We start from the raw sequence: 56642 nt of genomic DNA, 5'->3' as shown, positions 1-56642 counted from the left end.
CCGACTCCGTCCGGCGAGGTCCATCCACTCAACGAACGCGGGGAGCCATCATGAGCAGTGAGTCGAACTTTCTGCACGAGCTCAAGGTCGTGATCGAGGCCGAAGTGGTCATGATCGAGGAAAGCCGTCCGGAGGAAGCCGGCGCCACGCCGGTCACCGAATGGCTGTTCGACCCGCTGGAGGCCCAGCGCGAGCAGATCGGCCTGCGGGGTCTCCATGACGCCGTCGAAGTGCTGGAGCACAACCTCCGGCCGGGCGACCATGCCGACTGAGGCGCGGATCCGAACGCTCGGGAGCCTCCGTGAGCATCTCCAGTGGGCGATCGAGCTGGAGCACGCGACGCTGCCGCCCTACCTGTGCGCGCTGTACTCCCTGGATCCCGAGAAGAATCCCGAAGCGGTCCAGGTCGTGGGCAGCGTCTTCGCCGAAGAGATGCTGCACCTGGCGCTGGCGGCGAACCTGCTCAACGCCGTCGGCGGAAGCCCTCGCCTCGACACGCCGCGGATGCTCCCGCCGCATCCCCGGACCCTCCCCCATGGCGATCCCTCGCTGAGGCTGTCGCTTCTCCCGTTCGGCGACGAGGCACTCGACATGTTCATGCGCGTCGAACAGCCCGCACCGCCGGGCGCGCCGGTGGAGGCCGACGGCTACGAGACGATCGGGCAATTCTACGGCGCGATCGAACAGGGGTTGCGGGACCTGTGCGACCGGCTCGGGGAGCGCGAGGTCTTCTGCGGCGACCCGGCCCGCCAGGTCGGCGCCGCCCACTTCAGGCACACCGCCGGGCGTCTGATCGTGGTCGACGGCCTGGAGTCGGCCCTGGCGGCGCTGGAGGAGATCGTCGAGCAGGGCGAGGGCGCCTCGGCGGGTGAGGTCTGGGACGGCGACCCGGACGTCTTCCACCCCGACCGGGACGAGGTGGCGCACTATTACCGCTTCCAGGAGCTCAAACTCGGCCGGCGCTACCAGCGGGGGGACACCGCGAGGACCGGCCCCACCGGCGAGCCGATCCAGGTGGACCCGGCAGGCATCCTGCCCATGAGGCCCAACCCGCGGCCCGCCGCCCCCGGCACCGCGGCCCGCGCCGCCCAGGACGAGTTCAACACCATCTACTGCGCCATGCTGCACCAACTGGAGCAGGCCTTCAACGGCAGCCCGAGGTTGCTCAAGGTCGCCACCGGCACCATGTACACCCTCAAGGCCCAAGCTCAGGCTCTGCTGGGGATGCCGGGTGCGGACGGTCCCACCTTCGAGTACACGGCGCCCGTTCACGGCGGCCGGCAGCGGATCGTCGTCCTGCGCGACGGTCCGTATGTCGTGTACGGCGGCGTACCGCTCCGGCGCAAACGCAAAATCGTCTCCTCGGAGAACGACGCGGTGACCTGGCAGACCGGCGAGCCTCTGGAAACCGAGGAGACGTACGCGCTGTGCCGCTGCGGCCATTCGGGTGCCAAGCCGTTCTGCGACGGAACCCACGCCGTGATCGGGTTCGACGGCACCGAAAACGCTCCCATGCGGCCGTACCGGGAACTGCAGCACATCCACGACGGAGCGGGGATCTCGGCGCAGCGGGTGGGGGAACTGTGCATCCACACCGGTTTCTGTCTCGGCCGTACCCGGCCGATCGCCTCGATGCTCGCCGATACCGGCGACAGTGACGTGCGCGCCACGGTCATGGGCCGCATCGACCACTGCGCCTCCGGCTCCTACAGCTATGCCCTCGAACGCGGCGGCGAGACGATCGAGGCCGACCTCCCGCAGGCCATCGCGGTCCTGGAAGAGGAAGACGGCCTGGCCAGCGCGCTGTGGGTCACCGGAGGCCTGCCGGTCGTGCGCTCGGACGGCCGGCCGCTGGAGGTCCGCAACCGGGTGACGCTGTGTCGCTGCGGCCGCTCCGCCAACAAACCGCTGTGTGACAGCACTCACCGGGAGATCGGCTTCCGGGAGACCGACCGCGAACAAGGAGAGACGTCATGAGTGAACACATCCTGGAACCAGCCGCACGGGATCTGGCGGAGGCGACCTCGAAGCCGCCGTTCCTCTACGAACTGGGGGTCGAGGGTGCCCGCAAGGTGCTGGACGACCTCCAAGCGGCCCCGATCGACAAGCCGGACGTGGACGAGAAGTGGATCGTCGTGCCGGCCGAGGCGGGGGACGTGCGGGTCAGGATCGTCAAGCCCGCCGGGTCGTCCGGAGCGCTGCCCGTCGTGCTGTACGTGCACGGCGGCGGATGGGTGCTGGGCAACGCGGGCACCCATGACCGGCTCGTGCGAGAACTGGCCGTGGGGGCGTGCGCGGCGGTGGTCTTCGTGGAGTACGACCGTTCACCGGAGGCGCGTTACCCGGTGGCGATCGAGCAGGCGTACGCGACCGCGCAGTGGATCATCCGGGACGGCGCGGCGGAGGGCCTGGACGCCTCCCGGCTCGCGGTGGCCGGCGATTCGGTCGGCGGGAACATGACGGCGGCGCTGACCATCCTGGCCAAGCGGCGCGGTGACGTCCGGTTCGTGCACCAGTCGCTGTACTACCCGGTGACCGACGCGGGCCAGGACACCGGCAGCTACCGGGAGTTCGCCGACGGGCCGTACCTGACGGCCAAGGCCATGGCCTGGTTCTGGGACGCCTACACCACCGACCCCGCCCAGCGCGCCGAGATCACCGCCTCACCGCTGCGTGCCACCGCCGAGGAGCTCAAGGGGCTGCCGCCCGCGTTCCTCATCGTGGACGAGAACGACGTGCTGCGCGACGAAGGCGAGGCCTACGCACGCAAGCTGACCGAGGCAGGAGTGTCCACCACCAGCGTCCGCTACAACGGCACCCTGCACGACTTCATGATGCTCAACCCCGTACGGCCGACCGCCGCGGCCCGCGCCGCCGTCGCCCAGGCCGCCGACGTCCTCAAGACCGTCCTGAACCACGGAAAGGCGGAGTCATGACCAGCAAGGAAGAACCGGTCGTCGTCCTGGTCCACGGCGCGTTCGCCGAGTCTGCCAGCTGGAACGGCGTGATCAAGCACCTGCACGGCCATGGCCGGCGGGCCGTGGCCGTGGCGAACCCGCTGCGCAGCGTCGAGGGCGACGCCGCGTACCTGCGTGACGTGATCGCCGGCCTCGGCTGCCCGGTCGTCCTGGTCGGCCACTCCTACGGCGGCATGGTGATCAGCCAGGCAGCGGCGGACAACCCCGCCGTGCGCGCGCTGGTCTACGTCGCCGCCTTCGCCCCCGACTCCGGCGAGAGCGCGTTGCTGCTGTCGGCCAAGTTCGAGGGCAGCACCCTTGGCGGCGCGCTGGAGGCATATCCGGTCTCCTCCGGCGGCAACGAGTTCCGCATCGCGGAGGAGAAGTTCCACGGGCAGTTCTGCGCCGACCTCGATGCCGACGAGGCCGCGCTGATGGGGGCGACCCAGCGGCCGGTGACCGAGCGGGCTCTGACCGACGGGCTGACCGGCCGGCCCGCATGGCGCTCCCTGCCGTCCTGGTTCGTGTACGGCGAGCGCGACCTCAACATCCCGGCCGAGACGGTCCGGTTCATGGCCGACCGGGCCGTCTCGCGCGGGACCAGGCAGGTGCCAGGCGCCTCGCACGCGCTTGCGGTGTCCCAGCCCGACGCCGTCTGCGCTGTCATCCTCGACGCCGTCGGCCACGTGAACGGCTGACGGCACCGATCCGGCCGGCGACCTCACTCGTCGGCCGGATCATGCACGTTCGCGCACCAGCTGGAGCCGGTGGACACCGTGTTCGGGCCCAAGCCCGGAGCCTGATGCGGGTGCCCCGACCTTCGTGGCAGTGGCCGACGTGGAAGGCGGGTCAGGCCGTCGCCGTCGTCCCTTCAGGCGGCGTCGCCCGCAGTTGCTTGCGGGAGGCGATGCCCAGCTTGGCGAAGATCTTCCGCAGGTGCCAATCGACGGTGTGCGGGCTGATGAACAACTGGGCGCTGATCTCGGCGTTCGTCAGCCCCTGACCGGCCAGCCGCGCGATCTGCGTTTCCTGGGCGGTGAGCGGGACTTCGGACGTCGCCTTGTCCGGGCGCCTGCGGACCGTCTCGCCGGTGGCCCGCAGCTCACGGCGGGCGCGTTCGGCGAACGCCGTGGCACCCATCTGGCCGAGCATCTTGTGGGCGAGGCTCAACTGCTCGCGGGCGTCGACGCGGCGATTCTCCCGGCGCAGCCACTCGCCGTAGAGCAGCCGGGTGCGAGCGAGCGCCATCCGGACGCCGGCGCGGCCGAGCCGCACGATCGCCTCACCGTAGAGATCGTCGGGTTCCGATCCGACGCCCGCCAGGGCGCGCATGCTCGCCGAGGTGCCCAGGGCCCAGTCGGCGCCGCTGGCCCGCGCCATCTCATCAAGCTGCCGGGCGACTTCGGCCGCGCGGGCCTGCCGTCCGCTCCTGGCGGCGGCCTCGACCAATTCGATCATGGACCAGGTGGACAGGCCGAGCTCCTTGGGGTGCTCGGCGCCGCGCGAGGCGGCGACGAAGGCCTCCTCGTAGCGGCCGAGGCCGTTGCAGAGCACCGAAGTGGCCCACTGAGTGGCGGTGGTCACCTTTCCTTCGCCCGCCAGTGCCACGTCCCCAGTGATCGCCTGGATCGCCTCACGAGTCTCGGCCTCCCCGCCCCGCCACGGCGCGACCACCAGGGCTCCGTACTGGGCGAAGAAACTGCTGCCCAACACCTCGCCGATCGTGGTCGCCTCGGCGACCAGCGCGTCGGCGGCGGTGAGCTCACCGGCCAGCACCCGGGCCGACAGGTGGAGCAGGAGAGCCGACGGCAGCGCCGACAGCGCCCCCGCCTCTCTGGCGATCTCGACCAGCTTCGCCGAGAGCGTCAGGTAGCTGTCGAAGTCCCAGACGTTGTGCGCCATACGGGCGGCGAGCGGGAGCCAGCCCAGACCCTCTTCCGCGGAGAGTTCCGCGGTGCGGAAGGCGGCCATGGCCTGGCGCAGCATCGGCATGCCCGCCGTGTACCCGTCGATGGTCGCCACCGCCAGGCCGTTCAGCAGCAGGTCGTTGCGCTCAGGTGGCGGCCCGGGCGGCGCGGCGAGGGTGGCCCTGGCCACGTCCGCCATCTGCGCGCCGTCCGCCAGCCGGCCTGCGGTGAGAGCCGCGTACAGCGCGTCACGGTAGGTTTCGCGGGCCGGCCCGGCGTCCAGCGGCTCCAGGCGCCTGGCCGCGTCCAGTAGCAGGGGCAGGGCGGCGCCGGCGCTCCTGGAGGTGAAGACGATCTGACCGCGAAGCAGGCTGGACCGGGCGAGCAGGCGGTCGTCCAGGGGGCTGAGCTCGGCCGCGTCGAGCAGCTCGAGCGCCGAGTCGTATCCGCCGGCCTGATACTTGGCCCGGGCCGCCGCCAGAGCCCTGGCGCCACGGCGTGCGGCGTCGGGGGTCAGCTCGGCCGCCCGCTCCAGGAACGCGGCCGCCGCCGCGACCCCGCCGCGTACCCGCGCCCGCTCGGCGGAACGCTCCAGCTCGGCGGCCACCGTTTCATCGGGTCCGGTCGACGCGTTGGCCAGATGCCAGGCCCGCCGATCGGGATCAGCCCGAGGATCGGTCGCGTCGGCCAGCGCCCGATGCACCCGCTGCCGTTCGCCCGGGTTCGCCACCCGGTAGGCCGCTGAACGCACGAGTGGATGACGGAACCGCACCCGGGTCCCAATAGTGATCAGCCCCGCCGCTTCTGCCGGTGACGCGGCGGCCGCGTCGATGCCCAGCAGCTCGGCCGCCCGGTTCAGCAAGCCCACGTCGTCCACCGCCTCGGCTGCGGCGATGAGCAGCAGCCGCTGTGTCTCGGCCGGCAGTGACCGTACCCGCCGCTGGAAGCTCTCTTCGATCTGGCTGGTCAGCGGCCGCGCGTCCGGACGGGCGAACCCGCCGGCCAGTTCCGCCGGCGTCAACCCCCGCGGCAGCTCCACCAGCGCCAGCGGGTTGCCCTGCGTCTCAGCGAGGATCCGATCCCGCACTCGATCATCCAGCCGGCCGGGGATCACGGACTCCAGCAGGGCGCGGGCATCGCTGTCGCTCAACCGTGCCACCTCGAGCCGTGGGAGCTCTGCCAGTTCGGCGTCGAGGCCCGGCGCGCGCACCGCTAGCACCAGCCCGATGGGCTCGGCGAGCAGCCGGCGTGCGACGAAGGCGAGGGTCTGCGCCGAGACCTGATCCAACCACTGGGCGTCGTCGACGAGGCACACCAGCGGCTCCTTCTCGGCCGCGGCGGCGAGCAGGCTGAGCACCGCGAGCCCGACCAGGAAGCGGTCCGGTGGCGACCCCGTGCTCAGGCCGAACGCCGTTTCGAGCGCGTCACGCTGCGGCTCCGGCAGACGGCCGAGCTGATCCAGGAACGGGACGCACAGCAGATGCAGCCCGCCGAAGGCCAGCTCCATCTCGGACTCGACGCCCGTCGCTCTGACGACCCGGCAGCCGGACGCGCTGTCGTGCGCGTACTCCAGCAGCGCCGTCTTGCCGATGCCTGCCTCACCGCGCAGGACCAGCACCGAGCTACGGCCGCCCCGCACGGTGGTCATGAGTCGGCTCAGCGCCTCGCACTCGATCTGCCGGCCGCGCAGTTGTGACCCGGGATGTCTGCCGACGCCCTCGGACAGAGGATCGCGCCGCGAACGTTCGGCGTGATGCCTCCGCATCGCGCGCACCCCCCGATCTGCCGGTCACGCGGCCGTGACCGGGTCCCCGTTCGCCGTTGCCGGGGCGAGGGCAGAGGGAGCCCACGAGACGTCACGCGTAGGGGAGCAGCCTACCCGGCCTGGTGTGGATCACAGCAAGGGCCGGTCACATCGCCGGCCGGGCGGTCAGCGAACGGCCGATCCGGGGGTGGCGGTTCAGCCCGGCAGCCGCTCGCCGGCTGGATGCGGATGAGACCCGGCGCCCTGTCACGGATCGCCCAGGCTGTCCGGTCAACCTTGTGCGCCGGCAACACCGTAAGGAGTCACCACGGAAGTGGGTGCCGGTGACATGCCTTGCAGCCCCGTCACTCTCCATCGCCCCGCTATCGCCCGAAGGAGAAGAATGTCCCAGCCACTTCCGTTCGTCATCGACCCCGCCGGTGCTGACCGGCACGCCGAATACCGGGCCCTGCGAGCCCTGGGCACGGCCACTCCTGTGGACGTCCTCGGCCTGCGAGCCTGGGCGGTCACCGACCCTGCCCTTCTCAAGCGCCTGCTGACCAGCCCCGACGTCTCCAAGAACGGCCGTGCTCACTACCCGGCGTTCGCGCAGACGATCAGGACGTGGCCGCTCGCCCTGTGGATCGAGGTGCAGAGCATGCTGACCGCGTACGGAGCCGACCACCGCAGACTGCGGCGGATGGTGGCCCCCGCCCTCAGCGCACGCCGCATCGCTGAACTGAAGCCGACCATCCGGTCTCTGGTGGCCGAGCTGATCGACGACCTGGCAGCGCTGCCCCCAGGCCAGGTGGTGGACCTGCGCGAGCGACTGGCCTACCCGCTGCCCATCGCCGTGATCGGCCACCTGATGGGCGTACCGGTAGAGCAGCGGGACGACTTCCGCCAGATCGTCGACAACGTCTTCGACAGCACCCTCACCCCCGAGCAGGCCCAGGCCAACGCCGCACGCCTCTTCGAGGTCACCGACCAGCTGATCGCCATCAAGCGCGGCGACCCCGGCGACGACATGACCTCCCTCCTCATCGCGGCACGCGACGAGGAGTCGGGCGGCGACGGTTTCACCGACGTCGAACTTCGCGACACGATGATCTTGATGATCAACGCCGGATACGAAACGACCGTCAACGTCATCGACCAGGCCGTCTTCGCGATGTTGACGTCCCCGGAGCAGCTCCACCTCGTCCGCACCGGCCGGGCCGCCTGGGAGGACGTGGTGGAGGAGACCCTTCGCGCCGAGCCCGCCATCAAATACCTGCCGCTGCGCTTCGCAGTGACCGACGTCGAACTGCCCGACGGGCAGGTCATCACCGCCGGGGACCCCATCCTCGCGGCTTACGGGGCCGCCAACCGCCATCCGGACTGGCACGGGCCGGATGCCGACACCTTCGACGTCACCCGTAAGGTGAAGGACCACCTGGCGTTCGGCTACGGCGTGCACTTCTGCCTCGGTGCGCCCCTGGCCCGCCTCGAGGTCGCCGAGGCCCTGCGCCAGCTCTTCGAGCGTTTCCCCGCCATATCACTCGCGGCACCGGCCGGCACGTTGCGGCCGGTACCCACCCTCATCAGCAACGGTCACCGGGAACTCCCCGTCCGCCTGCGCCCCATCGGCTGATCAACTCCTGTCTGGCCGGACCTCGTGAAGATCAGCGCCCGACGTCGAGGGACTTGGCCCGGCACGGGTCTTGGGTGTATGCAGATTCGTGCGATCGGGGCAAAGACAGGGGCATCGTGGGTCAACGCAGGCGGAGCGCGGGGCTGCTCGGTCGGGGGACGGAATGTGCCGTCCTCGATGAGCTGATCAGGGCCGTCCGTGCAGGAGAGAGCCGCGTGCTCGTGGTGCACGGCGTTCCAGGGGTCGGAAAGTCGGCGCTGCTGGAGTACGTGGAGCGCGCGGCGACCGGCATGCGGGTGCTGCGCGCATCCGGTGTCGAGTCCGAGATGGAGCTGGCCTTCGCCACTCTGCACCAGTTATGTGCCCCGTTTCTGGACCGGCTGGAGAGGCTTCCCACGCCACAGCGCCATGCGCTGGAAACGGTGTTCGGCATGCGTGGGGGATCTCCGCCCGAACGCTTCCTGGTCGGCCTGGCCGTACTGAGTCTGCTGTCGGAGATCTCCCAGAGCGCTCCGCTGCTCTGCGTGATTGACGACGCCCAGTGGATGGACCGGGCCTCGGCGCAGGTACTCGGCTTCGTCGGCCGGCGGCTGCTGGCAGAGTCGGTCGCCCTCGTCCTCAGCTCACGCCAGTGGCCTCAGGACCTGCTCGGACTACCGGGGATGGAGGTCACAGGGCTCAAGACCGCCGACGCGCACGCTCTGCTGAACTCGGTGGCACCCGGCCGGTTCGATCGGCACATCCGTGATCGGTTCGTGGCCGAGACCAGGGGCAACCCGCTTGCCCTGCTGGAGCTGCCGCGTGAACTGAGCATGACCCAGGTGACGGGCAGATTCGGCCTCCCGGATGCCGGCATGCTGCCCGGCCGGATCGAGCAGAGCTTCGTCGACAGAATCGCAGATCTGCCCGAACAGACCCGGCTCCTCCTGGTGGTCGCTGCCGCCGAGCCGGTCGGCGATCCGTCGCTGGTGTGGCGTGCCGCCGAACGGCTCGGCATCGAACCGGCGACGGCCCTGGCGAGCGGGACGGACGGGCTGCTGTCGTTCGACGTACGGGTGACCTTCCGTCATCCCCTCGTGCGATCGGCCGTGTACAGGTCGGCGAAGCCGGTGGACCGCCAGGCGGCGCACCTCGCTCTGGCGGAGGTCACGGACGCCCACGCCGACCCCGACCGCCGCGCCTGGCACCTCGCCGCCGCGACGACCGCGCCCGACGAGAACGTCGCCGGCGAGCTCGAACGCTCCGCCGGCCGGGCACAGGCACGCGGCGGACCGGCCGCCGCGGCCGCCTTCCTGCAGCGGTCCATGGCATTGAGCGTCGACACCTCGCGGCGTGCCGAAAGGGCCCTGATGGCCGCGGCAGCCAGCCTTCGCGCCGGGGACATCGCCACCGCGCGCGACTTCGCCGACGTCGCAGATCGGGATGCGCAGAGCGAGTTCCAGCGCGTGCGAGCCCTGCTGACTCGCGGTCACATCACGTTCGCGGCCGGCTTCGACAACGAGGCGCCGGTGATGTTGCTGACGGCCGCGCGGCGGCTGGAGCCCTTCGCCATGGACCTGGCGCGGGAGACGTACTTCATCGCCTGGGCTTCGGCGTCGTTCGGTGCCGCGAACCGGGACAGCCTCCTGGACATCTCCCGGGCGATGAGGGAACTGCCCTCCCCCGAAGGTCATCCGCGCGCCCTCGACCTCGTCCTCGAGGGTTACGCACTGCTCATCACCGACGGCCGGAGAGCCGCACTTCCCACCTTGCAACGGGCGAAGTCGGCAATCGCTGCCCACCCCGTGCACGACCTGCTGAAATGGGGCTGGGCGGCCTGCGGCGTGAGCGCGCTCCTGTGGGAGGACCGGATCATGCCCGACATCCCCACCAAGGCGCTCGAGGCGGTGCGCGCGGCCGGGGCCCTGTCCGAGCTTCCCCTCTATCTCCACTCGTTGGGGGTACCGCGCTCGTTGAGCGGTGACTTCGCCGCCGCGGCGGCGCTCGTCGCCGAATCCGAAGCCGTCGCAGAGGCGACGGGCGTGCCGATGACGCAGCACACCCAGCTCCTGCTGGTGGCGATGCAGGGCAAGGAGGCCGAGGCCGCGCCGCTGATCGACGCCACGATCGAGGAGGCCGGCGCCAGTGGCCAGTTGAACGGTGTCGCGTCGGCCCAGTGGGCGGCCGCGGTCCTCTACAACGGCCTCGCCCGCCATGGGCTCGCACTGCCGGCGGCCCAGGCCACCACCCAGAGCGCCAACGTGATCGTCTCCCAGTGGGCGCTGCCCGAGCTGGTCGAGGCGGCGGTGCGTGTCGGGGACGCCACGGCCGCTCGCGGGGCGCTCGAAGGGCTGGCGGACGCGGCGGAACCGTGTGACACCGACTGGGCTCAGGGAATCCTGGCTCGCTGTCGAGCGCTGCTGACTGACGACGCCGCCGCGGACGATCTGTATCGCGAGGCGATCGAGCGGCTGGGGCGCACGACTCTGCGTCCTGAACTCGCACGCGCCCACTTGCTGTACGGCGAGTGGTTGCGCCGGGACCGTCGGGGGGCCGAGGCGCGGGTTCACTTGCGGACCGCCTATGAGATGTTCGTGTCGATCGGCATGGACGCCTTCGCCGAGCGTGCCCGCCGCGAGCTTCAGGCCACGGGTGAGAACATCCGCCGCACGCGCGGGACCGAGGACCCGGCGAGCGCGGAGTTGACCGCGCAGGAGAGGCAGATCGCCCTGCTGGTACGGGACGGTCTGTCCAACCCGGAGGTCGCGACCCGTCTCTTCCTGAGCCCGCGTACGGTCGAATGGCACCTCCGCAAGATCTTCGCCAAACTCGAGATCACCTCCCGAAGGCAGGTCGGCGACGCGCTGTCCGGCGGCACGTACGAACCCGGCGTGCGGTGAAGCCGCTGGGCATGAGCCGCCCGGTGCCGTAGCCCGCTCCCAGCCCGGGTGCGCACGCGCGAGCGACGCGTCCGCGACACCCTGGTCTCGTCAGACCAGTGACTTTTCGTGGTGCGATACGGCAACCGGCTACGCGAGCATCGGCGTGTCGTACGAGCACGGGAGGAGCGGTCACGGGCATGGAACTCGAAGTCGTCGATGCCGTACCCGGGGTGGCACGGCGGGCTCATCGGCAAGCGATGTGTGGCGACGCTCGCTTCCGTGTCGCCCCCGACGTGGGAATGAGGCAGTCATGCACGATCAGCCGTTGACCGGAGCCGTCGCTCTCGTCACGGGCGCCGGCAGCGGGATCGGCGCCGCGACCGCGCGCCGTCTCGCAGGTGACGGCGCGGCCGTCACCCTGGTCGCCCACCGGCGCGACCGTGTGGTGCAGGTCGCGAACGACATCGCACGGCAGGGCGGAGAGGTGGTCGCGCTGGAGGCCGACATCACCGAAGCCGACCGTGCCGACGACATGGTGCAGGACACGCTGGATCGGTTCGGGCGCCTGGACATCCTGGTCAACAATGCCGAGGTCAGGCTGCTCGGCTCAGCGCTGCACGCCACCATCGAAGAGTGGGATCAGATGATCTCGCTCAACGTGGCGGGTCTGGTCCACGTCACGCACGCCGCTCTCCCGCACCTGATCTACGCGGCGACGACGTCCCCCCGGGAGGTGGCGGATCTGGTGAACGTCGGCTCGGCGGCCGAGCGGGTCGTCCGTCCGGGAAGCAGCGTCTATGGCCTGACCAAGTCGGGCCTGAACGCGTTCACCGAATCGCTTCGCCAGGAACTGCTCGGCGAACGTGTCCGGGTCAGCGTGGTGGAGCCGGGTGCGGTGGACGACGGACAGGAGAACCGTCTCGGGGACTCCGCCCGGGATGCGGCCCGGTGGCCGACCGACGGCATCGAAGGGTTGCGCCCGGATGACGTCGCGGATGCGATCAGCTATATCGTCACGCGGGAGCGGCGGGTCGCCGTCAACGGGATGTTGGTTCGAGCCGGCGATCAGACCTGGTAGCCGCGCCGGTGCATGTCCGCCGAGCTCCGTACGGACTCCGCCCAGCCGGCGGTCACGGGGGGCAGCGCATCCACACCGATGACGGGCGACAAGAAGTGTCAGTGGACCCCTCGGCAGGACACGGGCACAGCTGGCGGCTTACTCGGCGCTGAGTTGTTTGGATCATGCCGTTCGATGGCCCGGTGTGCGGGCCGTTTCAAGGAGGATGGATGAGCAGCTCGTTCGGCCTGCTTCTGCGGAGCCTGCGGCAAGTCGCCCAGTTGACGATCGAGGAACTGTCGCACGCGTCCGGTGTGAGCGTGCGGGCCATCGGCGACATGGAGCGCGGTGTCAGCCGCGGCCCGCAACGGCGCACGGTGGAGGCGCTGGCCGAAGCGTTGCGGTTGGATGACGCCCGGCGGGTGGAGCTGGCCGAGGCCGCGCGGGCGGGCCGGCCGCGACCGAGCGGCCCGGTGGCCGGCGCGTGCGAGTTGCCGCGTGAAGCGGGGGATTTCACCGGCCGGGCGCGGGAGCTGGAGCTGCTGCGGCACCTGGCCGAGCAGGCCGGGACCGGGGAGGCCGCGGTGGCGGCCACCATCTCCGGCACCGCAGGAATCGGGAAGACGGCCTTGGCCGTGCACGCCGCCCGGCACCTGGCCGAGCTGTTCTCGGACGGCCGTTTCTATGTGGACCTGCGGGGCATGGACAGTGCTCCGCCGGCCCCCGGCTCGGTGCTGTCGCGGCTGTTGAAGGCGTTGGGTGTGGCCGAGCAGCGGATTCCGGGTGACGACGAGGAGCGGGCCGGCCTGTACAGAGCGCTGCTGAACGATCGCCGATGTCTGATCGTGCTGGACAACGCGGCCGATGAGGGGCAGGTACGGCCGTTGCTCCCGGCTTCCGGCCCGGGGATGACGATCATCACGAGCCGGCGCTCGCTGGGCGGGCTGGAGGGAGTGCGGCAGGTCCCGTTGACCGAGCTTTCCAACGAGGAGGCGGCCAAGCTGCTGGAATCCATCGTGGGGAAGCAGCGGATCGCGGCGGACCCGGACAGCACAGCCGAGCTGGCCCGGCTGTGCGGGAATCTGCCGCTGGCGGTACGGATCGCCGGGAACCGGTTGCAGAGCCGGCCGGGGTGGACGATCGGCCAGCTTGCCGGACGTCTGGAGGACGAGGGTCGCCGGCTGGAGGCCCTGGCGGTGGGTGATCTGGCGGTCACCGCTGCGTTCACGTTGTCATATCAGCAAGTGTCCGGGCTGGCGAGGATCGCGTTCCGGCGCCTGGCGCTGGCGGCCGGATCGGACTTCGGCGCACCGATGGCCGCCATAGTGCTGCAGGCGGACCTGTTCGAGGCCGAGGACGCGTTGGAAGAGCTGGTCGAGCTGGGGCTGCTGACCTCGCCGTATGCCGGCCGCTACGTCTTCCACGACCTGGTCCGGTTGTACGCCCGTGCCCAGTTGGAACAGGAGGAGCCGGTCGAGGCGCGGGAAGCGGCGCGGCGGAGGATGGAGACCTGGCTGCTGGAGGTCGCGGTGGTTGCCGGGCGCTGGTTCGAGCCCGGGTACGGTGCGCCGCCTCCCGAGTGGCGTTCCCTGGTCACGCTCGACAGCCGGAAGGCGGCGAGCGAGTGGCTGCAGGCGGAGGGCGTGGCCTGGCTGGAGGCGTTGCGCTCGGCGGCCCGGCAGCACGAGCACACGGTGGTGGTCGAGGTGGCCGAGTCCATGCACTGGTTCTCCGACCAATGGAAGAGGTGGGGGCACTGGCGCGAGGTGTTCGAACTGTCCTCCGACGCGGCACGGGCCATGGGGGACCGGCTGCTGGAGGCGGTGCATCTCAATTATCTGTCCTGGGGTCTGTGCGTGTGCGAAGGCCGGACGGAGGAGGGGGAGACGACCGCGTTGCGGGCGTTCGAACTGGCCGGCGAGATCGGTGACCTTCGCCAGCAGGGGTGGGCGCTGTACTACGCCGGCTGGCCCGACTACAGCGATCCGGCGAAACTCGAGCGCGATGTGGACTACACCCGGAGAGCGGCCGACCTCCTCCTGCGGGCCGGGGACCTGGAGGGCTATCCCCAGGCCATGATGAACCACAACCTCACCCTGCGGCGGGCGGGCCAGACAGAGGAGGCCTTGCGGCGCAATCTGGCGCTGGTGGCCACGCTGCGTGACCCTTCCTACGGCGGTTCCCCGGCCATCATCAGCTACGCGCTCGGGGCTGCCCTGGGCCATCTCGGGATCACCTATATCGCGCTCGAACGCTGGGTGGAGGCGATCGACGCCTGTCAGCAGGCGGTCTCCGTGTTACGCGGCAACCCCTTTCCCGAGGCTCTGGCGCACACCACGCGCGGTCTGGGCCTCGCGCTGCGGGAGGTGGGCAGGGTCGAGGAGGCTCGCCAAGCGTTGGCGGAGGCGGCACGGCTGTTCGAGGAGGCCGGTGACGGCGCGCAGGCGGCTGATGTGGTCAAGAAACTTGAGGAGATAGGCGAAAACTGACCCTGACACTCCACGCCGGGTATGGCCACCTTCGATGCGCCCGGGGAGTGGCGCCGTCGCGGGGTCGGCCTGTCCCCCTCCGTTCTGTCACAATTCGCCGGGTTGTCCGGTCAAAGGGCGTGATCGCAACAACGGCGAGGAGCGCGTCTCCCACGCGTCTGCGGCGGGCGAAAGCGGAGACGGTCTGATGCATGCCCTCCTCCACACGGTGGGCGTTCTGGCCGGGTGCGCCGTGGCACTCGCCCCGGTCCTGCTGCCCTCCGTACGCCACGCGAGAAGGTGGCCGTACATCGTGATGGCGCTCGGCATGGCGGTCGGGCATCTTGGTGGCTGGTTCCTCTGCGCCGCGGTGCTCGCGCTGCTGACCGCAGGCTGGCTCTGCGGCTCCCCCATACGCCGCGCGGAGACCGGCCATCACATCCAGGACTTCGTGTTCATGCCGATGCTCATGGTGCTGACGGCGTCCGGCGGTCCTGCTCTCACCGGCTCCTTGTCCGGGCACGCGCATGGAGGCGGGTCGATGACCACGGAGGCCCTTGCCATCAGCCTGACCTGGACCTGCGCTCGGCTCATCCGCGTTCTGCCGGTGCGGGGAGCGGATCGAAAGAGATTCGGCCAGGACATGTGCTCGGCCGGAATGGCGGCCGACATGACTTTCATGGCGGCACTGGCGCTGTGACGCGACGACGTCCGCACCATGGTCATGACCTCGCCACGACCCACCGGCCTGTCGGTGTGGTGGCGCGTTGGCCGGAACAGCGCGGGCTCCGCTGACCTGCGGCCGGGCGTCGATGTCAAGTGAGCTGGGCAGCTGAGGCGTCCCAGCAGGAGCGCTGTTCGGGACGGTGTCACAGATCGGGGCGCTGCCTGGTCTGAGCTACTGATCGGCCGGACCGAGTCGGCCACTGTTTCGCGAAGGGACGCCTGATGAGCACCGATCACATCCACGCCCACCACCTTGAGAACCCCGACAAGAGCGGGCCACCACCGAAGATCGACGTGGTTGCCACCGTACCGGGGGCGCCGCCCGCGCCAGAGGGCGCCGAGGCGATGACGATCCTGGTCACGTTGCCGCCGAACAGCCCTGGCGCGCCGCCTCACCGGCACTCCGGTCCCGCCTACGGGTACGTGATCAAAGGCGCCATGAATTTCGAGCTCGAAGGCGAACCTGTACGGGTTGTCCGGGCCGGTGAGGCGTTCTGGGAGCCAGGCGGGGACGTGATTCATTACCAGGACGGCAACCACCTGGCTGATGAGGAGTCGGCGTTCGTGGTGACGATGTTCTGCGCGCCTGGGCAGCCGATGTTGACCCCGGTCAGCCCCGAGGAGTTGGAAGCTCGACGAGACCGTCGCGCACCGCAGTCATGACCAAGGTATCGCTGACCGCACTCGGTCGCCAACTGCTCACGCATGCCCGTGAGGCGGACAGGGGGCGCGGTGCCACCACTGTCCACGGTGGACACGATCGTTCGCTGCGGCAGACTGTCATGGCGTTGCGGCAGGGCGAGCACATCCACGAGAACGAGCATCCTGGCGAGGTCACGGTGCACGTGCTGCGCGGGCGGGTGCGGCTCGTCGCCGGGCCTGACTCATGGGACGGGCTGCCCGGCGATCTGCTGGTCATGCCCGAACGCCGCCACCGCCTGGAGGCTGGAATACCGGACCCCGACGAACGAGGAGTGGGACGCCTTCCTCGCCCACTTCGAGAAGCGCAAGCTCTCTCTGGGAACCTGCGCTCGGGCCTTCGGAACGTCGCGCATCCACGAGCACGCTTGTGTCAGATGCTCGCTTCTCCGACCTGACCCGGCCCAACGGGCACGGCTTGCCGAGATCCGCGACAACTTGATCGCCCGAATCACCGAAGCTGAACAGGAGGGATGGCTCGGTGAGATCGAAGGACTCCAAGTCAACCTCGCCAGCGCAGAGGAGAAGCTCGCCCAGCTCGATGCAGAGCAAGTCCGTCAACGCCAAGTGGTTGATCTCGGCATGCCCCGCTTCAGCCAGATCGCGACACGAATCAGTACGGCAAGAGGACCTGCAAGTCAGCCGAGCTCATCCACGCGGATGATCTACACCACCCCGACCCAGGCCACGGGCCACGCTCTACGGGCGGCGGGCCAGCACATGGGTGTCGAGGAAGCCCCGCTCGGACGCTGGGTCGTGGAGCAACCGAGCAACCGTGACGAGTCCGGCCCCGGTCAGCAACTCGGCAAACTGCTCCGCCGGCCAGCTATAGGCGGGCGCCACCTTGTGGTCGAAGCGGACCGGCTCCGGTCCCTCGGTCCCGAAGAAGGACACCAGGAGCAGGCCCCCTGGCGTCAGGACACGCACCTGTTCGGCGAGCAGCGCGGGCAATTCTCCAGGTGGGGTATGGATCATCGAGTAGTGGGCCAGCACTCCGCCGAGCGCGCCGTCCTCGATCGGCAGGGCCTCCATTCGCGCTTCGTCGAACCGCAGCGTCGGATGGGCCCGCCGGGCGTGGGCGACCATAGCCGGGGAGAGGTCGAGCCCGAAGGAGTCCAGCCCCAAGTCGTGCAGCATGGCTGTCAGATGCCCGGGTCCGCACCCGACGTCGGCTGCACGCAGGTTCCCCGTGCCACGCACGAGCTCGGCGAAGGTCCCGATCATGTTCCGCGCGAACGGCTGCGTCTCCAACCGATTAGCAAACATCGACGCGTACAGCTCGACGACCCCGTCGTAGGCCGCCCTGGTCTCGTCCTGGTGTTTTAACACGGGAAGGAAACTAACACCCGCGCCATTCGCACCCGTTCTCCGGCCCCACACCGGACCTCCCCTTCAGGACTGATCATCCCGTCACCTGATCACAGGGCACACTCTCGTTGGTTCAGAGAAGCTTGCGTCCGATGTTCGCTCCTCCGGCCTGAACCGTCCCAGCGTGACCGCCTGATCGAGATCCGCGAGAACCTGTTTGATCGGATCGCCGAAGCTCAGCGTGAAGGCTGGCTCGGCGAGGTCGAGGGCTTGGAGATCAGCCTGGCGGGCGCCGAGGAGAAGCTGACTCAGCTCGATGCCGCACTCAAGCCTTCTGTGATCCACCTGGGCCTGCCCACCTTCAACCAGATCGCCGGGCGGTCCAGCACCCTCTGACCGCCCCTCTCTCAGAACCCGGCAGACGGACGACCCCGGTGCATCTCGACCTCAACGAGGAAGATCGCACTGGTAGTTCGGAGAAGGGATCTTGTGCCAGCAGTGCAACAGGGCGCTAGGGCTCCTGTACGAGAACGTGGAGACCATGCAGCGCATGATCGATTACGTTCTGAAGCACCAGTCCGAGACGCAAGCTACGGACGCCGTAGAAGCGTAGTCGCGCAGTTAGTCACTCAAGAGACAGAAGAGGCCGCTTCCGATCTTCGGAAGCGGCCTTCTACCTGCGGCAATACTGTCGGGGTGGCGGGATTTGAACCCACGACCTCTTCGTCCCGAACGAAGCGCGCTGCCAAGCTGCGCTACACCCCGGTGCACGCCGTCTTGCACGTGCCTAGGGAAGTCTAGCCGACTTCGCGGGTGCTTGTGACCGTCACCGGCGGGGAACCAGCGTGAGCAGTGACGCCTCCGGGAAACACGCGAACCGGACCGGCGCGTACGGGCTGGTCCCGAGGCCGGCGGAGACGTGCAGCCAGGCGGAGTCGTGGCGGCTGAGGCCCTTGACGCGGGCGCGGTCGATGCCGCAGTTGGTGACCAGGGCGCCGTAGAAGGGGACGCAGAGCTGGCCGCCGTGCGTGTGACCGGCGAGCAGGAGCTGGTAGCCGTCGGCGGCGAAGGCGGTCATGTTGCGCGGCTCGGGGGAGTGCATGACGCCGAGGCGCAGGTCGGCGTCGGCGGGAGCGGGGCCGGCGACGAGGTCGTAGCGGTCGCGGGAGATGTGGGAGTCGTGGATGCCCGCCACCGCGACGTCGAGGTCGCCGACCTTGACGCGGGCGGTGGTGTTGTTCATGTCGAGCCAGCCTTCGGCGGCCATGCCCGCGCCGAGCTCCTCCCAGGGGAGGGTGGGCACGTGCTGGCGGCGCTCGTTGCGCGAGGTGCGCCAGAGGTAGCGGGCCGGGTTCTTCGGCTGGGGGGCGTAGAGGTCGTTGGAGCCGTAGACGAACAGGCCGGGCCGGGCCAGCAGCGGCTCCAGGGCGTGCAGGAGCGACGGGACGGCGTCGGGGTGGGCGATGGAGTCGCCGGTGTTGACGACGAGGTCGGGCTCCAGCGAGCCGAGCGAGCGCACCCAGTTGATCAGCATCGTCCGCCGTGGCGTCAGGTGCAGGTCCGACAGGTGCAGGATGCGCACCGGCCGCTGACCGGGGGCCAGCACCGGCACGTCGAAGCGCCGCAGCCGGAACGAGTTGCGCTCCACGACCGAGGCGTATCCGAGCCCGGCCAGGCCGAGGCCGAGCACTGACAGTGGCACCGCGACTGCTTTCCTCACCTCTTCATGATGCCCGACATCCGGCACGGGCCGTTCGCGCACGCGGCAAGATGGACCGCATGAGCGCATTGAAGGACAAGCTGAAGGCCGATCTGACGGCCTCGCTTAAAGCCCGGGACGAGGTACGTCTCCGGACGATTCGGATGGCACTGGCCGCCGTGAACGTGGAGGAGGTCGCCGGCAAGGCGGCCAGGGAGCTCTCCGACGCGGAGATCGTCAAGGTGCTGACCCGTGAGGCGAAGAAGCGGCGGGAGGCGGCGGAGGCGTTCGGCAACGCCGGGCGCGCCGAGCAGGCCCAGGCGGAGCTCGACGAGCAGGCGGTGCTGGAGGAGTATCTTCCGGCGCAGCTCTCCGACGAGGACCTGGCCAAGCTCGTCGACGAGGCCGTCGCCGAGACGGGCGCCTCGGGGCCGCAGGCCATGGGGCAGGTCATGAAGGTCGTCAACCCGAAGGTGGCCGGCCGGGCCGAGGGCGGCCGGGTGGCCGCCGCGGTCCGCGCACGACTGGCGTCCTGAGCGACCCGACCGGGCCAGGGGCCTCGATGGGCCCCGAAACGTTCAGGGGCGGCCAGGGAGCGGGAGGCGGACCGGGGAAGGCGGCCTGGGACGGCTGTGGACGGCCGTGAGGGGCCTCCGGCGGGCGCCGGAGGCCCGTGGGCTAGTTGCGGGCGGGCATGAGCGGGTTGTCGCGCCAGTCGCCGTTCTGGCCGCGGTCGTCGCCGTTGCCGAAGCCGTCGCCCCGCCGGTCGTCGAACAGGTCGGACGGGTCGTCGATGACGGGACCGTCGTCGTCGTCGCCCTTGTCCTTCTTCTTCGGCTTGGGCGCGCACTCGTCGGTGCAGCCGCCGAAGCGGGACTGGTCGACGGAGTGGAACTTGGCCGCCTCGACGCCCTTGAGCGCGGCCATCATCGAGTCCTTCCAGATGGGCCCGGAGATCGACGCGCCGTACACGTACCCGTAGTAGCGTCCGCCGATCGTGACGCCGACGAGGTCGTGGGCGAACGCGCCGCGCGGGTCGCCGAGGCTGACGGCGGAGGCCAGGTTGGGGGTGTAGCCGGCGAACCAGGCGGCGGTGTAGCCGTCGGTGGTGCCGGTCTTGCCCGCGGCGTCACGGCCGATGCCGCCGACCCCGGTCATGGTGCCCTTGGTGAAGACGCCCTCCAGGACCGCGCTGACGGCGTCGGCCACCTCCTCGTCCATGACCTGCGAGCACTTGGGCTTGAAGCGCATGACCTCGCCGTAGCGGTCCTTGACCTCGGTGACCGCGAGCGGCTGGCAGTATTTGCCGCGCGAGGCGAAGACGGCGTAGGAGTTGGCCACCGTCACCGGGTCGACCTCGTTGATGCCGAGCGTGAAGGTCTCGAACTCGCGCAGGTCGTCACCGTCGGCCCGCTTGAGCCCGAGGCGCTTGGCCAGCTTGACCGTCTTGCAGAGGCCGACCTCCTGCTCCAGCCGCATGAAGAACGTGTTGACCGAGCCCCAGGTGCCGGTCTGCAGCGTCTTGAAGCCGCCGCCGCCCTCGCTGGAGTTGCGCACCTGGTGGCTGGGGTCGCCGACGTTCTTGCCCTTGCAGTTCTTGAAGGAGCTGTAGCTGGAGGCGGTGTAGCCGGCGGGCGAGGGGAAGCCGTCGCCGAACTTCAGCCCCTCCTCGAGCGCCGTGGCGAGCGTGTAGGCCTTGGCCGTCGAGCCCTGCTGGAAGCCGGGGCCGCCGCCGTGGGCGGCGTCGGCGACCAGGTTGTAGCTGATCTCGTTCTTCTTCTTGCTGTTGCCGAACTTGCGCGAGGCGGCCATCGCCTTGATCTCGCCGGTGCCCGGCACGATCATGGCCTGGGCGGCGACGGGCTTGTCCTTGGGGCTGACGTACTTCTTGATCGCCTTTTCGGCGGCCTTCTGCATCTTCGGGTCGATCGTGGTCTTGATCTCCAGGCCGCCGCGCTGCAGGAGCTTGAGGCGGTCCTTGGCGGTCTTGCCGAAGTCCTCGTTGAGCAGGATCTCGTTCTGCACGTAGAGGCAGAAGTACGGGTAGTCGCTCTCCTCGCAGCCGCCGGGGAACGGGATGTCCTTCCAGCCGAGCTTCTTGGCCTTGGCCTCGTCGGCCTCGGCCTTGGTGATGGTGCCGATCTCGGCCATCCGGTCGAGCACCACGTTGCGCCGCTCCAGCAGCAGTGCCCGGGACTTGGGGCCGACGTTGGGGTCGGTCCTGGCCGGGTTCTGGACGGCGCCTGCGAGGGTGGCGGCCTGGGCGAGGCTGAGCTTGTCGGCGGGTTTGTCGAAGAAGCGCTTGGCGGCGGCCTGGATGCCGTGCGCGCCGGCGCCGAAGTAGGCGATGTTCAGGTAGCGCTCGAGGATCTGGTCCTTGGTGTACTTCTGCTCGATCGCCATGGCGTAGCGCAACTCGGCCAGCTTGCGGGAGATCGTCGGGGCGATGGCCGCGGCCTGATCCTCGGGCGTCTCGGCCGCGTTGACCAGAACCTGCTTGACGTACTGCTGTGTGATCGAAGAACCGCCCTGGGTCACGCCGCCGGTGGTAAGGTTCTTGATCAGTGCCCGGGTGGTGCCCTCGATGTCGATCGGTCCGTGCTGGTAGAAGCGGAAGTCCTCGATCGCGATCAGGGCCTTCTGCATGATGGGCGCGACCTTGTCGAGGGTCACCGACTGGCGGTTCTCGAAGTAGAACTGCGCGATCTGGTCGCCGTTGGCGTCGAGCAGCACCGTGCGCTCCGAGAGCGGCGGCTCCTCCAGATCCTCGGGCTTGAGATCGAGCATCTCCATGCCGCTCTTGGCGGAGACGCCGGCGCCGCCGACAGCGGGTAGCGCCACGGCTGCCGCCAGCACGCCCGCGGCCGATCCGGCCGCGATCAGCTTGATGACGTTCAGGATCGGCGAGGAACGATCTTTGCCCTGAGCTTGCACAGTACCAAGGGTACGTCGAAAGGGTGACCTTATCGGTAACACGACTGCATTTCGCCTTGACTGACGGGGGTGACTAGTCATTCCCGGTCAAGAGTCCAGCGAGAATTTGGTCCTCTGGGGTCTGTCGGCCCGAAGGTCTTGTTGCGTACGTTCTCCTCTGCGGCAACTGAATACGGAGGCTCGGCGCCCGCGCCCGTCGGCCCCAACTGACGACTGACCACCTAAGGGGAGTGGGGTCGAAAATGTGGATCACGGATTGGACCTCCCGTGCCGCCTGTAAAGGTGCGGATCCTGACGCTCTGTTCGTCCAGGGAGCCGCCCAGAACAGGGCGAAGCTCATCTGCCGAGGATGCCCCGTCCGTACCGAATGCCTCGCCGATGCGCTCGACAATCGCATCGAGTTCGGGGTGTGGGGCGGTATGACCGAGCGGGAGCGGCGAGCGCTGCTCCGGCGGCGTCCGGACGTCGACTCGTGGCGCGAGCTGCTCGAGTCGGCGAAGGAAGAGTACGAGCGCACCAACGAGCTGATCGCCGGCTGAGCCGGCCCGGGAGCGCGGCCGGCCGGTCGCGCTCTCAGCCGTTCGCCAGGAGCTCTCCGACGCGTCGCAGGCCCGCCAGGTCGTGCACGTCCTCGGTCATGGCCGCCACCTTGGCGATGGGCACCGTGGGATGGGCGCCGATGAAATGGTCCTGCTCCCGGTGTTCGCGAGCGGCGAGCTGCATCCTGCCCGTGTGTAGCCGCAACACGGCAGCGGTCAGCTCGTGCTCGCCCCGGGTTTCCAGGTCTTCCGCCGCGGCGGCGCTCCGCACTCCCGAGAGCGTCGCCGCCGGCGATTCGTGCACCCGGTTGACGACCAGGCCGGCGAGCGGCATCCGCTCCTCGGCCAGCCGCTCCACGAAATAGGACGCCTCTCGCATCGCGTCGCGCTCCGGCGCGGCGACCACGATGAAGGCGGTGCCCGGGGCCTGGAGCAGCTTGTAGGTCAGGTCGGCGCGCTGCCTGAACCCGCCGAAGACCGCGTCCAGCGCCGACACGAACGTCTGCAGGTCCTTGATCACCTGCGCGCCCAGCAGCTTGGTCATCGCTCCGGCGACGATCCCGAACCCGGCGTTGAGCAGCCGGAACGCGCTGCGCCCCCCGGCCTTGGCGGGCGCGGTGAGCAGCTTGATGAAGCGACCGTCGAGGAAGCGGCCGAGCCGTTCCGGCGCGTCGAGGAAGTCGAGCGCGGACCGCGACGGCGGCGTGTCGACGATGATCAGGTCCCATTCGTCGGAGCGGCGGAGCTGGCCCAGCTTCTCCATCGCCATGTACTCCTGCGTGCCGGAGAAGCTCGACGACAGCGACTGGTAGAACGGGTTCGACAGGATCTGGCGGGCCCGCTCGGGGTCGGCGTGCGCCTCGATGATCTCGTCGAACGTGCGCTTCATGTCGAGCATCATCGCGTAGAGCTGGCCGCCGCTCTCGCCCTCGCTGACCAGGCGCGGGGTGTTGTCGAGCTCGGTGAGGCCCATCGACTGGGCCAGGCGGCGGGCCGGGTCGACGGTGAGCACGACCGCGCACCTGCCGCGTTCGGCGGCGCGCAGCCCCAGGGCGGCGGCCGTGGTGGTCTTGCCGACGCCGCCGGAGCCGCAGCAGACGATGATCCGGGTGCCCCGGTCGTCGAGGATCGCGTCGATGTCGAGGGTGACGGACTTCTTCACGCTGCTCCCTGGGTGCGGATGCTCTCGGCCAGCTCGTACAGCCCCGCCAGGTCCACCCCGTCGGTGAGCAGCGGCAGCTCGTAGCGCGGCAGCGTGGAGGCGGCCAGCGACTCGCGTTCGGCGCGTTCGAGCTCGGTGCGTCGGGCGTGCTCGACGACCTCCTCGGCGAGCGCCTCGGCCAGGGAGCCGGCGTCGGCGCCGTCGGCCAGGCCGGCCGCCTTGAGGCCGAGCGCGAGTTCGCCGACGTCGAAGCGGCCCTTGACAGCCATGTCAAGAGCGGCCTGCGGGAGGAGGGACTCGCGCACCATGTTGATGAAGATTCCGCCGGCAGGGAGGCCCGCGCCGGCCAGATCGGCGACGCCGTCGAGCGTTTCCTGGACGGGCATCTCTTCCAGAAGCGTCACGAAATGTACCGCTGTTTCCGGGCTTTTCACGACGCCGTGTACCAAGTCGGAATGGCTCTTGATCGGGCCGACCCTGGCCAGCCCGGCGACCTCCTGGGTGACGTTCAGGAAGCGCGTGATGCGGCCCGTGGGCGGCGCGTCGAGCACGACCGCGTCGTACACCCGCCTGCCGTCACGTCCGCGCCGGCGCACGGCCTCGGTGGTCTTGCCGGTGACCAGCACGTCACGGAAGCCGGGGGCGACGGTGGTGGCGAAGTCGACGAGGCCCATCTTGGTCAGCGCCCGCCCCGCCCGGCGCATCCCGTAGAACATCTCCATGTATTCGAGCATGGCCTCTTCGGGGTCGATGGCCAGCGCGAACACGTCACCCCCGGAGGGCGCCACGGCGATCCTGCGCTCCTCGTAGGGCAGCGGCGGCAGGTCGAAGATCTGCGCGATGCCCTGCCGGCCCTCCACCTCCACGAGCAGCACCTTGCGGCCGCCAGAGGCGAGGGCGAGGGCGAGGGCCGCGGCGACCGTCGTCTTGCCCGTGCCGCCCTTGCCGGTGACGACGTGCAGTCGCACGCCGTCCCAGTCCGTGTCCGGAGAGTCCACGACTTCGAGGCTACCGAACGGTCACTTGTCGAAAGCCCGCGACCACCGTTTGAGATTGCTCACACTACGCTGAGCTCCATGAAGAAATGGGAGTACCTCACCGCCCCGGTGCTGATCCACAACACCAAGATGATCCTGGACAACTTCGGCGCCGACGGCTGGGAGCTGGTCCAGATCGTGCAGGGCGCGACGCCCGAGCAGCTGGTCGCCTACTTCAAGAGGGAGAAGGCATGAGCCCCGAGCAGAAGATCGCGGAGCTCGGCCTGACGCTCCCCGAGGTCGTGGCCCCGCTGGCGGCCTACGTGCCCACGGCCCGCACCGGCCAGCTCGTCTACACCTCGGGCCAGGTCCCGATGGTCGAGGGCAAGCTGCACCAGACCGGCAAGCTGGGCGTCGACCTGGGCGTCGACGAGGGCCGCGCGCAGGCCCGCATCTGCGCGCTCAACGCGGTGGCCGCGCTCAAGGCCGAGCTCGGCGACCTGTCCAAGGTGAAGCGGATCGTCAAGGCCGTGGTGTTCGTGGCCAGCGCGCCCGACTTCACCGAGCAGCCGCAGGTGGCCAACGGCGCCAGCGAGCTGCTGGCCGAGATCTTCGGCGAGGCCGGCAAGCACGCGCGCAGCGCCGTCGGCGTGACCTCGCTGCCGCTCGACGCTCCGGTGGAAGTGGAGCTGATCGCGGAGGTGTCCTGAAGGTCCGATATGTCACCATGACCGAGTGATGTTCTAGAAGGAGGTCATGTGGCTGGACTTCGGCTCCCCGACGAGCTCGCCGAGCGGGCACGGGGCATCATCGCCGGACATGTCGACCCGGCCCCGGCGCGGGACGCCGCCACGGTGGCGATCCTGCGCCAGGGCCGGCCGGACGGCGTCCAGGCTTATCTGCTGCGCCGCAAGGCCACGATGGCCTTCGCGGCCGGGGCGTACGTCTTCCCCGGCGGCTCCGTCGATCCGCGTGACACCGACCAGGCCGTGGCCTGGGCCGGGCCCTCGCCGGCCGAGTGGGGCCGGGTCTTCGGCGCGGACGAGGCGGTGGCCAGGGGGCTGGTGTGCGCCGCCGTGCGGGAGACGTTCGAGGAGTCGGGCGTGCTGCTCGCCGGTCCGGGGCCCGACTCGGTGGTGGCCGACACCACCGGCGACGGCTGGGAGGCCGACCGGCTGGCGCTCATCGACCGCGACCTGTCCTTCGCCGACTTCCTCGCCGCGCGCGGCCTGGTGCTGCGCTCCGACCTGCTCAAGCCGTGGGCGCACTGGATCACGCCGGAGATCGAGGTCAGGCGCTTCGACACCCGCTTCTTCGTGGCCGTGCTCCCCGATGGCCAGCGCACCCGCGACGTCGGCGGCGAGGCGGACCAGGTGGTCTGGCAGCGCCCGGCAGAGGCGGTCGAGCTGGCCGACCGGGGCGAGATCTTCCTGATGCCGCCCACCCGCCAGACGCTCGCCGAGCTGGCCGGGCACGACGGCGTGGCGTCGGTGCTGGCGGAGGAGCGGGAGATCGTCACGATTCTGCCGAAGGTCGTGGAGGTCGGCGGCGAGTGGCGGCTGGTGACGGGATGAGCGGCCTGCACATCCCGATCGGCACCCCCGACGGCTCGCGCACCGACCACGCCGAGAACCTGCTCGCGCCCAACCCGTCGGCGATGACGCTCGACGGCACCAACACGTGGGTCATCGGCGGCGGCGAGGAGGTCGTGGTCGTCGACCCGGGTCCCGACGACGAGGCGCACCTGCTGCGGGTCCGCGACCATCTGGGCGGGCGCCGGGTGCGGGAGATCCTGCTCACCCACGGCCATTTCGACCACAGCGGCGGCGCCCGGCGCTTCGCCGGGCTCGTCGACGCTCCGGTACGGGCCCTCGACCCGCGTCACAGGCTGGGCACGGAGGGCCTGGCCGACGGTGACGTGGTGACCGTGGCCGGGCTGGAGATCCACGTGTACGGGACTCCGGGCCACTCCTTCGACTCGCTGTGCTTCTGGCTGCCGGCCGACCGGGCGATGCTGACCGGCGACACCGTGCTGGGCCGGGGCACCACGATCGTCGCCGAGGACGGCGGGCTGGCCGACTACCTGCGCAGCCTCGACCGGCTCAGGGCGGCGGCGGAGAGCCTGGAGGCGCGGGCGCTGCTGCCGGGGCACGGGCCGGTGCTGCCCGACCCGATCGGCGCGCTCGACGGCTACATCGCGCACCGGCGCGAGCGGCTGGACCAGATCAGGCAGGCGCAGCGGCAGGGCGCGCGCACGCCGAGGGAGATCGTGAAGATCGTCTACGCGGACGTGGACCGGTCGCTCTGGCCCGCCGCCGAGATGTCGGTGCGGGCCCAGCTCGACTATCTGGAGCGGTTGTAGAGCCGGTCCATGTCGAGGATCACCACGGCCTTGGCCTCGATGCGCAGCCAGCCGCGCTGCGCGAAGTCGGCCAGCGCCTTGTTGACCGTCTCGCGGGAGGCGCCGACGAGCTGGGCCAGCTCCTCCTGGGTGAGGTCGTGGTGGACGCGCAGGCCGTCGTCGGTCTTGGTGCCGAACCGCTCGGCCAGGTCGAGGAGCTGCTTGGCCACCCGGCCGGGCACGTCGGTGAAGACCAGGTCGGCCAGCACGTCGTTGGTGCGCCGCAGCCGCTGGGCGAGGGCGCGCAGCAGGTGGAGCGCCACCTCGGGGCGGCCGGTCAGCCAGGGGCGCAGGTCGTCGTGGCCGAGCCCGGCCAGCCGGACGTCGGTCAGCGCGGTCGCGGTGGCCGTGCGCGGGCGCGGGTCGAACAGCGACAGCTCACCGAACATCTCGCTCGGCCCGAGGACGCTCAGCAGGTTCTCCCGCCCGTCGGGGGAGGTGCGGGACAGTTTGATCTTGCCGTCGAGGACGACGTAGAGCCGGTCGCCCGTCTCGTTCTCGTGGAAGAGCGTCTGCCCCTTGGCCAGCTGCACCTCGGTGATGCTCGTCCGCAACGCCGCGGCGCTCTCGCGATCGAGCGCGGCGAACAGAGGGGCTTTGCCCAGCACATCTTCCGTGTTCACGCGTCCTCCTCTGCTGCCATTGTGACTCACCCCACTGCATGCGGCACACATAGGTTACTCGTACCCTTTCGTGCGCCCGACCTTCGGCTAGATTCAGGCATAGGAGCGGTCCGATCCCCCAGAGAGGGGATTTATGATCATTCGGCTGACGGTCCGGGACCCGGCTCTCGCCGCCGAGCACGACGTCGAGGTGACGGCCGAGCCCGACACCCCGATCGCCTCGCTGCTGCGCGCGCTCCCGGTGCCCGTCGACGGGCGGCCGTGCTTCGCCGGGACCGTCAAGCTCGATCCGGACGCCACGCTCGCCGCGGGGCCGATCGTGTGCGGATCGGTCATCAGCGTGGGGGAGCCGGAGCGGATCCGGCCGTGGCGGCCCATGGCGGCGGCGGGGGCCGTGCGGGTGTTCGCCGGGCCGGACGCGGGCCGGGTGATCTGGCTCAGCCCCGGCAACCACGTGATCGGCAGGCAGCACGGCGACATCACGCTGCCGAGGGACCAGCGGGTGAGCGAGCGCCACGCCTTCCTGGAGGTGTCGTGGACGGGCGAGGTCACAGTCGTCGACCTCAACTCCGGCGGCGGCACGCGGGTCGACGAGGTGCTGATCGAGGGGCCCGCGCCGCTGCGGCCGGAGGCCGTGCTGCAGGTCGGCGAGGACCGGATGCGCTGGGCGCCGCTGCCGCCCGGCCGGCTGCGCGCCACCCGGGGCTCCGACGGGCACATCGACTTCGACAGGGCCTTCGCACCCTCGCCCGCGGTCCCCGCCGAGCGCATCACGCTGCCCAGGAACGAGGCCGCGCCGCGCAACTTCATGGTCCAGTTGCTGTCGTCGCTGATCCCGCTGCCGATCGCCGTCCTCATGGCCGTTTTCCTAAAAAGTCCGTACTTCTTGTTGTTCGGGCTTCTGACGCCGATCACGTTCTTCGGCACGCAGTGGGCCGAAGGGCGGCAGCGCAAGCGCAAGGAGCGCGAGTTCGCCGAGCGCCAGAGGGAGACGGCCGAGCGCGTCCGGCGGCACGTCGTGCGGGAGCAGTGGCTGCGTCACCTGGTCGCGCCCGACGAGGTGGACCTGACCGTCGCCGCCACCCACGAGGGGCCGGGGCTGTGGCCGCGCAACGCCGACTCCGCCGACGGGCTGACGCTGCGCGTGGGCGTGGCGGACGAGCGGGCCACGATCGAGTTCAGCGGCGAGCCGTGGCCGGGGTTCGAGGAGCCGACGCTGCGCGGCGTCCCGGTCACCGTGGACCTGCGCGAGATCGGGGTGCTCGGCGTCATCGGGCCGCCGCCGTCCAAGGACGCGCTGCTGCGCTGGCTGCTCGTCCAGCTCGGCACCCTGCGCGACCCCGACGAGCTGCGGCTGGTCGTCATCACCGCGTCCGGCGGCGAGCACCTGGCGTGGACGCGCTGGCTGCCGCACCTGACCTCGGACGCCGTGCCCTGCCTGGTCGGCAACACGCCGCGGACCAGGACCGAGCGGGTCGACGAGCTGAAGGACGTGGTCACCGAGCGGCTGAAGGCCGTCAAGGCGTCCCGCGAGACCCGCTTCGGCGAGGAGATCGTCGTCGTGCTCGACGGCGCGCGGGCGCTGCGCGACATCCCCGGCATGAAGGAGGTGCTGCGCGAGGGGCCGTCCGTCGGCGTGTACGTGATCTGCGCCGACCAGCGCAGCCTCAACGAGTGCCGCGGCGTGTGCGAGCTCGACGGCACCCGGCTCATGCTCACCCGGGGGCGGCAGGGGCTGCCGATGCCCGTCCAGCCCGAATACCTCGGCGAGGAGGCCGCGCTGCGCATCGCCCGCGCGCTGGCCCCGATGCGCGACCGGCTCACGCTGGCCCGCGCCGAGAACGCCATCCCGGCCGCCGTCCGCCTGCTCGACGTGCTCGGGCTCGGCGTGCCCGACGCGGGCGCGGTGGTGGCCCGCTGGACCGCGCACCCCGGCCCCACCACCCGCATCGCCATCGGCGGCGACGGCACCGGCCCCGTCACCGTCGACCTGGCCGCCGACGGGCCGCACACCATGCTCGGCGGGGCCACCGGGGCGGGCAAGAGCATCCTGCTGCAGACGCTGGTCACCTCGCTGCTGCTGGCCAACCGCCCCGACGAGCTGAACCTGGTGCTCGTCGACTTCAAGGGCGGCAGCGCGTTCCTGCCGTTCGAGCACTGCCCGCACGTGGTCGGGCTGATCCGGTCCACCGGCGACACCGCCGCCGACGTCTTCGACGAGGCCGCCGCCCTGCGCGTGCTGGCCTCCGTCCGCGCCGAGGTGCGCCGCCGCGAGGCGATCCTGGCCCGGTACGGGGGCGAGATCGACGCCTACTGGGCCGCGGGCGGCAGGCTGCCCAGGCTGGTCATGGTCTTCGACGAGTTCGCCCGGGTCCTGGAGACCTCGCCCGACTTCTTACGCGAGCTGGTCAACGTCGCCGCCAAGGGCCGCTCGCTCGGCATGCACCTGGTGCTGGCCACCCAGTCGCTGCAGGGCAAGCTCTCGCCCGAGCTGAAGAACAACATCTCGCTGCGCATCACCCTGCGCCAGAACGAGCCCTCCGACAGCACCGAGGTCCTCGGCGTGCCCGACGCCGCCGCGATCCCGTCCCGGCTGCGCGGCCGGGGCATGATCATGCGGGTCGGCGCCGAGCAGCGCACCCCGCAGCTCTTCCAGACCGGCTACCTCGGCCACCCGCCGCCCACCGGCGCCACCCCGGCCACCGCCCGGCTCGTCCCCTGGCCGGCGCTCGGCCTGCCGCGCCCGGAGCTCGCCGGCGACACCCCGCGGGGCAGCCGCACCGACCAGGACCTGGCCATCGAGGCCGTGGTCGCCGCCGCCGGGCGGATCCGGCCGGAGCCGCCCTTCCGGCCGCTGCTGCCCCCGCTGCCGGCCGAGCTCCCGCTCGCCGCCCTGCCGCCCGCCTCCGGCGTCGCGTACGGGCTGGTGGACGACCCGGTCAACCAGGCGCAGCCGGCGATGGCGCTGGACCTGGCCGGCACCGAGCGCCTCATGGTCGCCGGCGGCCCGCAGTCCGGCCGTACGACCTTCGCCCGCACCCTGATCAGCAGCCTCGCGAACGGGTGCGATCCGGGCGCGGTGTGGCTGTACGTGATCGAGAACCAGCCGGGCGGGCTGACCGGCTACGAGGCGCTGCCGCACTGCGGAGCCGTGGCCTCGGCCGCCGAGCCCGACCGGGTCCGCCGCATCGTCACCTGGCTGGCCGCCGAGGCAGAACGCCGCAAGGTGGCCCGGGTGTCGCCCGGAGCGCGGCCCGACCCGGCGATCGTGCTCGTGGTCGATGGCTGGGAGTGCTTCGAGGACCGCGGCAACCCGGACTTCTTCGAGTCGGCCCTGCTGGTGACCGTGCGCGGGCTGGCCGCGACCGGGCCGCCGGTGGGGGTGCACGTGGTCGCGATCGGCGGCTACGACATGCTGCGCGGCAAGACGCCGGACATCTTCTCGCAGCGGCTGTTCCTGCCGTTCCCGCGCGAGGACACGCGGCGGGCGCACCTCACCTCCGGCATGGTCTCGCCGCCGGTGCTGCCCGGCCGCGCCATCGAGGCGGCCACCGGGCTGCACGTGCAGGTGTGCCTGCCGCCGCCGTCGCTCACCCCCGTGCCCGCGTCGGGGGTCACCGCGCGGGCGTTCCCCCCGCTGCCGGCCGTGGTGCCCCTGGACGGGCTCGCCGGCGTTCCCGGCGTACCGATCGGCGTGGGCGGGCCCGAGGTCGCGCCGGTGGCCCTCGACCTGTTCGACGCCGGTCCGCACCTGGTGCTGGTGTCGGGCCCGCCGGGGTCCGGGCGCAGCAACGCGGCCCTGGTGCTGGCCCGCGGGCTGCGGCGGGCCGGCGTCGAGGTGCTCGCGCTCTCACCGCCCCGCTCGCCGCTGGCCCGCGCCCTGCCCGGGGTCCTCACCGGCGCCGCCCTGGCCGACGCCGCCCTGCGCGAGGCGGCCGAGCCCTACGAGGGCCGCCGCCTGGCCGTCATCGTGGACGACTTCGACCAGCTCACGGTGACGCCGTCGGAGAAGAACTTCGAGACGCTGCCCACCCTCCTGCAGGAGATCACCGCCATGTCGGAGCTGGGCCGCCGCGCCCTCATCCTCTGCGGCGACGCCCTGCCCGTCCTCGAAGGCCAGCGCCGCTCCCTGTCGGGGGTGCTCACCGAGACCCTGCGCTCCGGCGCCCGCCTGCTGCTCACCCCGGCCGGCCGCGTCATCGCCCGCGAGCACGGCCTCACGCTCGAACCGGACCAGTACTTCACCGGGCCGCCCGGACGCGGCTACCTGTCGGCGTCCCGCCGCGTGGACCTGGTACAACTCGCCCAGGCGTGATCATCCTTGGTCGCATTCGGCGAGGCCCCGCCGGATCCTGAGCACCAGGCCGGCGGGGAACCACGAGTCCAGCTCGATCGAGCCGGCCAGCATGCGCAGCACCGCGCACCCGGTGCCGGCGTCGGGTCCGGAGAGCAGGTCGAGGGCCGCTTCGGCGAGGAGGTCCGGCGGGGCCAGGTCGTCCGTGTCCCCCCGGACGGCGAGCTCCGCGCAGACGCGTTCGGCCAGCTCGGCGCCCTCGCGCGGCCGCCCCATGCGCAGCAGCGCGGCACACCGGATCTCGTCCATGCGCACCGAGCGCCAGTGCAGGTCCTCCCGGTCGAAGTAGTCGCGGTCGACCGCCGCCGCCGCCTCGCCGGCCTCGGCCGCCCTGCCCGCGCTCATCCGGGCCTCCGCCAGGTGGACGAGGATCCAGCCGGTCTCCGGCGCCGACTGATCCACCGCCCGCAGCGCCTGGTCCGCCCGCGGGAGGTAGGCGGGGTCCTGCTGGGCGAGCATGGCCAGGGCGACCCCTCTGGCGAGAGGGTCCCGGCCGTCGTCCAGCAGAAGCGCGTCGGTGAGCATCCGCGCGCGCTCCTCACCGTAGGGAAGCCCCACCGCTTCGTTGATCAGCTCTTCCGGCGATCCGGCTCGTTCGTTCAACGGCCCCTCTGCATTCCGTGTCGCACTCCCTTGCCCCGGGCCTCCCAGCGCTGGGCCGTCTCGAGGAGCTGGTCGTTGATCTCCGGCAGGTATCCGTTCTCCCGGACCCGGCGGCGGAGTTCGCGCGCACCGGCCAGCAGCCCGGCGTCGTGCTGCCCGGTCTCCGTCGCGCCCGCCCTGGTGCGGAACATGTTGCGGGCCTCCCTGGCCTCGGCGGCCGCGAACGAGTCGGGCGACATCCATTTTCCGCCCTCGTACGGCATCAGGCCCAGCGGATCGAGCCGCGTCGTCGGATTGCTCACGTAGGCGTGGTGGTCCGGCCCGGCCAGGAGCCCGAGCGGGTCGGGGCTTCGGTACGAGTGCGCGGCCGGATCGTAGTGGCGGAAGTGGTTGTAATGCAGCCCCGATTCCTCGTCGGCGTACTGGCCGGGGAAGCGCAGGGGGCAGTCGGCGTCCCCGGAGACGGATTCGAAGGAGCTGCCCCACAGGGTGTGCCGGGCACGCCAGGCCAGGTCGCCGCCGGGGGTGACGAGTTCGGACGGCGTGCCGACGAGGTCGGTGGCGATGGCGTAGAAGCGCTCGTCCACCCACTCCTGGGGGGCGTCGCGGAGGGGGTGGCGCTCGGTCTGGGTGAGGGGGCGGAAGGTGCCCGGCTCCCAGTCCCAGGAGGTGGCGTTGCCCGCCTGGAGCTGTTCGGCAAGGACGGTGCCGTCCCAGACGAAGTCCACGCGCCCGGTGCCGTCGGCGCGCTGCTTGGCGATGCGGCGGCCCAGCGGATCGTACAGGTAGTGCCAGCGGGTGCCGTCGGGCGTGGTGACGCCGGTGAGGCGGTCGTCGGAGTCCCAGGTGTAGTGCCAGGTGCGGGGCCTGCCGGACAGCGACTTCTTCTGGCGGAGCGTCGTACGCCCCTGCGCGTCGTGCTCGTAGCGGACGCGGCCGGCGCGGCTGATGCGGGTGCCCGCGTAGGCGCGGGGACCGTCGGCGTCGGCGGGGGAGGGCCAGGAGGCGTGCGTGACGCGGCCCGCCTCGTCGTAGGCGTAGCGTTCGGTCCAGCCCGTCCCGGTGACCGAGGTGACGCGGCCCAGCGGGTCGAGGTCGTAGCGGCGGCTGCCGGCGAGCAGGTCGTCCACGCGGGTGAGGTGCCCGTCGGGGCGGTAGCTGTAGGCGCGGCGCTGGACGGGACGGCCGCGGCCGGCCAGGAGGGTCTGGGCGCGCAGGCGGGAGTCGGGGTCCCACTCGTGGGTGAGGGCGACGGCGGTGCCGAGGTGGCGGGCGGTCTCGCGGCCCGCCTCGTCGTAGGTGAAGTAGAGGGCGTGACCCGCCGTCCGGAGCGACAGGACCCGGTCGCGGGCGTCGTAGTCCCAGGCGCTCTCCGCGCCCGACGGGGTGCGGCGCAGCACGCGACGGCCGGCGGCGTCGTAGGAGCTGGTGACGGTGCGGCCGTTGCAGGTCTCGGCGAGGACGCGGCCGTGCGCGTCGCGGGTGAGGCGCAGGTCGGCGTCCGGGTTCCGGGCGCTGATCAGGCGGCCCAGGGGGTCGTGGGCGAACGTGGTGACGCGGTCGCCGGAGCGCTGCTCGGTGACGCGGCCGAGCGCGTCGCGGGTGTAGCGGGTCGATTCGCCGGCCCCGTTGACGCGTTCGACGAGGTCGCCGGTGGCGTCGCGGGTGTAGGACAGCGTGCGGCCGTCGAAGTCGGTCTCGCCCGTCAGGTTGCCCGCCGGGTCGTAGGCGTAGTGCCAGGCGTGGCCGCGCGGGTCGGTGACGGTGGTGAGGCGGAGTTCGGTGTCGTAGCCGAACTCCAGCCGGGCGCCGTCGGGCGTGACGCGGGCCACGGGCAGGTCGAACGGGCCGATCTCGACGCGGGTCGTCTGGCCTAGCGCGTCGACGTGCTCGATCAGGTTGCCTTCCGCGTCGTACCGCCACCGCTCGCTCGCGCCGCTCGGGAGGGTACGGCCGGTCGGCCGGCCCTCGACGGACCAGGTGTAGCGGGTGGTCGCGCCGAGCGGGTCGGTGATCGCGGTGATGCGGCCGAACGCGTCACGCTCGTAGCGCGTGATGGCGCCGAGCGGGTCGGTGACGGCGATCGGCAGGCCGGCCGGGTCGGTGCGGATCGTGTGCGTGTGGCCGAGCGCGTCGGTGACGGCGGTCAGGTGGCCGTGCTCGTCGTAGGCGTGGTCGCGCCCGGTGAAGGCGTCGGCGGTGAGGTTGCCGCGCTCGTCGTGCGCGCGGGGCCAGACGACGCCGTCGAAGTCGGTGACGGCGTCGTCGGCGATCAGGCGGCGGGCGCCGTCGGGCCGGGTGATCGCGGTCAGCTCGCCGGTGGCGGAGTAGTCGTAGCCGCTGGTGCGGCCGAGCGCGTCGGTGCGGGCGAGCAGGTGGTCGTGCCGGTCCCAGGTGTAGCGGGTCTCGTTCCCGAGGGGATCGGTCTCCCGTACGACCTGGAACAGCTCGTTGTAGTGATATGTCGTGACGTGGCCCAAGGAGTCGCGCGCCCGGGTCACCCCGTCGTCGTAGTCCAGCTCGACGTCGAACACGCCCGCCTTGCCCGACCCGCGCACGCACCGCCCCTGCTCGTCGTAGTCGTAGGCGTACCAGGTCCCGATCCGGTCCGCCCAGCGGGTCAGGCGCCCCGCGGAGTACGTCAGCCGCAGCGGCACCCCGGACGAATCGGTCACCTCGACCAGGTCGCCCGACTCGTACCCGTAGGTGAGCAGCGTCTGCCCCGCCCCCCGCAGCCTGATGGACGCGACCAGCCCGTCGTGCGTCTCGATGTCCAGGTGGTAACCCCCCGAGTGCACCACCTCGGACGGCAGTCCCTCGGGGGTGTAGCGGAAGTCGATCCGGTTCCCGTTGCGGTCGGTGACGGCGGTGACCGGCACCGTCCCGAGGTCGCCGAAGAAGCCGGAGAAGTGCGTGGTCAGCCCGGTCGCGTGGTCGGTCACGGTGTACGACCCGGCCTGGCGGCGCAGCTCCAGCAGCGGCCCCCGCTCGGGGTGGACGGCCCGGTCGTCGTCGGGATGCGGGAATACCAGCAGCGCCCCGGAAGCCGTCGCCAGGCACACGCCCGCGTCGTCGATCTCCAGCCGCTGATCCAGCGTGGAGCTCCAGGAACGCCCGAACCAGCGGCCCGAGGCGTAGTCCGACAGATGGGTGCGCTCCAGCACCAGCGGCAGCACGCCCGGCAGCTCGACGTCGCGCTGCGGCAGGATGACCACCCCGGTCGGGAAGTGCACGGGGTCGTCGCTGAACGCCTGCTTGTTCTTCGTCCAGGCCGACCCGGCGGCCGTCGAGCCGCGCCCCTTGGCGGAGCCCGCGGCCGCGCGCAGGGAGCCGGCCCGCGCGCCGGGCCCCGCCAGCCTGCCGCCGCCGCCGCCGCGGATGGCGGTCGCCGCGCCACGCAACGCCGCGCCGCCCTTGGCCAGCAGGCCGGCGGTGCGCCCGCCCGGGATGACGCCGAGCGCGTCCAGCGCCACCTGACCGAGCGTGGCCTTGCCCTGGCGGTACTTGTTCAGCGTGTTGCCCAGCACCACCGCGCTCGCGGCGACGGCGACCCCCGCGAGGATCACCCCGGCCATCCCGCCGGTGCCGATGACCAGCACGATCACCCCGGCGACCAGCGCGACCTTGCCGGCGAAGTCCACGAACGCGTCCCACGACCGGAACGGCGCGCTGACCGTGTCGAGCGCCTTCTGCAGCCACGTCCGGTTCTTGATGCCGCTGCCTTCGAGCGCCCGCTCGATGTGCTCCACCGCGCGGTTCTCGGCGTCGCCGCGCAGCCGGGCCGCCTCGTCGGCCAGCCTGCGCGCCCGCGCCCGGTCGGCGTCGGCGTTGCGCGCCCGCTGGACGGCGGGCCGTACGGAGGCCTGCACGGCGGGGTCGGCGGCGCTGACGGCGGACTCCAGCTCGGGCAGCCCGCCGGTGGCGCCCGGCAGGCTGGCCTGGATCTCCCGCAGCGCGCCCTGATACTGCTCGGCCGCGGCCGTGCCGTGCCGCAGCGCCGCGCTCGCCTGGCTCCTGGCCCGTTCCAGGTGGCCCGCGTAGGTCATGAGCGCCTCGCCCGCGCCTCCGTAGGCGGTGCCGAGCTTGGCGACCTCGCCCGGCAGCTCGCCGAGCGCCTCCCGGTACGAGGTGGCGTAATCACCCCGCATCTTGATCGCGTCGCTGCCGGACGCCACGCCGGCCAGCTTGCGGCTGCTGTCCACGGCCAGCCGGGCCTCGTCGAGCAGCCGGCCGGCGAGCGCGCGGACCTGGGCCGGGTCGCCCGGCGCGGGATCTCCCGGCAGGCCGAGCACGTCCCATCCGGCCGGCATGCTCATGGCGTCACCCTCCCGAGCTGAGCGAGGCGTCGAGCTCGCGGTGCTTGGCGATCGCGGTCTTGAGGAACTGGCTCATGCCGTCCAGCCCCGCCATGACCTGCTTGGCCCCGGTGTTCCACTGCTCGTAGTCCTGCTGGAACTTGCCGGAGGCCCGCTCGGTGACGAAGTCGCTGCCGACGAGCTGGTCGATCATCGACTTGAGCTGGGTCAGCCTGCCTTCGATGTCTTCCTTCTCCTGGTTGAGACGGTTGGCGCTGCTTTCCACCTGAGGGAAGCTCAAGTGGTGGGTGCCACCTGCCATGAAACTCACTCTCCTCGCGTTCTCTTCTGGTCGGACCAGGCCAAGGTGGCGCTGATCGCGTCGAACAGGTCGAGCATCGGCTCGGCCAGGCCGGGGTGCGGGCTGGACAGCACGAGGTCCAGCACGCCGCTCCCGTCGGGCGTGGGGACGAGGGTGTGCATGACGACGGCGCCGTGCTCCACCCCGCTGACCCGGACGGCGCGGCCCGCCGGAAGGTCGGCGACCCGCACCTCCCGCCAGTCGGGCGAGTCCTCGCGGGGCGCGACCGCGACGACGCCGGACGCGATCGCCTCGACGGTGTTGCCCGCCGGGTCGGGATGGCCGCCGGTGTGGAAGGCCAGCAGCGTGGCCATCACCGTGTCGCCGCCCTCCTCGTGGTCGGTCATGGCCGCGCCGTACACCGCGCCGTGCCGCGCGGCCAGCCCGGCGACCTCCCGCAGCAGCTTCAGCAGCGTCGGCCGGTGCGGCCGGAGCGCGGGCGACGCCGCGATCCGCGCGTCCACGGCCCTGGCCAGGTCGGCGGTGCGCCCGGCCCGCCACACGTCGAACTCGTACCAGGTCTCCGGCACCCGCACGGTGAAGCCGTGGTCAGCCATCGGCCATCCCCTCGAAGAACGCGTCCACGGCCTCGGGCCGCAGCGTGATGCCGTACGTGGTGACGTCCCGGCCGGGCGTGAGCCGGGGCGCGGGCTCCGCCACGCCGTCGAAGCTGACGGCGCCCACCTGCCGGCCACCGGGCAGCACGATCCAGCCGCCGACGATCTTCGAGCCGCGCACCTCCCGCGTGGCCCGGTAGAGCCCGGACGGCTTCTTCACCACCGGGGCGGTGAACGCCCAGGTGTCGTCGCCGGCGCCGAGCCTGCCTGTCGCGCGGCCGTCGCGAAGTCTGGCCTCCAGCGTCCAGCTCTTGTCCTTGCCGCCGGACAGGCTGGCCACGTTGCCCCGAGCGGTGCCCTTCATCCAGGTCTCGCGCCGGCCGTCGCAGAAGTAGCCGACGGCCCTGCCGTTCCTGATCGACAGCGCCACCAGCCCGCCGGCCACGCGACCGGCGAAGTCGGCCTTCCTCGGGGTCGGGTCCGACGGCGCCGGCTCGGGGGCAGGCGTCCGTGAGATCGACGCGAGCGGCTTCACGGCGGGCCGTTCCGCGCCCGCCAGCGCGAACACCAGCGCGGCCACGCCGGCTCCGAGCAGCACGCCGGTGAGCACGCCGAGCGCGAGCGGTGACTGCCTCATGACGCACCCCCGCCCGAGGTGGCCAGCGCGTCGGACAGCGAGCCGTCGAGCGTGCCGGTGCCCTGGACGAGCGCGTCGAGCATCGCCGTGGCCCGCTCCAGGAGCTGGTCCATCTTCTCCCGGTTGTCCGAGGACTCCGCGAAGAACCTCCGCAGCGCGGCGTCCACCTTCTCCGAGCCGGTCCCGCCCTCCATGCCCAGCCCGCCGCCGTCCAGCGCGGCCCGGATCGCCTTGAGGTTCCCCGACACGCTCGCGGCCTCCGTACGGTCGACGGAGAACTCCTCTGCCATGGCCCTTCCTCCCCCTAGGCCGTGCGCCAGTCCCGGTACACGGTCTCGCTCACCAGCGGCCCCGCCCGGCCGGTCATCCTCAGCCGGAGCCGCACCGGCAGGCCGTCACCGTCCACCCGCAGCTCGAACCCGACCGCGCCGGAGACGATCACCCCCGCGTACGCGCCGACGGTCTCCTCGCCGCGCACGCTCTCCAGCGGCACGCTCCCCGACACGTCGCGGACGCCCCCGGGCCCGTCCGTGACCTTCGCCGCCGTCCCCGCCGCCGCCAGCAGGGCCTGGATCGTGCGCGGCGAGCTGTTGCGCCGGGCGTGCAGCGCGTACTGCTGCACGCAGGCGCCGCCCGGCCGGCCGAGGTCGAAGGCGACCCCGTCCACGCTGCCGCCGTCGGCGCCGAGCCGTACCCGCCCGCTCCGGGTGGCGCCCGCGGGGCCGCAGGTCAGCCGCATCTCGTACGTGGTCGGCGAGGCGGGGTCGAAGGTCAGCGTCCCGGCGGCGACGAGCGAGTCGCCCGCCTGCGGCTGCTCAGCCCGCTGCTCGAAGGCGGCGGTACGGCGGCCGAGATCGGCCAGCGGCGGCGCCGGACGCTCGTCGCCCGACACCAGCGAGACGGCGGCCAGCACGACCAGGAACGCCCCGGCCGCGACCCCCGCGTAGAACGCCGGCCGGCGCCAGAACGGGGCTGCCACGGCCACGTCCCCGGCGACCTCGCGGCCGGGCCCCAGGACACGCAGCTCCGCCTCACGCAGCAGGTCGTCCACCGACGACACCGGAGCGGCGCCCGAATGGCCGAGCAGGACGCGCACCAGGCGGACCGCCGACGGCCGCGCCTCGGCGTCGGGCCGCCGGCACTCCTCCACCACCGAGCGCAGCGCCGGCGGCAGCAGGTCGTCGGTGTCGGACTCGCGGCCCGTCGCCGCGAACACGACCACGCCCGCCCAGTCGCGTACGTCGTCGGCCCGCAGGTCCTCGTCCTCCGACGGGGTCCGCCAGTCGATCAGCGCCTGCCCGCGCGGGCCGAGCACCACCGTGCCGGGTGCGAGCCGCAGCCCGGACACCCCGCCCACGTGCAGCCTGGCCAGCGCGGTCGCGCTGCTCAGCGCCAGCCTGTGCAGAGCCTCACCCTTGTACGGTCCCCGTGCTCGCACGGCCTCGGCCAGCGGCTCGTGCCTGATCCGCCCCTGAACTTCCATCGCCGTCTCTCCCAAACCAGCCCGGCGGCGAGTGCCGTTCGTGGCAGGTTGTACGCGCCCCCCGTCCCGGAGGGTTCAACGGAATGGAGAAAACTTTTCACCGGCACGGCCCGGTGTCGCGGAGACATACCCTTTTCGGCATGGCGACGAATGTGGCGGGTGCCCGCAGACGCAAGCCCGAGACACGACTGGGCCTGGTGCGCCGGGCCCGCCGGATGAACCGGATCCTCGCCGAGACCTACCCCGACGCGCACTGCGAGCTCGACTTCGACAACCCCTTCGAGCTCCTGGTCGCCACCGTCCTGTCGGCGCAGACGACCGACGTGCGGGTCAACCTGACCACGCCGGCGCTGTTCGCCAAGTACCCGACGGCCGACGACCTGGCCGCGGCCGACCCGGACGACCTGGAGGCGATCATCAAGCCGACCGGGTTCTACCGGGCCAAGGCGCGTTCCCTGCTCGGGCTCTCGGCCGGGTTGCGCGACCGGTTCGGCGGCAAGGTGCCGAAGAAGCTGGACGACCTGGTCACGCTGCCCGGCGTCGGCCGCAAGACGGCCAACGTGGTGCTCGGCAACGCCGTCGACCCCGAGACCGGCAGGCCGTTCGGCGTGCCGGGGCTCACCGTCGACACCCACTTCCAGCGGCTGGTCCGGCGCTTCGGCTGGACCGAGGAGACCGACCCGGTCAAGATCGAGCAGGTCGTGGGCGAGCTGATCCCCAAGCGGGAGTGGACGGTCTTCTCCCACCGGATCATCTGGCACGGCCGCCGCATCTGCATCGCCCGGCGGCCCGCCTGCGGCGCCTGCCCGCTCGCCGCGCTCTGCCCCTCCTACGGCACCGGCCCCACGAGCGCCGAGGAGGCCCGCAAACTCGTCCGGCCAGGCCCGTTCTCCTGACCGGGAAGTCCCGGCAGGCCCGGCGTGTTGGAGGTTGCGTGACCCACGTGCCCGAATGGCTCGACGAACTCGCGGCGAAGGCCGTACGGACCCGTGTCCCCGAGCAGATGCGCCCGCCCGTCGTGGGCGGGCGGGCGGCGGCGGTGCTGCTGCTGTTCGGCGAGGGGCCGCTCGGCCCCGACGTGCTGCTCATCCAGCGCAGCACGCGCGGACGCAGGCACGCCGGCCAGCCGGCCTTCCCCGGCGGCGGCGTCGACCCCGGCGACGGCGGCCCGGTCGGGGCGGCGCTGCGCGAGGCCGAGGAGGAGACCGGGCTCGACCCGGCCGGTGTGCGCGTGCTGTGCACGATGCCCGAGCTCTACCTCGGGCACAGCGACAACCGGGTGACGCCCGTGCTCGGCTGGTGGCACACGCCGTCGGCCGTGCACGCCGCCTCGCCCGACGAGGTCGACTCGGTCGAACGGGTGCCCGTCGCCGAGCTCGTCGACCCCGGCAACCGGATCACGCTGCGGCACTCGGCCGCCTTCGCCGGGCCGGCCTTCCGGGTGCGCGGGATGCTCGTGTGGGGGTTCACCGCGATGGTGCTCGACTCCGTGCTGCGTGATGGCGGGCTGGAGCGGCCCTGGGACGCCGGGCGGGTGGAGGAGATCCCGGCCGACGTGCTAAACCTCTCGGCCCGTCGTTAGCGCGAAGCCCAGCGCGGCCCAACCGGCCACGTCGGCGTCGCTGTCGGCGGTCAGCAGGCGCAGCGTGTCGAGCCCGGCCCGGTCCGGCGGATCGCCCAGCACGTGCTGGAGCGCGTAGGCCGCGCCGTACCTGACCCGGGAGTCGTGATGCCCGGCCAGGTCGATCACCGACGGCAGCGACCGCGGGTCCGCCAGATGGCCGAAGGCGATCAGCACCGAGTAGAGCACCATGACGTCGTCCTCGCCGGCCGCCAGGAAGCGCAGCACGGGCAGCGTGCGGTCCACGTACGGGGCGAGCATGCCCAGGATGTCGACGCCCAGCAGCCGCTCGGTGACGGAATCGGCCGCGCACAGCCGCCGCGCCTCGATGAAACACTCCAGATCGGCCCGCTCCCGAAGCGCGGAGATCACCTGCCAGCGGACCTGCCCGTCGGGATCGGGGTCGTCGAGAGCTGCGTCGATGAGATCTCTGACCGGCGGCATACGGATCAAGGTAGCCCGCACGGTGACGCCGTCCTGGCGGAAGACGTGCACACTTGACCATATCCCTGGTTAGCTTTGAAGGGTGCGCGGCGATCTGCTTGACCTCATATTGATTGGCCTCGTGATCGCCTTCGGCGTCTCGGGCTACCGTCAGGGTTTCATCATCGGCGTCACCAGTTTCGTCGGGTTCGTGGGCGGGGCGTTGCTCGGGGTGTTCATCGCGCCGCCGATCTCCAAGGCGATCGTCGACGGCGACACGCCGCAGGCGCTGCTCGCCATCGTGATCGTCTTCCTCGCCGCGACCATCGGGCAGTTCGCCTCCTCCACCATCGGCGCCGTGGTGCGCAGTCACGTCACCTGGGAGCCGGCCAGGGTCGCCGACGCGGTCGGCGGCACGTTCGCCAGCGCGCTGTCGGTGCTGGTGATCGCCTGGCTGATCGGCTCGCTGGTCGTCTCGACGTCGTTCACGCCGCTGGTCGACCAGGTCAGGCAGTCGCTGCTGCTCACCACCATCGACGACGCCATCCCGCAGGCCGCGCGCAACTGGCAGCAGCCGTTCAAGAAGCTCATCGACCGCTCGGAGTTCCCGCCGGTCTTCGACGCCATCGGGGCGGGCTCGTTCGTGGACGTGCCGCCGCCCGCGCAGAGCGTGCTGCAGGGCGACCGGCTGGCGCGTGCCCAGCGGGCCATCGTCAAGGTGCAGGGCAACGCCGAGAGCTGCAACAAGCACATCGAGGGCACCGGCTTCGTCTACGCCCGCGACCGCATCATGACCAACGCGCACGTGGTCGCCGGCGTCACGCGCGACCTGCAGGTGATCGACCACAGGTCGCGGCGGCACAAGGCGACCGTGGTCCGCTACAACCCGCGGCGCGACATCGCCGTCCTGCACGTGCCGGGGCTAAACCTGCCGCAGCTCGCCTTCGACGGCACCGCCGAGAAGGGCGACAACGCGATCATCGCCGGCTATCCCAAGGGCAAGGGCTTCACCGCCGAGGCGGCGCGCATCCGCAACCAGCTCGACGCCGAGGGGCCCGACATCTACCGCTCCTCCAACGTCACCCGGTCCGTCTACGCGGTCCGCGGCAAGGTGCTGCCGGGCAATTCCGGCGGGCCGCTGCTCACGGCCGACGGCCGGGTCTTCGGCGTCATCTTCGCAGCCGCGATCAGCCAGGAGGAGACCGGCTACGCGCTGACCGCCGCCGAGGTCAAGCCCGACGCCGACCAGGGCCGCATCAGCACCAGGCCGGTCGACACCGAGAGCTGCGACTGACCCCACCTCCCGCCGGGGCTTTCGTTCCGCATGCCCGCATGTTAATGTTCATCACATTGTGAATGTCAATCACATGGGAGCTGGCATGGAGACACGTAGGCTCGGCCTGACCGACATCGAGCTGACCCCCATCGGCCTGGGATGCATGCAGTTCACCGGCGGCCGCTCCGTGGCGAAGTACATCGTCCGCGACATCGGCCAGGACACCGTGACCACCGTCGTCAGCACCGCGCTCGACGGCGGGATCAACTGGTTCGACACCGCGGAGATGTACGGCAGGGGCCGGTCGGAGCAGATGCTGGCCACCGCGCTCAGGGGCTGCGGCATCGCCCCGGGCGAGGTCACCGTCGCCACCAAGTGGCCGCCGCTGGGCCGCACCGCCGGTGACATCGGCCGCAGCATCGGCAGCCGCCTGCGCCACCTCGGCGGCCACCCGATCGGCCTCTACCAGATCCACATGGCCTCCGGCAGCCTGTCGAGCATCCCCGCCCAGCTCAGAGCCATGGCCAAGCTGCATCGGGACGGCAAGATCCGCAACGTCGGCGTCAGCAACTTCTCCGCCCGGCAACTGGAGCTCGCCCACCGGGTGCTCGCCGATGAGGGCGTCACGCTGGCCGCCAACCAGGTCCGGATCAACCTGCTGCACCGCCACGTGGAACGCGACGGCGTGCTCGACACGGCGCGCCGGCTCGGCGTCACGCTCATCGCCTACTCGCCGCTGGAGGGCGGGATACTCACCGGCCGCTTCCACGACGACCCCACGCGGGCCAGGGACCTGCCGCCGATGCGCCGGGTCTTCGGCCACGGCTGGCTCACCGCCAAGGGCCTGGCCCGCACCGCGCCGCTCCTGGCCGCGATGCGGGAGATGGGTCGCGCCCACGGCGTGTCACGCGCCCAGGTGGCGCTCAACTGGCTGATCACCCATTACGGCGACACCGTGGTCGCCATCCCCGGCGCCTCCAAGCCCGCGCAGGCGGCCGAGGCGGCGGGCGCGATGGCCTTCGAGCTGGACAAGGCCGACCGCGACCGCCTGGACGAGCTGTCCCGGCCGCTAACCTGATGGGGTGCCCCGGACCACCAAACGCGACCGCTACCACCACGGCGACCTGCGGGCCGCGCTGATCGACACCGCGGTCGAGCTCATCGCCGAGCACGGCGTCCAAGGCTTCTCCCTCGCCGAGGCGAGCAGGCGGCTGGGGGTCGCGCCCAGCGCCCCCTACCGGCACTTCGCCGACCGCGACGAGCTGCTGCTGGCCGTGGGCGTCCGCGCGGGCGAGCAACTGGTCGCCGCCGTCACCGCCGAGAGCCGCGGCACCGAGCCCGAGCAGCGGCTCGTCGGCGTGGCCAGGGGCTACGTGCGGTTCGCCGCCGGGCACCGGGCACTGTTCGAGGCCCTGATCGGGCCCACCTTCTCCACCCCCGAGCTGGAGCTGGCGGCCAGGCCGGTCAAGGAGGCCTTCCACGACGCCGCGATGGCCCTGTCGGGCGGCGACCTGCCCACCGCCGAGACCCTCGGCGTCGCCGTGGCCGCCGTCGCCCACGGCTACGCGGGGCTGCTGCGCCTGGGCATGTTCGGCGCCGGCGACGACGCCGTCGAGATCGCCGTCGAGCGGGCCGCCGACGCCACGCTCGCCCTCGTGGCCGGCCGCGCCGAGCTGGCCAGCCGGCAGCCGGCAGCCGCTCCAGGATCAGGCCGAGCGCTAGCCCGGAAGCCGGTCCAGGATCAGGCTGAGCCGGCTAGCCCGGAAGCCGGTCCAGGATCAGGCTGACGGCCGCCGCGGGGTCGCTGTCGTGGCTCAGGCCCGACGCCGCCCGGCCCACCGCGTCGTACGGCTCGCCGTAGCCCTGCACGCGAGCCGCGCCACGGGCCAGCAGCGTCAGGGCGCCACGGCCGTTGCCCCGCTGCAGATGGGTGAGGCCCACGCAGATCTGCGCCAGCCCCTGCCACAGCTCCCGTTCCTCCTCCGGCGCGCACTTCCAGCGCCCCTCGAACACCTCGTGCGCGTTGAACGGCAGCCCCTCGGCCAGGAACCGGCGGCCGTCGGCCAGCGCCTGCTCCGTGCTGGGCGCGTAGTCGTCGGGCACCCGGGCCACCCCGGCCGAGCCGTAGGGGAGCGGCCTGCCGTACTCGTCACGGGGCCTGGCGTTGCGCGGCCGGCCCTCGGGGTCACGGTCTCTCATCGGTCGGGCTCCGGGTCGGCCAGCCAGCCGAGCAACTCCGTGTCGAACACGTCGGGAATCTCCTCGTGGGGGAAGTGGCCCGCCCCTTCGAGCAGCCGCCACCGGTACGGGGCCGCGACGTAGCGGCTCGAACCCTGGGCGGTGCGCGGCAGGATGCACTGGTCCAGTGCGCCGTGCAGTTGTAGGGTGGGGGCCTCGATCTCGGTCCGCATGGCCCGCGCGTAACGCAGCCCGTCGGGGCGCAGCTGCGAGCGGCCGAACCAGCGGTGATACTCCAGCGCGCAGTGGGCCACGGCCGGGATCCGGAACGCCTCACGGTAGGTGCGCGAGGTCTCCAGATCCGGCCAGCCGGGCCGCGACCAGCGGTCGAGCAGCTTGCCGACCAGCGAGGCCCGGTCGCGGGTCAGCCGGCGCTCCGGCAGCAGCGGAAGCTGGAAGCCGAACGCCCCCCGGCTCGCCTTGAGCTGCCCGAAGGGGTCGGTGAGCAGCGAGCTGCGCAGCCTCAGCGGATGCGGCGCCGCCACCGTGACCAGCCGGTGCACGCACTTGGGGTCGAGCACCGCCATCGTCCAGGCCAGCAGCCCGCCCCAGTCGTGGCCGACGACGATCGCGCCCGTCTCACCCAGCGCCCGGATCAGCCCGGTCGCGTCGGCGGCCAGCGTCGGCAGGTCGTAACCGCGCGGCGGCTTGTCGCTGCTGCCGTAGCCGCGCAGGTCGACCGCGACGGCCCGGTAGCCGGCCGCGGGCAGCGACACGAGCTGGTGCCGCCACGTCCACCAGAACTGCGGGAACCCGTGCAGCAACAGCACCAGCGGCCCGTCGCCGGCCTCCACGACGTGGAACCTGGTGCCGCCCGCGTGGACCGTCCGGTGCTTCCACGGCCCGTCGATCCGGACGACCCCCTCGTCAGGTGCCATCTCGGCTCCCCGCCGGAAGCTCCTCCGGTGAGGCGATCTCCTTCAGGCCCTTGATGGACCTGGCGGTCCGCTTCATCCCGGCCAGGCCCTTGAGCCTGCGCACCCCGATGAACACCAGCAGCCCCGCGACGAGCAGGTAGAACACGGTCACGATGAGGAACGCCGCCCAGCTCGGCAGCCACTGCTCAAGCACGTGGGCGATCGTGAACGAGGCGAGGATCAGGCACAGGTGGGCCATGAACGCGGCGGCGGCGAACAGCCCGCCCGCCATGCCCACCCGCTTGGCGTCGAACCTGAACTCGGCCTTGGCCAGCTCGATCTCGGATCGGACCAGGGTCGAGATGTGGTCGCTCGCCTGGGCGACCAGCGAGCCCAGGGATTCTTCCTCGGGAGTCTGCGGCATGAACGTCTCCTATCGAGGCCTGGTGGCCGTGTCAATCATCATCCAGTGCGCCGCGGCGCTCGCGCACCCGGGTATGGAGCAGCACCGCCGCCAGGACGGAGGCGATGAGGCTGGCCGTGAGGATCCCCGTGGTCACGGCGCCGGCCCGTTGCTGATCGGCACCATAGGCCAGATCGCCGATCAGCAGCGACACCGTGAACCCGATCCCGGCCAGCAACGACACCGCCGCCATGTCCCGCCAGCGCAACTCCCGTGACAGTCTCGCCAGCCCCAGCCGCACAGCCAGCCAGGCACCGCCGAACACCCCCAGGAACTTGCCCACGACGAGCCCCGCAATCACTCCCAGAACTACCCGATCGGAGAACATAGCGCCGAGGCTCGCGGCGTCCAGCTTCACCCCTGCCGAGACGAACGCGAACACCGGCACGGCCAGTCCCGCCGAGATCGGCCGGATGTAGTGGTCGGCGGCCTCGGCGGGGGAGCGGTCCTCCGCCGCGCGGGCGTGCACCCGGGTCAGCAGGCCGAGCGCCACCCCGGCCACGGTCGCGTGCACGCCGCTCTGCTCGACCGCGTACCAGGCGGCCAGGGCCAGCGGCAGGTGGATCCACGGCGTGCGGACGCCGTGCCGCTGCAGGACGCCGTACCCGGCGATCAGTACGGCTCCGGCCAGCAGCATGGGCAGGTCGAGGTGCTCGGTGTAGAAGGCGGCGATGATGGTGATCGCGCCGAGGTCGTCCACCACCGCGCAGGTCAGCAGGAACGCGCGCAGCGCGGCGGGCATCGCGCTGGCCGTCACGGCGAGCACGGCCAGGGCGAAGGCGATGTCGGTGGCCGTCGGGATGGCCCAGCCCCGTCCCGCGTCCGGGGCTCCCCAGCTCACCGCGAGATAGACCACGGCGGGGACGGCCATGCCGGCGAAGGCGGCCAGGATGGGCAGCGCGGCCTTGCGCGGGCTGGCCAGCTCGCCGTGCACGAACTCCTCCTTGACCTCCAGCCCGGCGACGAAGAAGAAGATGCTCAGCAGGCCGTGCTGGGCCCACTTGTAGACCTCCAGGCCGGCGATCTCGGTGTGGACCAGCGACGTGTAGGAGTCGAGGGAGACGTTGGCCCACACCAGGGCGGCGACCGTGGCGGCGAGCATGACGATGCCGCCCAGCGTCTCGGTGCGGAGCGCCTCGGTCAGGGTGCGGGCATAGCGGATGGTGGGCGTGAAGGGCCACATGTCGGTGGCACGGCGCACGTAAGAACCCTCTCGAAAGTCGAGTCAGGGGGAACGGCTCCCCGCTTGACGCCGACCCGACTTCCCGGCACACCACAACCCACCCTACCTGGCCGCATATCCCGAAATTTCAGGACATGCGGCCGTACGGGCGATTAGTCCTCAGACTTCGCGGACGGGAGCTTCTCCGAGATGAGGTTCATCACCGTGCTGTCGGCGAGCGTGGTGACGTCGCCGATGCTGCGGTTCTCCGCCACGTCGCGGAGCAGGCGGCGCATGATCTTGCCGGAGCGGGTCTTCGGCAGCTCGGGCACCACCAGGATCTGACGCGGCTTGGCGATCGGGCCGAGCGTCCTGGCGACGTGGTTGCGCAGCTCGGCGGCGATGTCGTCGCCCTCCACCGCGGTGCCGCGCAGGATGACGAACGACACGATGGCCTGGCCGGTCACCGGGTCGGTCGCGCCCACCACCGCCGCCTCGGCCACCTTCGGGTGGCTGACCAGCGCGCTCTCCACCTCGGTGGTGGAGATGTTGTGGCCGGAGACGAGCATGACGTCGTCGACGCGGCCGAGCAGCCACAGGTCGCCGTCCTCGTCCTTCTTGGCGCCGTCGCCGGGGAAGTACATCCCGTCGAACCTGCTCCAGTACGTGTCGATGTAGCGCTGGTCGTCGCCCCAGATCGTGCGGAGCATGGCCGGCCACGGCTCACGTACGACCAGGAAGCCGCCACCGCCGTCGGGGACGCTGTTGCCCTGTTCGTCGACCACGTCGGCGCTGATGCCGGGCAGCGGGCGCATCGCGGCGCCGGGCTTGGCGGCGGTGACGCCGGGCAGCGGGCTGATCATGATCGCGCCCGTCTCCGTCTGCCACCAGGTGTCCACGACCGGGCAGCGGTCGCCGCCGATGTGCTCGCGGTACCACACGTACGCCTCGGGGTTGATCGGCTCGCCCACCGAGCCCAGGACGCGCAGGCTCGACATGTCGAACTTGGCGGGGATCTCGTCCCCCCACTTCATGAACGTCCGGATCGCCGTCGGCGCGGTGTAGAGGATCGTGATCTTGTACTTCTGGACGATCTCCCAGAACCGGCCGCGGTGCGGGGTGTCGGGCGTGCCCTCGTAGATCACGCTGGTCGCGCCGTTGGCGAGCGGGCCGTACACGATGTAGGAGTGCCCGGTCACCCAGCCGATGTCGGCCGTGCACCAGTAGATGTCGGTCTCCGGCTTGAGGTCGAAGCAGGCGTTGTGCGTCCACGCCGTCTGCGTCAGGTAGCCGCCGGTCGTGTGCAGGATGCCCTTCGGCCTGCCGGTCGTGCCGCTGGTGTAGAGGATGTACAGCGGGTCCTCGGCGTCGTGCGGGGCTGGCGTGTGCTGGTCGCTCTGACGGTCGACGACGTCGTGCCACCACTTGTCGCGCTCGTTGACCGCGACGTCCTGGCCGGTGCGGCGCACCACCAGGACGTTCTCCACCTGGGGACACTCGGCGACGGCCTCGTCCACGGTCGGCTTCAGCGCGGACGGCGCGCCCCGGCGGTAGCCGCCGTCGGCGGTGACCACCAGCTTGGCGTCGGCGTCGTGGATGCGGCTCTTCAGCGCCGTCGCCGAGAAGCCGCCGAACACCACCGAGTGGATCGCGCCAATGCGCGCGCACGCCAGCATCGTGATCGGCAGTTCGGGGATCATCGGCAGGTAGACGGCCACCCGGTCGCCCTTGCCCACGCCCAGCTCCTGCAGCGCGTTGGCGGCCTTGGAGACCTCCCGCTGCAGGTCGGCATAGGTCAACGTCCGGGTGTCGCCCTCAGGCTCGCCCTCCCAGTGGTAGGCGACCTTGTCGCCGCGCCCCGCCTCGACGTGGCGGTCGACACAGTTGTAGGCGACGTTGAGCTCACCGCCGACGAACCACTTCGCGAAGGGGGGCTCCCACTCCAGCGTGGTGTCCCACCGCTTGGCCCACGTCAGCCGCTCGGCAGCACGCTCCCAGAACCCGAGGCGGTCGGCCGCCGCCTCGGCATAGGCGGCGGCGGTCACGTTCGCGGCCGCTGCCAGGTCGGCCGGTGGTGCGAACCGGCGGTTCTCCTGCAGCAGGTTGGACAGCGCCTGGGGCTCGTTGCCAGGGGTTTCCGGGGCCACCTCGTGCTCCTTCTATGGCCAGATTGGATAGGTCGTGTCCCACTTCACCAGCTCACGACCACCTACCACAAGAGGTCTAGACAGGTCTGTACCGTCGGATGGGTTTTTATCTGTACGCGTGACAAAAGCAACTGAAACGTTGTCATCTCGAAATCCGTAAATTATGGAACGGGACAGAGACGATGGTTTATGGGTCCCCTCTTAGAAGGCCACCTGATGTCCACGGGTAGTGTCAGGTTCCGTGAGTGACCCATTGGCCGTCATCGCGCAGTTTCCCGGTGTGCCCGAAGCGGTCGACGCCGCCCGGCAGGCCGTCGACCGGCTCTACCGCCACCGCGTCCTGCGGCGGGCCAGCCCGGCGGTCTCCGCGGAGTCGTCCCTGCGCGGCGCCCGCGCGTCCGCCGCGCTCGAAGGCGTGGACGTGCCCCTCGAAGCCCTGCGCAAGGACGAGGTGCACGACCCGGTCGTCCAGGGGGCGCTGCGCGCCTCCGCCGAGCTCGGCCGCCTCGGGGCCACCTGGCGCAACGCGCCACGGCAGGTCCTGGCCCGGTTGCACACGGTCGCCGCCGCCGGCCTCACCCAGGACGATCTCGGGCGTCCGCGTGCCGGTGACGACGCCCCCGATCCGCTCGGCCTGGGCGCCGCCCCGAGCGCGACCGAGACGGTCATCCGGATGGACGGCCTGTTCCATCTGCTCGGCGCCCCGACCAAGGCCCCCGCGCTGGTGCTGGCCGCCGTGGTGCACGCCGAGCTCGCCGTCATGCGTCCCTTCGGCACGGCCGACGGCGTGGTGGCCCGCGCCGCCGAGCGGCTCACGCTGGTGGAATACGGCCTGGATCCCAAGTCCCTGGTCGCCGTCGAGGTGGGCCACCTGGACCAGCCCTACGCCGAGGCCCTGCGCGCCTATCTGGCGGGGACGCCCGAAGGTGTGTCTCAGTGGATACAGCAGTGTGCCTCAGCGGTCACCATGGGCGTACGCGAGACGACCGCCATCTGCGAGGCGATGCAGCGAGGCTGACATAGCTGACGGCGTCTCAGTCATGAGACGCCGTCCGCCGGTGCATCACACCGGGTTACCAAGCGTGCACCTCAATTCGTCGGATCGGGTCAAGCCCGTCTCGACGCGCCTCCCGCGGCTGGTCGCGCGTGGGTGCCCGGCTGATGCACCCGGACAAGTGGTCCGTGTCACCTTTGTACGACGGATCCGCCCTGATGGGAACCCCTTGGGCCAAGACCTTTACCGAGACCTGCCCATCCCGGCGCGAGCCTGCCGCTCACCCCGCCTGTCGCCGTGCCGCCGCCGTCCGGTTATCAAGCCGTGACGATCACTCAGAGTGATCTCCTTTATGTGATCGTTATGGTGCGGCGAAAAAACTTGGCGAAAATGCGAGATTGCTCCTCGACGAAACTCGAGTCCATCGGGCAGCATACGGTGGTATCACCAGAAACTGGCTCGACTGTGCACGGGATTGGTTTCCAAGTCCCTTGCCATGCTCTGGTCAAGTGATGAAAGCTTTCTTCTGAAACGGGCCCGGCTCTACCCCCCCGGAGCCGGACCGGTCAGGCGACCCCCGCTCTCCCCCCCGGCGGGGGTCGCCCCTTTTCCCTCCCGGGTTGTCCACAGCCTGTGCGGCTCCGCCGCCCGCTGTCCCCAGAACCCCGTTCGCCTCATCGCCGCCGCCCCGGCCCGGCGCAAGGTGGGACCTCCCGAATCGACAGGGAGGCCCCGATGCCCCGCCCACTGGTCATCACCGAGGACCGCGACCTGCTGGACGACCTGGTCCGGATAGCCGCCGCAGCCGGTGCCCAGCTCGACGTCGCCCACGTCCCGTCCCACGCCCGCCCCTTCTGGAGCCGCGCCCCTCTCGTGGTCATCGGCGCCGACCTCGCCGAGGCCGTGGCCGCCGCCTCGCCTCCGGCCCGCGACCAGGTCCTCCTGGTCACCCGCGACCCGGACGATCCCGACACCTGGCGGCGCTGCGTGGCCGCCGGCGCCCAGGCCGTCGTGTCCCTGCCGGCCGAGGAGCGCCACCTGGTCGACCGGTTCGCCGACGCCATGGAGCCCGAGCCCCGCGCCGGCGCCGTCGTGTCGCTGATCGGCGGCCGGGGCGGCGCCGGGGCCAGCGTCCTGTCCGCCTGCCTGGCCCTGCGCGCCTCGCACGACCATCTGCGCACCCTGCTCGTCGACGCCGACCCGCTGGGCGGCGGCGTCGACGCCCTCCTCGGCCAGGAGGAAACGCCCGGAGCGCGCTGGGCCGACCTCGTCGCCAGGCAGGGCCGCATCAGCCCCCGGGCCTTGCAGGCCGCGCTGCCCTCCTTCGGCGACCTGGCGGTGCTCTCGTTCCACCGGGGCGAGATCCAGCCGATCCCGGCCGAGGCCATGCGCTCGGTCCTCGAAGCCGGCCGCCGCGGCTTCGACCTGGTGGTCGTCGATCTTCCGCGCCACCTCGACCCGTCGGCCGTCGAGGCGCTCGGCCGATCCGACCGCACGCTCCTGCTGACCCCCGCCGACGTGCGCGGCATCCTGGCCGCCGCCCAGGTCCTCGGCCAGGCCCGCCGCCACACCGCGGACGTCCGCGCCGTCATCCGTCCCGGCGTCGTCGACGACGACGTGGCCGCCGCCTCCCTGAGCATCCCCCTGGCCGGCCGCCTGCCCGACCAGCCCCGCCTGACCGCCACCCTCAACCGCGGCGAGCTCCCCAAGCTGGGCCCCCGCACCGCACTCGGCACCCTGTGCACGACCCTCCTGCACGACCTCCTGCCTCCCGCGGTCCAGGACGCGGCATGACCCAGGAGGTGTCCCCCGACCTGGTCGAAGCCGTCCGCGTACGCCTCGCCCGCGCGGGCGTGGAGCCCACGGCCGCCCAGGTCGCCGTCGCCCTGCGCGCCGAGAAATCGGTCTACGGCGACGCCGAGATCCTCGCCGTCGCCCGCGCCCTCTGCGCCGACCTGATCGGCGCCGGTCCCCTTGAGCCCCTCCTGACCGAGCCCGACGTGACCGACGTCCTGGTCAACGGCCCCCGCGAGGTCTGGGTCGACGACGGTAGGGGCCTGCGCCTCACCCCCGTCACGTTCACCGACGACGGCGCGGTCCGCAGGCTCGCCCAGCGCCTGGCCGCCGCCGCGGGCAGACGCCTCGACGACGCCTCGCCGTATGTCGACGCCCGCCTGACCGGTGGCGTCCGCCTGCACGCCGTCCTGCCCCCGATCGCCTCCGGCGGCACCAGCATCTCCCTGCGCCTGCCGCCCCGCCGCACCTTCACCCTCGACGACCTCGTGGCGGCGGGCACGATCACCCCCGCGGCGGTCCCGCTGCTCACCACCATGGTGTCGGCCAGGCGCGCCTTCCTCGTCACAGGCGGTACGGGCACCGGCAAGACCACCCTCCTGTCGGCCCTCCTGTCCCTGGCCGATCCCGGCGAGCGCCTCCTCCTGGTCGAGGACTCCGCCGAGCTCCGCCCCCGCCATCCCCACGTGCTCCGCCTCGAATCCAGACCGGCCAACCTCGAGGGCGCGGGCGGGGTCGGCCTGCGCGACCTGGTCCGCCAGGCCCTCCGCATGCGCCCGGACCGGCTCGTCGTGGGAGAGGTACGAGGCTCGGAAGTGGTCGACCTGCTGGCCGCACTCAACACCGGTCATGAGGGCGGCTGCGGCACCCTCCACGCCAACCGAGCGGCCGACGTGCCGCCGCGCCTGGAAGCGCTCGGCTGCGCGGCGGGCCTTTCCCGGGAGGCCGTCCACAGCCAGCTCGCCGCCGCGCTCGACCTCGTCATCCACCTGACCCGCGGCCGCCCCGACGGCAGGCGCCGCGTCTCGGAGATCTGCCTGCTGTCCAGATCTGCCGGCGGCCTGGTCGAAGCCGTCCCCGCCGTGACGTTCGACCCTCAGGGCCGGCCCCGCCCCGGCCCCGGTTACCCGGCCCTGACCACTCCCGGGTGCTCATGATGACGGCCGCCCTCCTGGCCTCGATCCTCGCCGCCCTCGCCGTCTGGCTGTGGACCGGCCCCGACGTCGCGACCCTCCGCCTGGACAGGCTCACCACCCACCACGAGGAGCCCTGCCGCCCACCGCTCAGCCGGCTCCTGCGCCGCACCAGCCGAGCCCGCCGCGCCGACGCCTGGCGGCGAGCCTCGATAGAGCTGTGCCACGCCCTGTCCGCCGAACTCTCCGCCGGCCGCACCCCCGGCGAAGCCCTCACCCGGGCCGTCACCGCCGTCGACCTCCCCGACCCCGAGCCCTTCCGCCCGGTCCTCGCCGCCGCCCGAGACGGCGGCGACGTGTCCTCGGCCCTGCTGTCGGCAGCCCCCGACCAGGGCGGAGAGGGCCTGCGCCGCCTGGCGGCCTGCTGGGACGTCGGCGTCACCGTGGGGGCCGGCCTGACCGCCCTCGTCGAACGGGTGGCGAGCACCCTGCGCACCGCCCAGGCCCACCGCCAGGACGTGGCGGCCCAACTGGCCGGCCCGCGCACGACCGCCAGGATGCTGGCCGCCCTCCCCGCTCTCGGGCTTCTCATGGGCGCGGCCCTGGGCATGCGCCCCCTCGACTTCCTCCTCGGCGGCGTCCCCGGACTCCTGTGCCTGGCAGCCGGGCTGGCTCTCGACGCCTGCGGCCTCTGGTGGACCCACCGCATGGCCACCCGAGCCGCGCAGTCATGAGCCGGCACACCGCTCATCACGCAAGGGATGTAGATGCTCGCGCTCCTCTCCGCCGTCTGCGCCGCCTCGGCCGCCTGGCTGTGGACCTCTCCCACCACCCCCTCGCAACGCCTGGCCAGGCTCGTGCCGAAACCCGCCCCACCCCGGCCGCACCGAGGAAACCCGCCCGCGGACGAGCCGGCCCCACCGGCCTGGCTCACCCCCGGCAAGCCGCCGAACCGTCCCCTGACCGGCCGCACCCTCATCTCCGCCGCCTGCCTGGGCCTCCTGGTCGCCCTGCTCGTCGGCGGCATCCCCGGAATCCTGGCCGCCTCCCTCGTCACCCCCGCGGCCGCCGCCGTCCTCCACCGCAGAGAGCCCCCGGAGCTTCTGCGGGACCGCCGCCGCATCGCCACCGACCTGCCCTTCGCCGCCGACCTCATGGCGTCCTGCCTGCTGGCCGGCCAACCGGTCAGCGCCGCCACGGACATCGCCGCGAACGCGACAGGCGGCCCACTGGGGGATCGCCTGACCTGGGTGAGCGTCCAACTCCGCCTCGGCGCCGACCCGGAGCCCACCTGGGCCTTCCTCGCCCGCGACCCGGCCACCGCCCAGCTCTCCAGGGCGATGAGCCGAGCCGCCCAGAGCGGCGCCCCCGTGGCGGACGTCCTGACCCGCCTGGCCGACGACGCCCGAGAATCGGCCCGCGCCACGTCGGTGGCCGCGGCCCGCAGCGTGGGCGTCAAGGCAGTCGCCCCCTTGGGGCTCTGCTTCCTGCCGGCCTTCGTCCTGCTGGGCATCATCCCCATCGTCGCCGGCCTCGCGACCAGCATCGTCCTGCCATGACCCCGCGTCTGCCTCCTGCTTTCCGCGCTTCCCGGCCTGCTTCTCAAGTCCTCGGCCCCGGAGTTATCCACAACCTCGGCTCGCCGGACGGCCCTGCATCCCCAGAACCGCATTCGGCCTGAACTCAGGAGCCCCACCTGGGCGACGCTTGCACTCGCCACGCCGGACTCCACCTCACCCGGCACCGAGCATCTGGAGGCACCATGCACGACACCACCCTCACCCCCAACACCTCCGCCGAGTCTCAGACCCCCGAGCCGACCACCCGCCACAATCTCCAGACGGCCAAGCCCAGCACCCGCCACGAACCCGCAGAGCCCGAGGCGACCACCGGCGACCGCCGCCGCGGGTGGTGGGCCAACCGCTGGTCCCGCTGCACCGGCCCCCAGCGAGACCGCGGCATGTCCACCGCCGAATACGCCGTCGGCACGATCGCCGCCTGCGCCTTCGCCGCACTCCTGTTCAAGGTGGTCACCAGTCCGGAAGTCCAGGAGATGCTCTCCTCGCTCATAGACCAAGCCCTCAACACCAACGGATGACCACGTCCGCCTCCAAGCCTGGAAACCGGTCAGCATCGCGGGGCTCGGTCACCGCGGAAACCGCCGCGGTGCTGCCCGCCCTCATGATCGTGCTAGCGGCCGCCCTGTGGGCGATCCAAGCCGCCGCAGTTCACCTGGAGTGCGTCGACGCCGCCCGCACAGCGGCCCGAGCCGCCGCCCGAGGCGAACCCCTGGACCAAGTACGCGCCCTCGTCCACTCAGCCGTACGCCCATCAGCCCACGTAGCCATAACCCGCAACCCCGACCAGACAACTGTGCGGATCTCAGTAGACGTTCGCCCCCCATGGGGCCCCGCCCCCCCCCCCCCCCCGGGGTGGGCGCGGAGCGGGTTCCCGCCCGAGCGCGGCGCGCCCGGCCTGCCGATGAGCTCGCCGATGCTCTCCAGCGTCGTGGTCGTCCCGTACGGCACCGCCATCGTCTTCTGCAGCAC

Annotated in this window: 51 protein-coding genes and 1 tRNA gene; 31 read left to right on the top strand and 21 right to left on the bottom strand. The window is 71.6% G+C overall.

Features of this window, described 5'->3' with window-relative positions:
• The first annotated feature begins 50 nt into the window (after positions 1-50).
• Genes ADY59_RS05675 through ADY59_RS05660 form a run of 4 tightly spaced genes read left to right on the top strand, consistent with a single transcriptional unit; the run spans position 51 to position 3655 of the window.
• Positions 51-272, top strand: coding sequence for a hypothetical protein (locus tag ADY59_RS05675; protein WP_049558567.1), 222 nt, complete (start codon positions 51-53; stop codon positions 270-272).
• Complete coding sequence (locus tag ADY59_RS48410; RefSeq protein WP_082309884.1) at positions 262-1977, top strand: ferritin-like domain-containing protein; 1716 nt, start codon at positions 262-264, stop codon at positions 1975-1977. The genes ADY59_RS05675 and ADY59_RS48410 overlap by 11 nt, the downstream gene beginning before the upstream one ends.
• Positions 1974-2936, top strand: coding sequence for an alpha/beta hydrolase (locus ADY59_RS05665; RefSeq protein WP_049558564.1), 963 nt, complete (start codon positions 1974-1976; stop codon positions 2934-2936). The genes ADY59_RS48410 and ADY59_RS05665 overlap by 4 nt, the downstream gene beginning before the upstream one ends.
• A complete protein-coding gene (locus tag ADY59_RS05660; RefSeq protein ID WP_049558561.1) occupies positions 2933-3655 on the top strand; it encodes an alpha/beta fold hydrolase in 723 nt (240 codons plus the stop codon). Before ADY59_RS05665 ends, ADY59_RS05660 begins: the two co-directional genes overlap by 4 nt.
• Positions 3656-3806: 151 nt before the next feature.
• Here ADY59_RS05660 and ADY59_RS05655 read toward each other — a convergent pair whose 3' ends face one another.
• On the bottom strand, positions 3807-6629 hold the full coding sequence (locus ADY59_RS05655) for a helix-turn-helix transcriptional regulator (protein WP_082309883.1): 2823 nt from the start codon (positions 6627-6629) through the stop codon (positions 3807-3809).
• Between the two features lie 382 nt (positions 6630-7011).
• On the opposite strand from ADY59_RS05655, the gene ADY59_RS05650 reads away from it, so the two are divergent.
• The 6 genes from ADY59_RS05650 (at position 7012) to ADY59_RS05625 (ending at position 16016) form a co-directional block, all read left to right on the top strand.
• Positions 7012-8241 (top strand): cytochrome P450 family protein, encoded by a 1230-nt coding sequence (locus ADY59_RS05650; RefSeq protein ID WP_049558556.1) that lies wholly within the window; start codon positions 7012-7014, stop codon positions 8239-8241.
• A 74-nt stretch (positions 8242-8315) separates the two neighbouring features.
• A complete protein-coding gene (locus ADY59_RS05645) occupies positions 8316-11120 on the top strand; it encodes an ATP-binding protein (RefSeq protein WP_082309882.1) in 2805 nt (934 codons plus the stop codon).
• 292 nt (positions 11121-11412) lie between these two features.
• Complete coding sequence (locus ADY59_RS05640; protein ID WP_049558555.1) at positions 11413-12180, top strand: SDR family NAD(P)-dependent oxidoreductase; 768 nt, start codon at positions 11413-11415, stop codon at positions 12178-12180.
• A gap of 209 nt (positions 12181-12389) precedes the next feature.
• Positions 12390-14648: an XRE family transcriptional regulator gene (locus tag ADY59_RS53245; protein ID WP_049558552.1), complete on the top strand. Its 2259-nt coding sequence runs from the start codon at positions 12390-12392 to the stop codon at positions 14646-14648.
• Between the two features lie 292 nt (positions 14649-14940).
• Entirely contained in the window at positions 14941-15327 is a 387-nt protein-coding gene (locus tag ADY59_RS05630) for a hypothetical protein (RefSeq protein WP_156325317.1), read from the top strand.
• Between the two features lie 248 nt (positions 15328-15575).
• On the top strand, positions 15576-16016 hold the full coding sequence (locus ADY59_RS05625; RefSeq protein WP_082309880.1) for a cupin domain-containing protein: 441 nt from the start codon (positions 15576-15578) through the stop codon (positions 16014-16016).
• Between the two features lie 735 nt (positions 16017-16751).
• On the opposite strand, the gene ADY59_RS05620 is transcribed toward ADY59_RS05625, so the two are convergent.
• Positions 16752-17381: a class I SAM-dependent methyltransferase gene (locus ADY59_RS05620; RefSeq protein WP_049558546.1), complete on the bottom strand. Its 630-nt coding sequence runs from the start codon at positions 17379-17381 to the stop codon at positions 16752-16754.
• Positions 17382-17630: 249 nt separating this feature from the next.
• Between ADY59_RS05620 and ADY59_RS53240 the strand changes: the two genes are divergently transcribed.
• Both ADY59_RS53240 and ADY59_RS53890 read left to right on the top strand, forming a co-directional pair.
• Positions 17631-17756, top strand: coding sequence for a hypothetical protein (locus ADY59_RS53240; protein ID WP_269433553.1), 126 nt, complete (start codon positions 17631-17633; stop codon positions 17754-17756).
• A gap of 91 nt (positions 17757-17847) precedes the next feature.
• Positions 17848-17973 carry a hypothetical protein gene (locus ADY59_RS53890; protein ID WP_197093450.1) on the top strand — a complete coding sequence of 42 codons (126 nt, stop codon included), beginning with the start codon at positions 17848-17850 and terminating at the stop codon, positions 17971-17973.
• Positions 17974-18051: 78 nt separating this feature from the next.
• Here the strand turns inward: ADY59_RS53890 and ADY59_RS05610 are convergent.
• Positions 18052-18125 (bottom strand) — tRNA-Pro (locus ADY59_RS05610).
• 61 nt (positions 18126-18186) lie between these two features.
• Positions 18187-19080 carry a metallophosphoesterase gene (locus tag ADY59_RS05605; protein ID WP_049558542.1) on the bottom strand — a complete coding sequence of 298 codons (894 nt, stop codon included), beginning with the start codon at positions 19078-19080 and terminating at the stop codon, positions 18187-18189.
• Between the two features lie 59 nt (positions 19081-19139).
• On the opposite strand from ADY59_RS05605, the gene ADY59_RS05600 reads away from it, so the two are divergent.
• A complete protein-coding gene (locus ADY59_RS05600) occupies positions 19140-19595 on the top strand; it encodes a GatB/YqeY domain-containing protein (RefSeq protein WP_049558540.1) in 456 nt (151 codons plus the stop codon).
• Between the two features lie 142 nt (positions 19596-19737).
• Here the strand turns inward: ADY59_RS05600 and ADY59_RS05595 are convergent, their stop codons facing one another.
• Complete coding sequence (locus ADY59_RS05595) at positions 19738-21993, bottom strand: transglycosylase domain-containing protein (RefSeq protein WP_049558538.1); 2256 nt, start codon at positions 21991-21993, stop codon at positions 19738-19740.
• Between the two features lie 242 nt (positions 21994-22235).
• Between ADY59_RS05595 and ADY59_RS05590 the strand changes: the two genes are divergently transcribed.
• Positions 22236-22532 carry a WhiB family transcriptional regulator gene (locus tag ADY59_RS05590; protein WP_020542548.1) on the top strand — a complete coding sequence of 99 codons (297 nt, stop codon included), beginning with the start codon at positions 22236-22238 and terminating at the stop codon, positions 22530-22532.
• Positions 22533-22566: 34 nt separating this feature from the next.
• Here the strand turns inward: ADY59_RS05590 and ADY59_RS05585 are convergent, their stop codons facing one another.
• Both ADY59_RS05585 and ADY59_RS05580 read right to left on the bottom strand, forming a co-directional pair.
• Positions 22567-23694, bottom strand: a complete 1128-nt coding sequence (locus tag ADY59_RS05585; RefSeq protein WP_049558533.1) for an ArsA family ATPase — start codon at positions 23692-23694, stop codon at positions 22567-22569.
• Positions 23691-24692, bottom strand: a complete 1002-nt coding sequence (locus ADY59_RS05580; RefSeq protein WP_049558530.1) for an ArsA-related P-loop ATPase — start codon at positions 24690-24692, stop codon at positions 23691-23693. Before ADY59_RS05580 ends, ADY59_RS05585 begins: the two co-directional genes overlap by 4 nt.
• A 78-nt stretch (positions 24693-24770) precedes the next feature.
• Here ADY59_RS05580 and ADY59_RS49645 point away from each other — a divergent pair, with 78 nt between their 5' ends.
• From ADY59_RS49645 to ADY59_RS05565, 4 genes are read left to right on the top strand one after another with little or no spacing between them, the layout of a single operon-like run.
• Entirely contained in the window at positions 24771-24926 is a 156-nt protein-coding gene (locus tag ADY59_RS49645) for a DUF4177 domain-containing protein (protein WP_156325316.1), read from the top strand.
• Entirely contained in the window at positions 24923-25381 is a 459-nt protein-coding gene (locus ADY59_RS05575) for a RidA family protein (RefSeq protein WP_049558529.1), read from the top strand. The genes ADY59_RS49645 and ADY59_RS05575 overlap by 4 nt, the downstream gene beginning before the upstream one ends.
• Before the next feature lie 48 nt (positions 25382-25429).
• Positions 25430-26245 (top strand): NUDIX hydrolase, encoded by an 816-nt coding sequence (locus tag ADY59_RS05570; protein WP_049558526.1) that lies wholly within the window; start codon positions 25430-25432, stop codon positions 26243-26245.
• Positions 26242-27033 carry an MBL fold metallo-hydrolase gene (locus ADY59_RS05565; protein WP_049558525.1) on the top strand — a complete coding sequence of 264 codons (792 nt, stop codon included), beginning with the start codon at positions 26242-26244 and terminating at the stop codon, positions 27031-27033. Before ADY59_RS05570 ends, ADY59_RS05565 begins: the two co-directional genes overlap by 4 nt.
• Here the strand turns inward: ADY59_RS05565 and ADY59_RS05560 are convergent.
• Positions 27015-27746 (bottom strand): Crp/Fnr family transcriptional regulator, encoded by a 732-nt coding sequence (locus ADY59_RS05560; protein ID WP_049558522.1) that lies wholly within the window; start codon positions 27744-27746, stop codon positions 27015-27017. The two genes, ADY59_RS05565 and ADY59_RS05560, sit on opposite strands and share 19 nt — an antisense overlap.
• A gap of 82 nt (positions 27747-27828) precedes the next feature.
• Here ADY59_RS05560 and ADY59_RS05555 point away from each other — a divergent pair, with 82 nt between their 5' ends.
• On the top strand, positions 27829-32010 hold the full coding sequence (locus ADY59_RS05555; RefSeq protein WP_049558520.1) for an FtsK/SpoIIIE domain-containing protein: 4182 nt from the start codon (positions 27829-27831) through the stop codon (positions 32008-32010).
• Here ADY59_RS05555 and ADY59_RS05550 read toward each other — a convergent pair whose 3' ends face one another.
• The 7 genes from ADY59_RS05550 to ADY59_RS05520 are packed head-to-tail and all read right to left on the bottom strand — an operon-like array spanning position 32011 to position 39985.
• Positions 32011-32652: a hypothetical protein gene (locus ADY59_RS05550; protein ID WP_049558518.1), complete on the bottom strand. Its 642-nt coding sequence runs from the start codon at positions 32650-32652 to the stop codon at positions 32011-32013. It abuts the gene before it with no gap.
• Positions 32649-36968 (bottom strand): DUF6531 domain-containing protein, encoded by a 4320-nt coding sequence (locus tag ADY59_RS05545; RefSeq protein WP_053174461.1) that lies wholly within the window; start codon positions 36966-36968, stop codon positions 32649-32651. Before ADY59_RS05545 ends, ADY59_RS05550 begins: the two co-directional genes overlap by 4 nt.
• 4 nt (positions 36969-36972) lie before the next feature.
• Complete coding sequence (locus ADY59_RS05540; RefSeq protein ID WP_063780567.1) at positions 36973-37269, bottom strand: WXG100 family type VII secretion target; 297 nt, start codon at positions 37267-37269, stop codon at positions 36973-36975.
• A 5-nt stretch (positions 37270-37274) separates the two neighbouring features.
• A complete protein-coding gene (locus ADY59_RS05535; RefSeq protein ID WP_049558512.1) occupies positions 37275-37865 on the bottom strand; it encodes a hypothetical protein in 591 nt (196 codons plus the stop codon).
• Positions 37858-38502 carry a hypothetical protein gene (locus ADY59_RS05530; protein ID WP_156325313.1) on the bottom strand — a complete coding sequence of 215 codons (645 nt, stop codon included), beginning with the start codon at positions 38500-38502 and terminating at the stop codon, positions 37858-37860. The genes ADY59_RS05535 and ADY59_RS05530 overlap by 8 nt, the downstream gene beginning before the upstream one ends.
• Entirely contained in the window at positions 38499-38792 is a 294-nt protein-coding gene (locus ADY59_RS05525; protein WP_049558507.1) for a hypothetical protein, read from the bottom strand. The genes ADY59_RS05530 and ADY59_RS05525 overlap by 4 nt, the downstream gene beginning before the upstream one ends.
• 14 nt (positions 38793-38806) lie before the next feature.
• Positions 38807-39985, bottom strand: a complete 1179-nt coding sequence (locus tag ADY59_RS05520) for a hypothetical protein (RefSeq protein WP_049558504.1) — start codon at positions 39983-39985, stop codon at positions 38807-38809.
• Positions 39986-40125: 140 nt separating this feature from the next.
• Between ADY59_RS05520 and nth the strand changes: the two genes are divergently transcribed.
• A complete protein-coding gene (nth, locus tag ADY59_RS05515; protein WP_049558501.1) occupies positions 40126-40881 on the top strand; it encodes an endonuclease III in 756 nt (251 codons plus the stop codon).
• Between the two features lie 38 nt (positions 40882-40919).
• Positions 40920-41567 carry an NUDIX hydrolase gene (locus tag ADY59_RS05510; RefSeq protein ID WP_049558499.1) on the top strand — a complete coding sequence of 216 codons (648 nt, stop codon included), beginning with the start codon at positions 40920-40922 and terminating at the stop codon, positions 41565-41567.
• Here ADY59_RS05510 and ADY59_RS05505 read toward each other — a convergent pair.
• The gene (locus tag ADY59_RS05505) at positions 41544-42050 is read right to left on the bottom strand and encodes a HEAT repeat domain-containing protein (protein WP_049558497.1); all 507 of its coding nucleotides are present in this window, start codon (positions 42048-42050) and stop codon (positions 41544-41546) included. The two genes, ADY59_RS05510 and ADY59_RS05505, sit on opposite strands and share 24 nt — an antisense overlap.
• An 82-nt stretch (positions 42051-42132) precedes the next feature.
• Between ADY59_RS05505 and ADY59_RS05500 the strand changes: the two genes are divergently transcribed.
• The 3 genes from ADY59_RS05500 to ADY59_RS05490 all read left to right on the top strand — a co-directional run bounded on the left by ADY59_RS05500 (position 42133) and on the right by ADY59_RS05490 (position 45092).
• Positions 42133-43323: a MarP family serine protease gene (locus ADY59_RS05500; protein WP_049558495.1), complete on the top strand. Its 1191-nt coding sequence runs from the start codon at positions 42133-42135 to the stop codon at positions 43321-43323.
• Between the two features lie 85 nt (positions 43324-43408).
• Positions 43409-44383: an aldo/keto reductase gene (locus tag ADY59_RS05495; protein WP_049558492.1), complete on the top strand. Its 975-nt coding sequence runs from the start codon at positions 43409-43411 to the stop codon at positions 44381-44383.
• Between the two features lie 4 nt (positions 44384-44387).
• Positions 44388-45092 (top strand): TetR/AcrR family transcriptional regulator, encoded by a 705-nt coding sequence (locus ADY59_RS05490; RefSeq protein WP_049558489.1) that lies wholly within the window; start codon positions 44388-44390, stop codon positions 45090-45092.
• Here the strand turns inward: ADY59_RS05490 and ADY59_RS05485 are convergent.
• The 5 genes from ADY59_RS05485 to acs all read right to left on the bottom strand — a co-directional run bounded on the left by ADY59_RS05485 (position 45061) and on the right by acs (position 50172).
• The gene (locus ADY59_RS05485) at positions 45061-45504 is read right to left on the bottom strand and encodes a DUF309 domain-containing protein (RefSeq protein WP_049558487.1); all 444 of its coding nucleotides are present in this window, start codon (positions 45502-45504) and stop codon (positions 45061-45063) included. The genes ADY59_RS05490 and ADY59_RS05485 overlap by 32 nt on opposite strands.
• Positions 45501-46421, bottom strand: a complete 921-nt coding sequence (locus ADY59_RS05480; protein WP_049558485.1) for an alpha/beta fold hydrolase — start codon at positions 46419-46421, stop codon at positions 45501-45503. Before ADY59_RS05480 ends, ADY59_RS05485 begins: the two co-directional genes overlap by 4 nt.
• Complete coding sequence (locus ADY59_RS05475; protein ID WP_049558483.1) at positions 46411-46824, bottom strand: phage holin family protein; 414 nt, start codon at positions 46822-46824, stop codon at positions 46411-46413. Before ADY59_RS05475 ends, ADY59_RS05480 begins: the two co-directional genes overlap by 11 nt.
• 31 nt (positions 46825-46855) lie before the next feature.
• Positions 46856-48064 (bottom strand): Na+/H+ antiporter NhaA, encoded by a 1209-nt coding sequence (gene nhaA, locus ADY59_RS05470; protein ID WP_082309877.1) that lies wholly within the window; start codon positions 48062-48064, stop codon positions 46856-46858.
• Positions 48065-48198: 134 nt separating this feature from the next.
• Positions 48199-50172 carry an acetate--CoA ligase gene (acs, locus tag ADY59_RS05465; protein ID WP_049558476.1) on the bottom strand — a complete coding sequence of 658 codons (1974 nt, stop codon included), beginning with the start codon at positions 50170-50172 and terminating at the stop codon, positions 48199-48201.
• A 241-nt stretch (positions 50173-50413) separates the two neighbouring features.
• On the opposite strand from acs, the gene ADY59_RS05460 reads away from it, so the two are divergent.
• The 7 genes from ADY59_RS05460 to ADY59_RS53230 form a co-directional block, all read left to right on the top strand.
• Positions 50414-51190 (top strand): hypothetical protein, encoded by a 777-nt coding sequence (locus ADY59_RS05460; RefSeq protein ID WP_049558475.1) that lies wholly within the window; start codon positions 50414-50416, stop codon positions 51188-51190.
• Positions 51191-51901: 711 nt separating this feature from the next.
• Entirely contained in the window at positions 51902-52960 is a 1059-nt protein-coding gene (gene ssd / locus ADY59_RS05455; RefSeq protein WP_049558472.1) for a septum site-determining protein Ssd, read from the top strand.
• A complete protein-coding gene (locus ADY59_RS05450; protein WP_049558470.1) occupies positions 52957-54117 on the top strand; it encodes a TadA family conjugal transfer-associated ATPase in 1161 nt (386 codons plus the stop codon). The genes ssd and ADY59_RS05450 overlap by 4 nt, the downstream gene beginning before the upstream one ends.
• Positions 54117-54827: a type II secretion system F family protein gene (locus ADY59_RS05445; RefSeq protein ID WP_049558698.1), complete on the top strand. Its 711-nt coding sequence runs from the start codon at positions 54117-54119 to the stop codon at positions 54825-54827. Before ADY59_RS05450 ends, ADY59_RS05445 begins: the two co-directional genes overlap by 1 nt.
• 33 nt (positions 54828-54860) lie before the next feature.
• Positions 54861-55652 (top strand): type II secretion system F family protein, encoded by a 792-nt coding sequence (locus ADY59_RS05440; RefSeq protein WP_082309876.1) that lies wholly within the window; start codon positions 54861-54863, stop codon positions 55650-55652.
• Between the two features lie 203 nt (positions 55653-55855).
• Positions 55856-56191, top strand: coding sequence for a DUF4244 domain-containing protein (locus ADY59_RS53235; RefSeq protein WP_049558467.1), 336 nt, complete (start codon positions 55856-55858; stop codon positions 56189-56191).
• On the top strand, positions 56188-56642 hold a 455-nt coding region (locus tag ADY59_RS53230; protein WP_331459463.1), incomplete at its 3' end, for a TadE family type IV pilus minor pilin. The genes ADY59_RS53235 and ADY59_RS53230, both read left to right, overlap by 4 nt.

This window comes from Nonomuraea sp. SBT364 (assembly GCF_001083785.1).
Taxonomy (GTDB): Bacteria; Actinomycetota; Actinomycetes; order Streptosporangiales; family Streptosporangiaceae; genus Nonomuraea.
This window is presented reverse-complemented; position numbering and strand designations above follow the sequence as displayed.

What these genes read in the sequence shown, in the direction of transcription:
- ADY59_RS05480 (WP_049558485.1), bottom strand. Translation starts at nt 46,421, where the DNA reads ATGGCACCTGACGAGGGGGTCGTCCGGATCGACGGGCCGTGGAAGCAC.
- ADY59_RS05485 (WP_049558487.1), bottom strand. Translation starts at nt 45,504, where the DNA reads ATGAGAGACCGTGACCCCGAGGGCCGGCCGCGCAACGCCAGGCCCCGT.
- ADY59_RS05475 (WP_049558483.1), bottom strand. Translation starts at nt 46,824, where the DNA reads ATGCCGCAGACTCCCGAGGAAGAATCCCTGGGCTCGCTGGTCGCCCAG.
- ADY59_RS05555 (WP_049558520.1), top strand. Translation starts at nt 27,829, where the DNA reads ATGATCATTCGGCTGACGGTCCGGGACCCGGCTCTCGCCGCCGAGCAC.
- ADY59_RS05565 (WP_049558525.1), top strand. Translation starts at nt 26,242, where the DNA reads ATGAGCGGCCTGCACATCCCGATCGGCACCCCCGACGGCTCGCGCACC.
- nth (WP_049558501.1), top strand. Translation starts at nt 40,126, where the DNA reads ATGGCGACGAATGTGGCGGGTGCCCGCAGACGCAAGCCCGAGACACGA.
- ADY59_RS05590 (WP_020542548.1), top strand. Translation starts at nt 22,236, where the DNA reads ATGTGGATCACGGATTGGACCTCCCGTGCCGCCTGTAAAGGTGCGGAT.
- ADY59_RS05650 (WP_049558556.1), top strand. Translation starts at nt 7,012, where the DNA reads ATGTCCCAGCCACTTCCGTTCGTCATCGACCCCGCCGGTGCTGACCGG.
- ADY59_RS05675 (WP_049558567.1), top strand. Translation starts at nt 51, where the DNA reads ATGAGCAGTGAGTCGAACTTTCTGCACGAGCTCAAGGTCGTGATCGAG.
- ADY59_RS05450 (WP_049558470.1), top strand. Translation starts at nt 52,957, where the DNA reads ATGACCCAGGAGGTGTCCCCCGACCTGGTCGAAGCCGTCCGCGTACGC.
- ADY59_RS05535 (WP_049558512.1), bottom strand. Translation starts at nt 37,865, where the DNA reads ATGGCTGACCACGGCTTCACCGTGCGGGTGCCGGAGACCTGGTACGAG.
- ADY59_RS05495 (WP_049558492.1), top strand. Translation starts at nt 43,409, where the DNA reads ATGGAGACACGTAGGCTCGGCCTGACCGACATCGAGCTGACCCCCATC.
- ADY59_RS05665 (WP_049558564.1), top strand. Translation starts at nt 1,974, where the DNA reads ATGAGTGAACACATCCTGGAACCAGCCGCACGGGATCTGGCGGAGGCG.
- ADY59_RS05540 (WP_063780567.1), bottom strand. Translation starts at nt 37,269, where the DNA reads ATGGCAGGTGGCACCCACCACTTGAGCTTCCCTCAGGTGGAAAGCAGC.
- ADY59_RS53245 (WP_049558552.1), top strand. Translation starts at nt 12,390, where the DNA reads ATGAGCAGCTCGTTCGGCCTGCTTCTGCGGAGCCTGCGGCAAGTCGCC.
- ADY59_RS48410 (WP_082309884.1), top strand. Translation starts at nt 262, where the DNA reads ATGCCGACTGAGGCGCGGATCCGAACGCTCGGGAGCCTCCGTGAGCAT.
- ADY59_RS05505 (WP_049558497.1), bottom strand. Translation starts at nt 42,050, where the DNA reads ATGCCGCCGGTCAGAGATCTCATCGACGCAGCTCTCGACGACCCCGAT.
- ADY59_RS05530 (WP_156325313.1), bottom strand. Translation starts at nt 38,502, where the DNA reads ATGAGGCAGTCACCGCTCGCGCTCGGCGTGCTCACCGGCGTGCTGCTC.
- ADY59_RS05520 (WP_049558504.1), bottom strand. Translation starts at nt 39,985, where the DNA reads ATGGAAGTTCAGGGGCGGATCAGGCACGAGCCGCTGGCCGAGGCCGTG.
- ssd (WP_049558472.1), top strand. Translation starts at nt 51,902, where the DNA reads ATGCCCCGCCCACTGGTCATCACCGAGGACCGCGACCTGCTGGACGAC.
- ADY59_RS05625 (WP_082309880.1), top strand. Translation starts at nt 15,576, where the DNA reads ATGAGCACCGATCACATCCACGCCCACCACCTTGAGAACCCCGACAAG.
- ADY59_RS05445 (WP_049558698.1), top strand. Translation starts at nt 54,117, where the DNA reads ATGACGGCCGCCCTCCTGGCCTCGATCCTCGCCGCCCTCGCCGTCTGG.
- ADY59_RS53235 (WP_049558467.1), top strand. Translation starts at nt 55,856, where the DNA reads ATGCACGACACCACCCTCACCCCCAACACCTCCGCCGAGTCTCAGACC.
- ADY59_RS49645 (WP_156325316.1), top strand. Translation starts at nt 24,771, where the DNA reads ATGAAGAAATGGGAGTACCTCACCGCCCCGGTGCTGATCCACAACACC.
- ADY59_RS05655 (WP_082309883.1), bottom strand. Translation starts at nt 6,629, where the DNA reads ATGCGGAGGCATCACGCCGAACGTTCGCGGCGCGATCCTCTGTCCGAG.
- ADY59_RS05660 (WP_049558561.1), top strand. Translation starts at nt 2,933, where the DNA reads ATGACCAGCAAGGAAGAACCGGTCGTCGTCCTGGTCCACGGCGCGTTC.
- ADY59_RS05560 (WP_049558522.1), bottom strand. Translation starts at nt 27,746, where the DNA reads ATGTGTGCCGCATGCAGTGGGGTGAGTCACAATGGCAGCAGAGGAGGA.
- ADY59_RS05600 (WP_049558540.1), top strand. Translation starts at nt 19,140, where the DNA reads ATGAGCGCATTGAAGGACAAGCTGAAGGCCGATCTGACGGCCTCGCTT.
- ADY59_RS05545 (WP_053174461.1), bottom strand. Translation starts at nt 36,968, where the DNA reads ATGAGCATGCCGGCCGGATGGGACGTGCTCGGCCTGCCGGGAGATCCC.
- ADY59_RS05525 (WP_049558507.1), bottom strand. Translation starts at nt 38,792, where the DNA reads ATGGCAGAGGAGTTCTCCGTCGACCGTACGGAGGCCGCGAGCGTGTCG.
- ADY59_RS05575 (WP_049558529.1), top strand. Translation starts at nt 24,923, where the DNA reads ATGAGCCCCGAGCAGAAGATCGCGGAGCTCGGCCTGACGCTCCCCGAG.
- ADY59_RS05640 (WP_049558555.1), top strand. Translation starts at nt 11,413, where the DNA reads ATGCACGATCAGCCGTTGACCGGAGCCGTCGCTCTCGTCACGGGCGCC.
- ADY59_RS05440 (WP_082309876.1), top strand. Translation starts at nt 54,861, where the DNA reads ATGCTCGCGCTCCTCTCCGCCGTCTGCGCCGCCTCGGCCGCCTGGCTG.